46 protein-coding genes (2 of these 46 only partly in view) are annotated in these 57,671 nt (G+C 39.5%); 25 read left to right on the top strand and 21 right to left on the bottom strand.

Going from position 1 to position 57,671, the window contains the following annotated elements; all coding sequences use genetic code 11:
• The 6 genes in view from PL_RS08550 to PL_RS08525 are tightly spaced (at most 26 nt apart) and all read left to right on the top strand, a layout consistent with a single transcriptional unit that may run on beyond the window.
• Nucleotides 1–48: the 3' end of a hypothetical protein gene (locus tag PL_RS08550; RefSeq protein ID WP_348621448.1), read on the top strand. Its footprint begins 720 nt before the window's first position; the window shows 48 of its 768 coding nt (coding positions 721–768); its start codon lies off the left edge, out of view; it ends in the stop codon at nucleotides 46–48.
• On the top strand, nucleotides 48–1,847 hold the full coding sequence (locus PL_RS08545; protein WP_041886389.1) for a S8 family serine peptidase: 1,800 nt from the start codon (nucleotides 48–50) through the stop codon (nucleotides 1,845–1,847). Before PL_RS08550 ends, PL_RS08545 begins: the two co-directional genes overlap by 1 nt.
• A 6-nt stretch (nucleotides 1,848–1,853) precedes the next feature.
• Nucleotides 1,854–2,687, top strand: a complete 834-nt coding sequence (locus PL_RS08540) for a cupin-like domain-containing protein (protein ID WP_348621446.1) — start codon at nucleotides 1,854–1,856, stop codon at nucleotides 2,685–2,687.
• Nucleotides 2,688–2,694: 7 nt separating this feature from the next.
• The gene (locus PL_RS08535) at nucleotides 2,695–3,249 is read left to right on the top strand and encodes a 2OG-Fe(II) oxygenase (protein WP_160292159.1); all 555 of its coding nucleotides are present in this window, start codon (nucleotides 2,695–2,697) and stop codon (nucleotides 3,247–3,249) included.
• 26 nt (nucleotides 3,250–3,275) lie between these two features.
• Nucleotides 3,276–5,003, top strand: coding sequence for an ABC transporter ATP-binding protein (locus tag PL_RS08530; RefSeq protein ID WP_041886386.1), 1,728 nt, complete (start codon nucleotides 3,276–3,278; stop codon nucleotides 5,001–5,003).
• Nucleotides 4,996–6,234: a nucleotide disphospho-sugar-binding domain-containing protein gene (locus PL_RS08525; protein WP_041886384.1), complete on the top strand. Its 1,239-nt coding sequence runs from the start codon at nucleotides 4,996–4,998 to the stop codon at nucleotides 6,232–6,234. The genes PL_RS08530 and PL_RS08525 overlap by 8 nt, the downstream gene beginning before the upstream one ends.
• A 64-nt stretch (nucleotides 6,235–6,298) precedes the next feature.
• Here the strand turns inward: PL_RS08525 and PL_RS08520 are convergent, their stop codons facing one another.
• The 6 genes from PL_RS08520 to PL_RS08495 all read right to left on the bottom strand — a co-directional run bounded on the left by PL_RS08520 (nucleotide 6,299) and on the right by PL_RS08495 (nucleotide 12,423).
• Nucleotides 6,299–7,213: a helix-turn-helix domain-containing protein gene (locus PL_RS08520; protein WP_041886382.1), complete on the bottom strand. Its 915-nt coding sequence runs from the start codon at nucleotides 7,211–7,213 to the stop codon at nucleotides 6,299–6,301.
• Between the two features lie 17 nt (nucleotides 7,214–7,230).
• Nucleotides 7,231–8,028, bottom strand: coding sequence for an SDR family oxidoreductase (locus PL_RS08515; protein ID WP_348621444.1), 798 nt, complete (start codon nucleotides 8,026–8,028; stop codon nucleotides 7,231–7,233).
• A gap of 152 nt (nucleotides 8,029–8,180) precedes the next feature.
• Nucleotides 8,181–9,041, bottom strand: a complete 861-nt coding sequence (locus PL_RS08510; RefSeq protein ID WP_160292091.1) for a M12 family metallopeptidase — start codon at nucleotides 9,039–9,041, stop codon at nucleotides 8,181–8,183.
• A gap of 111 nt (nucleotides 9,042–9,152) precedes the next feature.
• A complete protein-coding gene (locus PL_RS08505; protein ID WP_041880912.1) occupies nucleotides 9,153–10,286 on the bottom strand; it encodes a FecR family protein in 1,134 nt (377 codons plus the stop codon).
• Nucleotides 10,279–10,959 (bottom strand): RNA polymerase sigma factor, encoded by a 681-nt coding sequence (locus PL_RS08500; protein WP_082035883.1) that lies wholly within the window; start codon nucleotides 10,957–10,959, stop codon nucleotides 10,279–10,281. The genes PL_RS08505 and PL_RS08500 overlap by 8 nt, the downstream gene beginning before the upstream one ends.
• Before the next feature lie 48 nt (nucleotides 10,960–11,007).
• Nucleotides 11,008–12,423 (bottom strand): PLP-dependent aminotransferase family protein, encoded by a 1,416-nt coding sequence (locus PL_RS08495; RefSeq protein WP_041880915.1) that lies wholly within the window; start codon nucleotides 12,421–12,423, stop codon nucleotides 11,008–11,010.
• A gap of 93 nt (nucleotides 12,424–12,516) precedes the next feature.
• On the opposite strand from PL_RS08495, the gene PL_RS08490 reads away from it, so the two are divergent.
• Both PL_RS08490 and PL_RS08485 read left to right on the top strand, forming a co-directional pair.
• Nucleotides 12,517–13,407, top strand: a complete 891-nt coding sequence (locus PL_RS08490) for a DMT family transporter (protein WP_052496209.1) — start codon at nucleotides 12,517–12,519, stop codon at nucleotides 13,405–13,407.
• Nucleotides 13,408–13,456: 49 nt separating this feature from the next.
• A complete protein-coding gene (locus tag PL_RS08485) occupies nucleotides 13,457–14,062 on the top strand; it encodes an FMN-binding negative transcriptional regulator (RefSeq protein WP_041880919.1) in 606 nt (201 codons plus the stop codon).
• Between the two features lie 69 nt (nucleotides 14,063–14,131).
• Here PL_RS08485 and PL_RS08480 read toward each other — a convergent pair whose 3' ends face one another.
• The 5 genes from PL_RS08480 to PL_RS08460 all read right to left on the bottom strand — a co-directional run bounded on the left by PL_RS08480 (nucleotide 14,132) and on the right by PL_RS08460 (nucleotide 24,651).
• Nucleotides 14,132–14,824, bottom strand: coding sequence for an alpha/beta hydrolase (locus PL_RS08480; protein ID WP_041880922.1), 693 nt, complete (start codon nucleotides 14,822–14,824; stop codon nucleotides 14,132–14,134).
• Between the two features lie 67 nt (nucleotides 14,825–14,891).
• A complete protein-coding gene (locus PL_RS08475) occupies nucleotides 14,892–15,464 on the bottom strand; it encodes a Crp/Fnr family transcriptional regulator (protein ID WP_052496210.1) in 573 nt (190 codons plus the stop codon).
• Nucleotides 15,465–15,469: 5 nt separating this feature from the next.
• The gene (locus PL_RS08470) at nucleotides 15,470–16,429 is read right to left on the bottom strand and encodes a Dyp-type peroxidase (RefSeq protein WP_041880924.1); all 960 of its coding nucleotides are present in this window, start codon (nucleotides 16,427–16,429) and stop codon (nucleotides 15,470–15,472) included.
• Nucleotides 16,430–16,656: 227 nt separating this feature from the next.
• Complete coding sequence (locus tag PL_RS08465; RefSeq protein ID WP_041880927.1) at nucleotides 16,657–23,973, bottom strand: LamG-like jellyroll fold domain-containing protein; 7,317 nt, start codon at nucleotides 23,971–23,973, stop codon at nucleotides 16,657–16,659.
• A gap of 315 nt (nucleotides 23,974–24,288) precedes the next feature.
• Nucleotides 24,289–24,651 (bottom strand): nuclear transport factor 2 family protein, encoded by a 363-nt coding sequence (locus PL_RS08460; protein ID WP_041881082.1) that lies wholly within the window; start codon nucleotides 24,649–24,651, stop codon nucleotides 24,289–24,291.
• Nucleotides 24,652–24,888: 237 nt separating this feature from the next.
• Here PL_RS08460 and PL_RS08455 point away from each other — a divergent pair, with 237 nt between their 5' ends.
• From PL_RS08455 to PL_RS08425, 7 genes are all read left to right on the top strand, one after another.
• Nucleotides 24,889–25,059, top strand: a complete 171-nt coding sequence (locus tag PL_RS08455) for a class I lanthipeptide (protein ID WP_160292092.1) — start codon at nucleotides 24,889–24,891, stop codon at nucleotides 25,057–25,059.
• Nucleotides 25,060–25,218: 159 nt separating this feature from the next.
• Entirely contained in the window at nucleotides 25,219–26,403 is a 1,185-nt protein-coding gene (locus tag PL_RS08450) for a lanthionine synthetase C family protein (protein ID WP_041880928.1), read from the top strand.
• A gap of 6 nt (nucleotides 26,404–26,409) precedes the next feature.
• The gene (locus PL_RS08445) at nucleotides 26,410–29,517 is read left to right on the top strand and encodes a lantibiotic dehydratase (protein WP_041880930.1); all 3,108 of its coding nucleotides are present in this window, start codon (nucleotides 26,410–26,412) and stop codon (nucleotides 29,515–29,517) included.
• A 20-nt stretch (nucleotides 29,518–29,537) separates the two neighbouring features.
• Nucleotides 29,538–31,715, top strand: a complete 2,178-nt coding sequence (locus PL_RS08440) for a peptidase domain-containing ABC transporter (protein WP_041880933.1) — start codon at nucleotides 29,538–29,540, stop codon at nucleotides 31,713–31,715.
• A gap of 11 nt (nucleotides 31,716–31,726) precedes the next feature.
• Entirely contained in the window at nucleotides 31,727–32,245 is a 519-nt protein-coding gene (locus tag PL_RS08435; RefSeq protein ID WP_041880936.1) for an HlyD family secretion protein, read from the top strand.
• A 74-nt stretch (nucleotides 32,246–32,319) separates the two neighbouring features.
• The gene (locus tag PL_RS08430; protein WP_152620295.1) at nucleotides 32,320–33,321 is read left to right on the top strand and encodes an alpha/beta fold hydrolase; all 1,002 of its coding nucleotides are present in this window, start codon (nucleotides 32,320–32,322) and stop codon (nucleotides 33,319–33,321) included.
• Nucleotides 33,322–33,403: 82 nt separating this feature from the next.
• The gene (locus PL_RS08425; RefSeq protein WP_052496211.1) at nucleotides 33,404–35,755 is read left to right on the top strand and encodes an ATP-binding protein; all 2,352 of its coding nucleotides are present in this window, start codon (nucleotides 33,404–33,406) and stop codon (nucleotides 35,753–35,755) included.
• A gap of 71 nt (nucleotides 35,756–35,826) precedes the next feature.
• On the opposite strand, the gene PL_RS08420 is transcribed toward PL_RS08425, so the two are convergent.
• From PL_RS08420 to PL_RS08395, 6 genes are all read right to left on the bottom strand, one after another.
• The gene (locus PL_RS08420; protein ID WP_041880940.1) at nucleotides 35,827–36,084 is read right to left on the bottom strand and encodes a hypothetical protein; all 258 of its coding nucleotides are present in this window, start codon (nucleotides 36,082–36,084) and stop codon (nucleotides 35,827–35,829) included.
• Nucleotides 36,085–36,088: 4 nt separating this feature from the next.
• On the bottom strand, nucleotides 36,089–36,832 hold the full coding sequence (locus PL_RS08415; RefSeq protein ID WP_041880941.1) for a ParA family protein: 744 nt from the start codon (nucleotides 36,830–36,832) through the stop codon (nucleotides 36,089–36,091).
• A 233-nt stretch (nucleotides 36,833–37,065) separates the two neighbouring features.
• Nucleotides 37,066–37,968 (bottom strand): DMT family transporter, encoded by a 903-nt coding sequence (locus tag PL_RS08410; RefSeq protein ID WP_082035884.1) that lies wholly within the window; start codon nucleotides 37,966–37,968, stop codon nucleotides 37,066–37,068.
• A gap of 100 nt (nucleotides 37,969–38,068) precedes the next feature.
• A complete protein-coding gene (locus tag PL_RS08405) occupies nucleotides 38,069–41,212 on the bottom strand; it encodes a lantibiotic dehydratase (protein WP_041880943.1) in 3,144 nt (1,047 codons plus the stop codon).
• 84 nt (nucleotides 41,213–41,296) lie between these two features.
• Entirely contained in the window at nucleotides 41,297–42,310 is a 1,014-nt protein-coding gene (locus PL_RS08400; RefSeq protein ID WP_348621436.1) for a sensor histidine kinase, read from the bottom strand.
• A complete protein-coding gene (locus PL_RS08395; RefSeq protein ID WP_041880949.1) occupies nucleotides 42,311–42,520 on the bottom strand; it encodes a hypothetical protein in 210 nt (69 codons plus the stop codon).
• 583 nt (nucleotides 42,521–43,103) lie between these two features.
• Between PL_RS08395 and PL_RS08390 the strand changes: the two genes are divergently transcribed.
• The 4 genes from PL_RS08390 (at nucleotide 43,104) to PL_RS08375 (ending at nucleotide 47,021) form a co-directional block, all read left to right on the top strand.
• Nucleotides 43,104–44,540 (top strand): amino acid permease, encoded by a 1,437-nt coding sequence (locus PL_RS08390; RefSeq protein WP_041880951.1) that lies wholly within the window; start codon nucleotides 43,104–43,106, stop codon nucleotides 44,538–44,540.
• A gap of 152 nt (nucleotides 44,541–44,692) precedes the next feature.
• The gene (locus PL_RS08385; RefSeq protein ID WP_041880953.1) at nucleotides 44,693–45,295 is read left to right on the top strand and encodes a TetR/AcrR family transcriptional regulator; all 603 of its coding nucleotides are present in this window, start codon (nucleotides 44,693–44,695) and stop codon (nucleotides 45,293–45,295) included.
• 103 nt (nucleotides 45,296–45,398) lie between these two features.
• Entirely contained in the window at nucleotides 45,399–46,247 is an 849-nt protein-coding gene (locus PL_RS08380; protein ID WP_041880955.1) for an oxidoreductase, read from the top strand.
• Nucleotides 46,248–46,274: 27 nt separating this feature from the next.
• Nucleotides 46,275–47,021 carry an SDR family oxidoreductase gene (locus PL_RS08375; RefSeq protein ID WP_041880958.1) on the top strand — a complete coding sequence of 249 codons (747 nt, stop codon included), beginning with the start codon at nucleotides 46,275–46,277 and terminating at the stop codon, nucleotides 47,019–47,021.
• 73 nt (nucleotides 47,022–47,094) lie between these two features.
• On the opposite strand, the gene PL_RS08370 is transcribed toward PL_RS08375, so the two are convergent.
• Nucleotides 47,095–48,030: a DUF6268 family outer membrane beta-barrel protein gene (locus tag PL_RS08370; RefSeq protein ID WP_041880960.1), complete on the bottom strand. Its 936-nt coding sequence runs from the start codon at nucleotides 48,028–48,030 to the stop codon at nucleotides 47,095–47,097.
• A gap of 313 nt (nucleotides 48,031–48,343) precedes the next feature.
• Between PL_RS08370 and PL_RS08365 the strand changes: the two genes are divergently transcribed.
• The 4 genes from PL_RS08365 (at nucleotide 48,344) to PL_RS08350 (ending at nucleotide 53,894) form a co-directional block, all read left to right on the top strand.
• The gene (locus PL_RS08365) at nucleotides 48,344–51,577 is read left to right on the top strand and encodes a SusC/RagA family TonB-linked outer membrane protein (protein ID WP_082035886.1); all 3,234 of its coding nucleotides are present in this window, start codon (nucleotides 48,344–48,346) and stop codon (nucleotides 51,575–51,577) included.
• A gap of 21 nt (nucleotides 51,578–51,598) precedes the next feature.
• The gene (locus tag PL_RS08360; protein WP_041880962.1) at nucleotides 51,599–52,969 is read left to right on the top strand and encodes a RagB/SusD family nutrient uptake outer membrane protein; all 1,371 of its coding nucleotides are present in this window, start codon (nucleotides 51,599–51,601) and stop codon (nucleotides 52,967–52,969) included.
• Nucleotides 52,970–53,171: 202 nt separating this feature from the next.
• A complete protein-coding gene (locus PL_RS08355; protein ID WP_111631991.1) occupies nucleotides 53,172–53,438 on the top strand; it encodes a hypothetical protein in 267 nt (88 codons plus the stop codon).
• A gap of 57 nt (nucleotides 53,439–53,495) precedes the next feature.
• The gene (locus PL_RS08350; RefSeq protein WP_052496213.1) at nucleotides 53,496–53,894 is read left to right on the top strand and encodes a DoxX family protein; all 399 of its coding nucleotides are present in this window, start codon (nucleotides 53,496–53,498) and stop codon (nucleotides 53,892–53,894) included.
• Between the two features lie 8 nt (nucleotides 53,895–53,902).
• Here the strand turns inward: PL_RS08350 and PL_RS08345 are convergent, their stop codons facing one another.
• The gene (locus tag PL_RS08345) at nucleotides 53,903–55,138 is read right to left on the bottom strand and encodes a glycosyltransferase family 4 protein (protein WP_348621430.1); all 1,236 of its coding nucleotides are present in this window, start codon (nucleotides 55,136–55,138) and stop codon (nucleotides 53,903–53,905) included.
• Nucleotides 55,139–55,259: 121 nt separating this feature from the next.
• On the opposite strand from PL_RS08345, the gene PL_RS08340 reads away from it, so the two are divergent.
• Complete coding sequence (locus tag PL_RS08340; protein ID WP_041880969.1) at nucleotides 55,260–55,841, top strand: tRNA-(ms[2]io[6]A)-hydroxylase; 582 nt, start codon at nucleotides 55,260–55,262, stop codon at nucleotides 55,839–55,841.
• Nucleotides 55,842–55,896: 55 nt separating this feature from the next.
• Here the strand turns inward: PL_RS08340 and PL_RS08335 are convergent, their stop codons facing one another.
• Entirely contained in the window at nucleotides 55,897–56,298 is a 402-nt protein-coding gene (locus PL_RS08335) for a hypothetical protein (protein WP_041880971.1), read from the bottom strand.
• A gap of 130 nt (nucleotides 56,299–56,428) precedes the next feature.
• Between PL_RS08335 and PL_RS08330 the strand changes: the two genes are divergently transcribed.
• Nucleotides 56,429–56,878: a nuclear transport factor 2 family protein gene (locus PL_RS08330; RefSeq protein ID WP_041880973.1), complete on the top strand. Its 450-nt coding sequence runs from the start codon at nucleotides 56,429–56,431 to the stop codon at nucleotides 56,876–56,878.
• 15 nt (nucleotides 56,879–56,893) lie between these two features.
• Here PL_RS08330 and PL_RS08325 read toward each other — a convergent pair whose 3' ends face one another.
• A protein-coding gene (locus tag PL_RS08325) for a LacI family DNA-binding transcriptional regulator (RefSeq protein WP_041880974.1) crosses the window boundary here: on the bottom strand, nucleotides 56,894–57,671 show its 3' portion. It continues 239 nt past the right edge of the window; the window shows 778 of its 1,017 coding nt (coding positions 240–1,017); the start codon falls outside the window, past its right edge — the gene reads right to left on this strand; its stop codon occupies nucleotides 56,894–56,896.

Below are 57,671 nucleotides of genomic sequence, written 5' to 3'. Positions count from 1 at the left end.
TCAATATATGATGCTTCCAGTAATTTTGCTTTAACGATCAATAATTAATGAACATTGCTATAATTGATTCTGGTCTGGACATTCACAATCAGACTTTCAAAAACAAAGTAATCAATGGGGTGCATATTTCCTTGAATAGAGACTCATCATTTGAAATAGATAGTAATTATGCAGAGTACACGAATGGACACGGTACTGCAATTGCGGAACTGATCAGTGAAATAGACCCGGAGGCAAATTTATTCATAGTTAAAATATCCTCATTTGATAAGAAACTAACTGAAGGATTGATTGTTATGGCCTTTGAATATTGTAATGCACATTACCATATAGATATCTATAATGTTAGTCTGGGGATTCTGACAAAAAATCCGGGCAATAAACTATACTCTATTTGCAGGGAAATTGTCAATAAAGGGGCAATTATTATTTCATCTGCCCATTATCATCCAAATATACCATGTTATCCGGCTTTCTTCCCGTTTGTGTTTTCTGTTGCCACTGGAGTTTCGAAAGCGGACTTAAATGAATTTTTGTATTTAGGTGAAGGTAATATAAATGTTATTGGTCATGGAGTTAAACAGCAGGTCACCTGGTGTGAGAACTGCATAGAAGAGGTCGCTGGATCTAGTTATGCAACAGCGAGATTTTCAGGGACATTATCAAGATTACTTAGAGATAATCCTGGGTTTACAGCAGGAAGATTACCTGGGTTATTAAGTAGGTTTTCTTCGGAAAATGTCAAACAGCTCTATTTTATTGATCGTGAAAATATTGAAGTTCAGTTAAATGAGACCTATGTTAAAGAGGAGGATACAAAAGAAGTTCAAATATTATTTTACCCTTTTTCTGACAAAAAATTCAACAGATATTTCAGCTCTCTGACATATTCTTCTGAATATATCAGGATATTGTTTGATGAACAGGACGCCTTAAAACATAAGAAAATTGCAGGTGTCCATTTAACAGATCTGACAAATACGGAATTGGAAAAATTCAAAGTAATTATTGGAGATGTATATAATTCTAAGATAGACCTGGATTTGGAGTGCTTTATGAGCCTTACAGAACGGTTAATTTCAAGTAATGTCAATATATACTGTCTGAATGAGAGGGTTTACAATTATATCCATAGCATAATATCAAAAGACGATGTGAGTTATAAAGGGAAATTAGTTAATCTGCATAGCCATTTTTCCAGAAAAGATAAAAATATAGTTGATAAAGCTGAACCACCTAAGGAGAAACCCATAGTTGCTGTTTCCGGAATTGATGCTATGGAAAATCTTATTTTAACCTCCAGGTTAAGATCGGCCTTAAGTGAGGTTTATCAGCTTAAATCATCTATTATAGTTACCTGTAATTATGGATTATTGGAGGGGGGAAATGTTTGCATTCCGTATCAGAGAAGTGATGCGGGAAGAATTGATTTCAAACAGATGGCATCAATAGTTGACAATTGTATTTCAAATGACAAGTGTGAAGTCATATTCACCTATGATCAGGGACTTCCGAATTCAAACTATCTGAATAACTATATCTATAATAATAAAACTTTAGCATTAACACTAGAGTACTTTACCAGTGTAATTCCTGATTTATTTGTTTTTAGTATCAATGGAACGTATCGTTATGATGAAACAATTAACTATATCACCAGAGTAACTAATTTTTTCAGTCTGAAGGCTTCAGAATATATAATAGTTTATAGTAACATCGACAGGATATCACTCTTAAATGAGCTTGATAATAAAATAAATAATAAAGGAGAAACACGAAGACTTTTTTGTCTGAAAAAACAGGCAAAAAGTGCGTGTAAGTCAATAATAGAAAAATTCATTAAATAATAATATATGGAATTTGATCTTAAAAGGGTTCTTGACTTTGAAAAAGTCCGGGAAGAAAGAAGTGAATTATTAAGTAGTAATTATTTTAACGCACATTATACCTATTCTTCCGTACCAGTCATTTTTAGGGGCTCATTTAACAAATGGGCGCCTGGTTCTGAAAAGTGGAATCATGAATTCTTTAAAGAAAATTTCGGACATGAATTTGCATTTGCTAAAAGAACTATAGATGGGAAAGAAGAAAAAAAAGAGTTTTTAATAGCTGATTATCTTGATTATATGAATTATAATCAGGACGAAATCCCATTTTATTTAAATACCCAGTGTCACGTAGATAAGCCATTCAAAAAAGCATACCAGGTACCTGATTTCTTTAATTGCTGGTATGGGGCATGGCCATCTGATAATAGAAAATACGATCTTTCCTGGTTGTATTTTGGTGCAAAGGGGACATTTTCTAAACTACATATTGATGTGTGGAATTCCAGTGCCTGGAATGCTGTTATTACAGGAAAGAAATTGTGGCTTTTTTTTTCAAGGACTCAGGAAGATCTGATTTACAAAGGAATGGTAAATCCATACAGTCCTGATATTGAGTTATTTCCGCTTTATAAGCAGACACACCCATTAGTCTGTATTCAAGAGCCTGGAGATATTGTTTACACTCCTTCCGGATGGTGGCATACAGTAATTAATCTAGAAGCCGGGGTATCTCTGACAGAAAACTTTGTGAATCTTTCCAACTATAAATACGTACTGGAAGATTTAATCAAAGCCAGACCCAAATCATACAACTCAATTTTAAAACTTGTAAACCATAATTTAAATGACCTTAAATAGAAATGTTATGAAATACGAATCCTTTGAAATAAATGATAAAGCAATTTATATTATTGATGATGAAATTGAAAAAGATTTAGTAGACAATTTTTATGAGCAGATACAAACACTGGCATTCGTAAAGGGAGAAAAGGATTTTGATGGAGATAAATATCCGATCTTCTCGGTCGATTTTGATGTGGAGAAATTTGAAACAAGTAATTTGTTTGCTCAAAAAGCAGCTTTTCTGATAGAGAGATTTTATGCTGATCATCAATATCAAATGAGGAGGGCTTATATCAATCTTTCAAATTATGGAGATGTTGAATTTCCGCATTCTGATTGTAGAGAAGATGAAAATGATTTGACTGTTGTCTATTATGTAAACAAGTTCTGGGATTACAGATGGGGCGGAGAAACAATATTCTATGAGAATCATGAATCAAAACGTTGTGTATTACCCAAACCCGGAAGATTTCTGATTTTCCCGGGGGCAGTAGAGCATCTGGGCTCTATCTCTACCAGGATTTGTACAGAATCAAGGTTAACTATGGCAATTAAATATAAACAGATTTCCAGTTAATTTAATTGTTGTCAGTCAGTTTGAAAATGGAAAAAACATATCATATAATTTTTGAGTTGATCAAATCTCAATGGAAAAAACAGACTACGCTGTTTTTGCTTGTGCTATTGAACTCCTCAATATCATTACTCTCACCCTATATAACTAAAATTATTATAGATAAGGTTTTTCCATTTAAAGATTATAATCTGCTACTCGAGTTGCTGGTTATATTGACTATATGCTATATAATCAGGGTTGTTGCAAATTACTTTGCAGATATTACCCAGACTCGGGTAGGGATTCACATTACCAGTCAGTTAAGATCCCGATTATTTGATCATATTATCAGGCAGCCGCTGCTGTTTTTTCATGACAATTCTAATGGGAAGTTAGTTTATAAATTGAATACTCAAATTGAATATATTGAATCTTTTATTACTAATAACTTAATAAAGTCTCTAAACAATTTGTTGACTGTTATAGGCATAACAATTATGCTGACAACTTTAAACGCTAAGCTTTTTTTTGTTTCAATTATACTCGTGCCACTTTTGCTAATTGTTAACTACAAACTTAAAGCTAAAGTCAAAAACTTGTTTAAAGCTGCGAACGAACAAAATGAGGCATTAAATGACTTCTTTTATGAAAGACTAAAAAATATAAGGCTTATTAAATTGTTTAATACTTTCTCTGAAGAAGGTAAGCAATTAAGTACTGAATTAGTAAGCCTTTCCAGGTCGTGGTTCAGTGCAGATAAGCTGTCTTCTATAAGAAGAAATTCTGCAACTTTTATCATTGCACTATCGCCTTTATTAGTCTTTGGAATAGGTGGAAAAGATATTATAGCTGGTACAATGTCTATTGGCTCTCTCGTAGCTTTTCTTCAATATCTGAACAGACTGTTTTCACCAATAAGCGAACTGACTGAGTTAAATACCGAGTTAGTGAAATTTAAAGTAGCTATAGAAAGTGTCTATGGCGTTTTTGATCAGGCAATTGAAACGGAATTTATAGCGCATGAACATAAAATTGAACAGATTGACCACCTGATATTTGAAAATGTATCTTTTTTTTATCAAAAACGTACAGAGCCTATTATCGATGAATTAAATATTGAGCTTAAAAAAGGGGCGAGTTATGCACTAGTAGGTAAAAGCGGTTGTGGGAAAAGTACATTTATAAATTTACTATGTAAGTTATATCCCACTAACTCGGGGACTGTAAAAATTAATGGCATTTCATTGAATGACCTGAGCAGACACTTTATCAGCAAAAAAGTATCTCTGGTTACACAAGATTCTCTGATTTTTAATGCAACAATTCTCGAAAATTTAAAATACGGGGCCAGAGATTCCACTTTTGAGGAAATCTGTGAAGTCTGTGATATTGTAGGTCTCACTGTAATCATTAATGGGCTTAAGTCAAAATTCGACACAATGATTGGGCATAATGGTGATAACCTTTCTGGTGGACAGAAGCAGAGACTCTCCATAGCAAGGGCGCTGCTAAGAAATTCAGATATTCTGATTTTAGATGAGGCGACATCAGCATTAGATTCCCATAGTGAAAACTTAATAATTCAAAATATTCAGAAGAGACGTAGTAAAGATTGTATTTTATTGATAATCAGTCACCGCTTTAGTTGTATCAAAGATTTAGATCATGTCTTATTGATGAAAGATGGTCAGGTTACTGAACTTAGGTCAATGGTTGGTTTTGCGGAGAACCTGGAGATAAGAGAACTATTTAAAAACCAGATTGTGCATGAGTAAAAATGTAATCATTGTTCTATCACCCTATATAAGCCATGTAATTCCAACATTTGGTATTGCAGGCAAAATGAAAAGCAGAGGTTATAATATAATCTATGCTCTGCCGGAAAAGTTTGAACAGGCTATATTATATCATGAATATAGTTTTGAACAGTTGAACAAATTACAGGAAAATGATGAGCTGGAGCTAAATATGGTTGTAGAGAAATTATTCGAGAAATATGATCCTGTCTTGTTTTTTATTGAAGTGGGATTCTGGGACTGGTCTCTTTTTCTTTTAGCCAGAAACACTCCGTCAATAGGTATTGAAGTAAGTACCTGTGAGGATAAATACACATTAATTCCACCTTATAATAGTCCTACTGTCCCCCGAAAGAGTTTACTTTCTCTGGTTGAAATTGAGTTTGAATGGCTCAGCATATCTCTTGGTTTTTTAGTTGAAATAAGAGAGAATCTGGTGCGGAGGAGTTATTATAACCGAATTTTGAAATTACTGAAACTTCCCGATAAGCCATATATGTCAAGGAAAAAAAGGGTTTCAAATTATAGGTCGTATTCAACTATTGAATTCATATTTTTTCCCAAAGCATTTGATTTTCCGAGAGTAATTAATGAAAAAACATTTTTTGTTGGAGGCTTTGTCAATACAAACAGGAAAGAAAAAGAGTTTGACTGGTTAAAAATTGACACAGATAAAGATATTGCTCTATGTAGTTTAGGTTCATTAAGCAGCTGGTATAAGGGTGGATATGACTTCTACACAAGGGTTATAGAAGCATTTACACAATTACCTGAATATACACTCATCCTTGGATTAGGAAACTTATTTGAGGAGTTTAATCAAGATTTGCTGCCGAAAAATATATTTATCTATAAGACATTACCACAGCTTACCCTATTAAAAAAGACAAAAATATTTATCACGCATGGAGGAGCAGGATCTGTGAGGGAAGCTATGTTATATGGTGTTCCAGTTTTGGTTTATCCCTGGAGTACAACCAGTGATATGCCTGGTATTTCCAGTAGAGTAAAATATCATGGTATTGGAATCGTTGGAGATATTTCGAAAGATTCTTCATCAACAATGATCAGACATGTTCATGAATTAAACTCCGACTATATCAGGACAAATGTTTTGAAGATGCAAGAACATTTTCTTGAAGCACAGGCTTCAGAAAATGGAATAATTGACTTCATTATTAATTATAAAGATAAGAGCAAGGCTTTATAATTCAGCGAAATTGAGGTTTGATGATGTAAGAAAAATGATGTCAGTGCGCTATCAGGATGAGATATTAATTAAATGATTGTCTGAATTCCAGAGGAGATAAATTAGTTTTTCTCTTGAACAGTTTATTGAAAGACTGCGGATGTTCAAAGCCCAGCTGATAAGCTACTTCAGCAACTGACGAATTGCTGGTAGATAGCATTTGCTTAGCTCTTTCAATTAATTTCTGATGAATATACTGCTGTGCATTCTGTCCGATTAAAGAACGGAGCATATCACTTAAATAACGCGGTGATACATTGAGGTTCTCCGCAAGATCCTGTACTGTGGGCAGACCTTTCAGGAGCGCATTTTCGTCACTGAAATGGTCATCAAGTAAAGTTTCTGCTTTGGTCAGTAAATCATTACTTACAGCTTTGCGGGTAATGAACTGACGTTTATAAAAACGATTGCTATAGTTCAGTAACAATTCAATCTGTGTGACAATTACATCCTGACTAAAATCATCTATGGTTGACTGGAGTTCATCCTCAATGTTTTTGAAAATACTAAGGATAATTGATTTTTCTTTATCTGACAGATGCAGTGCTTCGTGGATGTCATAAGAAAAGAAACCATATTTTTTGATACTTTTCCCTAATGGATAGTTTCTGATAAAATCCGGATGAATAAGCAGAGTTCGGCCCTGATATTCGGCATCATCAGTAATGGCAAGTAATTGATTAGGTGAGGTATAAGCCATTCCGCCTTCATCAAAGTCATAATAGTTTTGTCCGTATCTTATTTTTCCGCTGATCCCTTTCTTATAGGAAATCTTATAAAAATTAAGCAGAAATGAAGCTGGTAACTGGTCTTTCTCCACAGCTATTTCAGTATTATCAACAAGGCTTACCAGCGGATGCAAAGGTTTTGGTAAACCCAGCACCCGGTGTAAGTCGGATATAGAATTGAACTGATATGGAATAGGTGTTTCCTTTTTCACTTTATAAAGATAAATTTTTAATCTGCTAAAAATGTCTGTCCCATTTGTTTTCTGAAAGCCTCGTCCCCCAGTTGTGAACGTTGAGCGTAAAGTGCCAGTGCATCTTCGCCTGCAACATATCTTAGTTTATCTTTACCATCTGTAGCTGCTTCATATACCACTGAAGCAATTTGCCCGGCCGGAGTAAAATGATCTTCATTAATAGCTGAAAACATTTGGGTTACCCATTTTTCATAGGCCGGATGTGCCGACATATCAGCAGAACGATTCAGAAAGTCTGTCTTAATACCTCCGGGAGAAACAGTTTTGATGCCCACACCAATTTTGTTCAGCTCAAATGCCATACTTTCACTCCAGCCTTCCAGGGCCCATTTAGTAGCATGATATACAGAACTGAATGGAAAGGTAATTAGTCCGCCTATAGAAGTGGTCGTTATAAAAAGTCCGCTTTGTTTTTCTCTGAAATAAGGTATAAATGCCTGTGTAACCCGTATTACACCCAGAATATTGGTGTCTAGCTGTCGTACCAGCTGTTCATCTGTAGTTGACTCCAGTGGTCCCATTAATCCATAACCGGCATTGTTAAACACAACATCAACATTGCCCGAAGCAATAGCTTTTCGTGTGGTTTCTGCAATTTGTTCCGGATTAGTCACATCTAATGGCAGTAAAGTAATATGATCTATTAAATTCAGTTCTTTTTCGTTTTCGGGGTTACGCATAGTAGCGATAACTTTCCAGCCTTTTGAGGCAAATAATTTTGCTGTTGCTTTTCCCAGGCCTGTTGAGGCCCCTGTAATGAATATTGTTTTCATTTTCCTTTGAATAAGTTTTACAGTACAAAGGTGGGCTGAGGTGAGATATCTGATGTTGCCATATTGGAAGTTGTTGTAGCCAAAATGAAGGGAAGGGTAAAGAAGCCGTTTCTGATATAGAAACAGCTTCTTTAATGTTTTATTCAGGAATTTTATGGATACAGGCTGGCAATGCCTGCTAAATCGCCGGTTGAAAGACTATCTCTTTGTTTAGTGAATGTTGAGCCATCCAGTTTTGTCATGGTAGGCAATCCGTTTTTAGAAAACTCGTAAGAATCGTACATCATGGCCGAACCAAAATCAAGGGTACCTACTGATGTATGTGTCGTACTGATGTCGAAGTTATGCTCAGCGCCATCAGTTATATTACTATCAATAACCACAATATATTGGTCCCGGTCTGATCTGGTTTGCTCATGATAAAGTCCTACAGCATGTCCGATCTCATGCATTGCTTTACCTTCAGAGCAATTGCCCAGGGTGATATTCTGTTTGCCACCTGTCATTCCAACATTGGAAGAACAACCATCACCCGATGTAAAATGAACATAATTTGTCTGGCTTACCCGTTTAACAAAAGTAATCTTTGTTTGTCTTTTCCAGCGCGCCATGGCTCCGCTGATCCAGGCGAGTTTTCTGCTGGACAGATTATCATCCAGATCATAATAAATGATGCCATCCGGCCAGGTTCTGGCCAGTGTATTGACCGTAATACTTTCGGTTCTAACGGCCTGGGGATCATTTTTTTGTCTGAGATAGGCAACCTGTTGATCTGTTAATACCATGTCACCTCCCATAATGTACACGCCTTCTTTTTTCACCAGTTTAATGGAATTTTTTCCTGTTCCGATAGTGACAATCTCACCTTTTGTATTGGGGAAAGCCTGCTCAATATCGCAATGACAGTTTTCTGGGGTTAATGTCTGAGCATCTTCCGCATTGTTTTGTTTTTTACATGCACTAAGGCTCAACAGCAATGCAGCTGTGATCAGTGTAAATGTTTTAGTCTTCATAATGGTTAATGTTAGGTTATACTGGATAATCATCCAATATAAACAAGACAGCTAACCCTTGTTAAGCAGGTAGATACAGATCAAATATTTTTTAGTGAACAAGATCAGGCGCTATGGAGTAACCCATATCTTTTTTCCATTTATATGGAAATGTACATTATTGAAATCCAGTATGGCGAGAAATTCTTTAAGATTGATGTTACGATAAATTTCACCTGAAAATGATCTTTTCGGTGGTGCTCCCTGATAGACAACCTCTACATTATACCATCTTTCAACTGCTCGCATGACCGTTTGGATATCGGCATCTTTGAACACGAAAAAGTCGTTTTTCCAGGCTTCGGATTTATTTATATCCACCATACCCACTGTCAGTTTTCCTGCCTGAAGTCTGCTTTGCTGACCCGGTTTCAAGGTTACTGACTCCGTCGTAGTGGATTGCTGATTTAATACATTTACAACTACCGATCCTTCAAGAAGGGTGGTTTGTACATCTGGTTCATTCGTATATGAATTTATATTGAAATGAGTACCCAAAACGCTGACTTGCTGGGTAGGAGTATACACAATAAATGGTTTCTTTTTATTTTTAGCGACTTCAAAATATGCCTCTCCTTTTAATTCAACGCGCCGCTGGTCCAGGAATTGTAATGGATATTTCAACATAGAGGCAGCATTCAGCCAGACTTTTGTACTATCAGGTAAAATAATCATATAAGAGCCACCAACTGGAGTCTCAACAGAATTATAACCCGGTGTTCTGTGCTCATTATTATCGGTACTAATCCGGTAAATTAGCTGACCGTCTGTGGTTCTGGAGATTATAATTCCATTTTCTGTCACAATCTTGTCCTGAGAAGTGCCGGACAAAGTTATTCTGGAGCCATCAGCTAAAGTTAAGATAGCCTTATTGCTTCCCGGAGGTATGTCGTTAACAGTTAGCTGATTCGTTTTTGATGGAACAGTATTTTTTGCAGAAAAAAAATACAGGCCGGTTATCAGGCAGAGTAGTATAATTGCAGCAGCGGCGAAATAAGATGACTGCCAAAATTTCCTGGATTCCTGATGAACCGGTAAACCGGCCCATATTTCTTCCAGCTGATTATCCCATTTTTGCTGCGTTATTACCGGCAGTTCTTTCCCTTCTGTTTTTTGATACCAGGACTCAAGCAAGGCTTTTTCTTCCGGCGTGCATGTTCCCGCCAGATATGCTTTTAACAATAGCTGTGCTCTTTGTTTATCCATATCTGAAAAGAAAAATCCTTCTTAAACTGATCAGACAATAAACCATAGAATGAAGAGGAAAATGACTGGAAGAGAGAAATAAAAAAAAGAAAACCTGAAATCTCATACGCAGGATTTTCAAGGCATTGGTAATCTGCTTTGATACGGTTTGCTCCGCAATATTTAAGGTTTCCGCAATTTCTTTATGAGAGAACCCCTTACTGCGGCTCAATAAGAAAACTGTCCGCATCTTTAAAGGGAGTGCATCAATCTCTTTATTGATCATTTCTGTAAATTCTTTTTCTCTTACTCTGTTATCAGTTGAAAAGTTACCACTATCTATATATTCTTCTAATGATTCAATATATTTTGATTTTACTATTCTGTGTGCGTGTAAATTGAATATTTTGTTTCTGATGGCAACATAGAGATAACCTGATAAATTGGTAGTTTGCAACTCTTCTCTTTTAACCCAGAGTTGGGTGAAAAGCTCCTGTAAAACATCCTTTACTTCTTCAAAATCGCCTAGCTTTTTGTAGGCGTGGTTCTGCAGTACATTTTTATATCTATTGTAAATTTCGGTATAAGCATGTTTGTCTCCAGCTCTTAGCCCGACAATAAGATCGTCATCCGGTAGTTCTGCATAACTAATTATGCCGGTCTTCAGCAAAATAGATTTTGATTTGTAGCCCATCGTTTTACATAAGTTATTAAATATAATAAATTTGATACTAGTGATAATCTATCTGATCATTTTTGCCAGGCTCCCCAATTGTTTTAGTTTGAATTTTATGTCATCAGACCAGGGCAAACCTATACAGAGTCTCATGCAGTTTTGAAACTGATTTTGTAAAGTAAACATACGTCCGGGAGCAATGCTGATATTTTTCTTGATGGCCAGATCATATAATTCTGTTGTATCAGTCTGTTTATTAAGCTCCAGCCAGAGCCCCAGACCTCCCTGTGGTCTGCTTGTTTTTGTTCCTTCAGGAAAATGCTCGGCTATGGTGTGTACATAATTCTGATAATTATTCTTTAAAGTGCGGCGCAGCTGCTGCAAATGATTTTCATATCTGCCGGTTTTTAGAAAATTGCCTACTGCTTCCTGGATGAGAGATACAGATGCTATGGAGTGAACAAGCTTTAATTTCAGTAATTTATCTTTGTATTTGCCGGGGGCAATCCAGCCGACACGGTATCCAGGTGCCAAAGTTTTGGAAACAGAACTACACCATAAAACATTCCCCTCCAGATCAAAGGATTTGCAGCATTTGGGACGTTGTGAACCAAAATAAAGATCACCATATACGTCATCTTCAATAAGTGGAATACCATGTTTTGCTAAAAGTGCAGTAATTTCCTTTTTATGTTCATCGGGCATACAGCTGCCCAATGGCGTATTGAAGTTCGGGACTAAAAAGCAAAGATTGATTTTAGGAATAGCTTTCTTTAAGGCTTCTATTTCTAGTCCTGTAACCGGATGTGTTGGTAATTCCAATACTTTAAATCCCAGACTTATAGCAAGTTGAAAAGTTCCCGGATAACATGGGCTTTCCATCGCGATGGTATCTCCTGGTTTTCCCAGAGCCATAAGGCAGAAGGATATAGAATTCATGCCCCCGCTGGCAGTGATCAGGTCGTCTTCATGCAGGTTTCCTCCCCAGGCCAGGGATCTTGCGGCAATCATTCGCCTCAATTTAACATTACCCTGAAGAGGTTCATATTCAGTTCCTCCTTCTCTGAGTTCCCGTGTAGCATACAGAATTTCTTTTTTTAATTTGGCTAAAGGCAAAAGATTGCCTGAAGGAACACTGATGGAAAAAAGGGTCACACCCTCACGGCCCATATTAGAATAGACCTTGGTAATTAATTCATTAGGCTCCGTATTATTGGCTATTAATGAAGGACGACTGATCTCCGGAAGTGGCAGGTTCAGGTAAAGTAACTTACTGACAAAAAAGCCCGATTGCGGTTTTGATTCAATTAATGACTGAGCTTCCAGTTCCAGAAATATCCGTTTTGCGGTATTCATACTAATACCATGTTCCTGGCATAATGTCCTGACTGAAGGTAACTTATCTCCGGCCTTTAGAATTCCATTTCTAATCTGAAAGGCAATTTTATTTGCTATTTCATCATATATAAAAGATTTGCTCATGCTTAATGTCTAACTGTGTCCATATAAATATATAAAACTGAGACTGTATTTGTTGAATGCTATGCTGCAATTTTGTATTTAAATTTTATCTGTATGAGAGAAGTATGTATGAGCAAACCCACAGAAAGCACCTCAGCCGGTTGGGTTAATGGCTTTATTGGTGTCGTTATCTTCAGTGGATCACTACCAGCTACAAGAGTAGCCGTTTTAGATCTTGATCCTGTATTTGTTACAGTTGCCCGGGCAACCATTGGTGGCTTATTTGCACTTTGCGCATTGCTGATCTTCAAAGAAAAGCGGCCTTCCCGTAAGCAGATTCTCCATTTGCTGGTTATTGCGTCGGGAGTAGTTGTCGGTTTTCCATTATTGACAGCATTGGCTTTACAGCATATTACTTCTGCGCATTCCATTGTTTTTCTGGGGATGTTGCCTCTTGCGACTGCTGTATTTGGTATCATGCGTGGTGGAGAACGGCCACGTCCGGTATTCTGGCTTTTTTCAATTGCCGGAAGTCTTTTGGTCGTGGGATATGCAATTGCGCAGGGACTTGCTGCTTCTCCTACCGGAGACATGCTGATGCTGCTGGCCATCATTTTATGTGGCCTTGGTTATGCAGAAGGTGCTAAGCTGTCAAAGACGCTGGGAGGCTGGCAGGTAATCTCCTGGGCATTGGTATTGTCGCTGCCTCTAATGGCTCCTCTGGTATTCTTTTTACAACCTGAATCATTTGGAGAGGTTAGTATGGCAGCCTGGTTTAGCCTGGCTTATATTGGGTTATTCAGTATGTTCATTGGTTTTATCTTCTGGTATCGTGGGTTGGCCCAGGGGGGAATTGCGACAGTAGGGCAGTTACAATTGCTGCAACCGCTTTTTGGACTGGCACTAGCGGCAACTTTGCTCCACGAGCCGGTTAGTATAGGGATGTTAGGTGTCACAGCAGGAGTAATTCTTTGTGTTGCAGGGACCAGGAAGTTTGCCGGATAATAAAAATAAGTTGCCAGATTTTGTATATTAAAAAATAAAGAGCGATATCATGTTTATACCCAATATGTTTAAATTCGGAAGCGAGCCAGAGAAAATCGCTTTTATGAAGCAATATAGCTTCGCTACTATAATTACAGCTAATGACAATGTTCCGGTAGCTACGCAGTTACCTTTTTTTATAGATGACAGTAAGGGTAAACTCGTGCTGAGTTCTCATTTTGCCATTGCCAATGAGCAGACTAAATACATAGAAGCAAACACTTCTCTGGTTATATTTACAGAACCACATGCTTATATTTCGCCTGTGCATTACAGCAAATATGAAAGTGTACCGACCTGGGATTATATTGCAGTACATGCTTATGGAAAAGCAAAGATTGTGACAGACGAAAATGCTAAAATTCAGGAGCTGGAAAAGATGATAAAGTTCTATGACCCTGATTATCTGCAACAATGGGATAGTCTTACAGATAAGTTTAAAAAGGGAATGATACGGGGGATAGTGGCCTTTGAACTGGAAGTGTCGGATTTGCAGGGGCAGAAAAAATTAAGTCAGAACAAATCTGAAGCAGAGCGCGAAAGCATAGTGAATCACCTGGAAAAGAGTTCCAGTAGTGTTGAAAGTGATCTGGCACGATATATCCGGGATCTGTAGCGCTATCTCAGGAAAAAGCAGGTGTGATACTTATTTAAAAAGGATCACACCTGCTTCATCAATTAATTTTTATAAGGTTCCGGCAGCTTCTAAAATCAATCCGGTAACTTCATTTGGATGAGAAGCCAATGAAGCATGACCAGCATCTAAATGAATGATTTTTTTTGCTTTAATGTTTTCTGCCATCTCTTGTTCAGTGGCTGGCGGAATCATGTGATCATGAGCAGAGACCTGATACCAGCTTGGTTTTGTTTTCCAGGCAGGAGTACCCATTTTATCTCCAAAAGCACTGCTGTGGATTGGCTTTTGAGCCAGTGACATAATCAGCGCTTCAGTTTCATTTAAATCCTGACAGAATGATTGGTGAAACTCATCATATTTGATCCATAAAAAGCCCTTTGCATCCGGGTATATAGCAGCTCCGCCGGATGGTTGTTCTCTGCGCCCAAATATGCTGCCCAGACTGTCACCTTCATCTGGTGCAAAAGCAGCAATATATACCAGACCCACTACATTTTTGTGATTTCCTGCACCGGTAATTACTGCTCCGCCATAAGAGTGCCCCACCAGTAGTACTTTTCCTTCCTGGGCATCGATCAGATCTAAAGTCTTGTTTATATCATCCTGAAGAGAGGTTAATGGGTTTTGTACTGAACGTACTTTATAACCTTCTTTTGTCAGTGAAGGTATTACGTGTTGCCAATGGGAACCATCGCCCCAGGCACCGTGAACCAAAATAATGGTCAGATCCTTTGCTTCCATAGTTTTATGTTGTTTTTGTCAAACAAACTTATGGTCTTAAAATCCAATAAACGTTCACCTAAGTTAATTAATGACTAATTCTGTTACGTATCCTGCTAAGCGATTGCGGAGTAATTCCAAGATAGCTTGCGATAAATTTCTGAGGTATTTTTTCAAATACCAGCGGGTTCTCCTTTAACAGATTCAGATATCTTTTTTCGGGTGAATAATAGAGTAAATCCTCAATTCTTTTCTTTGCACCGAGGTATATTTTTTCTGTCATTCTTCGGCCAAATTGTTGCCAGTAAGCTTCCTTATGATACAGTTTTTGTAGTTCATTTTTATTTAGCAGCAAAACTTCAGCTTCTTCCACTGCCTGTATATTCATATTGGATTTTTTATCACATAATATACTTTCATAGTCCGTGAAGAAATTATGCTTAAAATGGAAGTCGAAATTTTTTTCAACTCCGTCTTCATTGACATAATAACTTCTCATTGTTCCGCTTTCAACAAAGCCCAGGTACTGACATTTCTCTCCCTCCTGCAAAAAGAAATCCGATCTCTTAAACTTAACACTTTTAAGCAAAGAGAACAGTTCGCCAAAGTGCTCTTCATCTACAAGGAACAGCTCACCGTATTTCTTAAAATCTTCAGACATTTCAATTAGGTATTACTATCTGCTGTATATGCTTTGAGCATATTCATTGACGGAGCAAAGAACAGGCTACCAGTATGAGCAGTACTGAAATCCAGTATTCTGTCATGATTTCCCGAAGGTTCACCAATAAACATTCGTTCAAGCATTTTGCGGGTGGTACTGAAGGTGTTGGCGTAGGAGATAAAATAGGTGCCCACCTCATTTTTTGCAGGATTTCCAAAAGGCATATTATCGCGGACTATCTTAAGCTCATTACCATCTTCGTCTTCTATGGCAGCCAGAGCACTATGGGAGTTATCTGGTTTTACCTCATCAGACATCTCAATATCACTCATCTTATACCGTCCAATTACTTTTTCCTGTTCTTCGACAGGTAGTTGTGTCCAGCCCTTCATGTTGTGCAGATATTTCTGCACAAAAAGATAACTACCACCTTTATAATCGGGGTCTTCATCACCAACTGTAGCAAAGAAGCGGCGCTGATCACCCACAGGATTTTCTGTGCCATCTACAAAGCCAAGTATAGAGCGTCCATCCCAATATCTAAAGCCATGTACTTCTTCCAGACAATCTGCAACAGGCGATAATACATCAGTTATTGCAGTAAGCATATCAAAACAGGCCGACATATCAGTACTGCGTAAATGAAAATGGAGGTCTCCGGGGGTAGCTACAGCAGTATGTTTTGATCCGCTGACCGGTTCAAAATTGCTGAGTTCTTTTGGCAGTGGTGCAGGTAATGAAAGCTGAATCCATGCATCATGACCGATGCCCATTACGCAGCTTACCCGTCCGCCCGGAACCCGTATAATGTATGAATGATTTAAATTAGCTACCAAACCACACAGTTCTTCGAAAGCAGGTTTGATTTCTGAATGATGTTTAAACTTCCACACAGTAAATATGGTATTGTTATTCGGGTAGTCAGTTACATTTTGTGACTCTTGTACAATTGGTCTTTTCATAGCATGCTGATTGGTATAAATAGTTTCGGGTGGTATAAACCCGGAGATAAAAATAGATACCTTATCTGTTTATTTTAGAAGAAGGGAAGTTGGTGATAAATATAGAAATATTGGCTAAAAAAATATAATCCATCAGAATTATGGAGATAAGCTGATACAGGAAGCGCTGTATCTTTCAAAATTAGTCATCGGATGTAAGGAATTACATCCGATGACTATAAAAATCATTATCTGATTAGTGTGATAAAACCTGTGTAGGGCTGTTTCGCTCCAATATCAATGATGTAAAAGTAAGTCCCGGTGGTCAGTGGACCACCATTAAATAATCCCTCCCAATAATTAGATTCATTGGAATAGTTTCTTGTGGCAAATACAGTCTGACCGGTTTTGGTAAAAATGGTCACCTTATTATTAGGGAAGTTCGAAATGCCCTCAATAACCCACTTATCATTTTTACCATCGCCATTTGGAGTAATTAGATTCGGTACTTTAATTGCGTCCTTCTTTTTGGCCAGATTAATAATTACCGTAGCTGAAGTACTTGCCAATCCCTGGTTATCCGTGGCTATTGCACTAAGATAATAGGTTCCTTCATCACGGGGCTGCCATTTAAAAGTATAAGGCGGCTTCGTGATGGCGGCAATTTTCGTGGCTCTTTCAAATAGTTCCACTTTGGCAACTGATCCATCGGTATCCCCGGCATTAATGCTGATGTGTACCTGTTTGTTCGGATTATACAGACTTCCGCTCTCGGGGCTGGTGATTGCTACCACAGGTGGTGCATTTACCGGGACAATTTTAAGTGTTAAGATTGCTGAAATACTTTCTGCACCATTATTGTCTGTTGCTTTTGCCGTAAGCTGATGGGTTCCCACAGTTGTTCCGGTCCAGCTGATCTGATAGGGAAGGGTAGTGCTTTGCCCGATTTTTAGTGTTCCGTCATAAAATTCGACGTGCGCAATGGTTCCGTCACTATCATTTGCATCTGCTTTAACGATAATTGTTTGCGAAGTATCAAATATGGTATTCTCTTCTGGTGAGGTTAAAGATACCAGCGGTTTTGCATTGGTTTTTACAGTAACTGAAACACTGTCTGATGTTATCAGTCCAGCTCCGTCAGTTGCTCTGGCAATCAGTTGATAGGTTCCTGCCGCGAGAGGTTCGATAGTCTGACTGAATGAGGGCCCTGCTAATGTGCTGATTTTAGTCTGTCCATTATACAAAGTTATGCTTGGGTTGGGGCCATCCGGATCTGAAGCCGTTCCGGTTACTTTTATTGAATCACTTGTTTTATAAACAGCATTGTTCTGCGGACTGTGAATAGCAATAAGCGGGAAAGAATTCACCTTACTGTCTATGATGATCTGGTTGTTTCTCAGATCAGTATTTCCAGCTGTGAATACCGTGGAATTTGCCTGGCTTGTTCCCGCAATTCCGGTACTCCAATCCTCACTTTGATTGAACCCGCGTTTGTAAAGACTCAGATTTACCTTGCTATCAGGGATAGCTGAAAGTTCTGCACTTTCAATAGCGCTGGCCTCCGTATCACCATAGTTCCTGATGATCCAGTATTTTGAGTTCAGGATGTTTGTATTGGTTTTCGGGTTAAACGGAAGACTGTTCAGTTTACTGATTACGATGTTTCCTTTAGGATAAGTTCCCGAAGCAGTATAATTTAAGGCCAGACCGGTGAGCTTAGAATCATATTTTCCAGCAGCTGTTAAGGTCATTGTCTCACTTATACCATTGGCAACCGGTGCAGAAGATGCAGTACGCTGGACAGCTCCGGTAGCTTCCACCACATAATGATTAGGTGATACATCGATCAATTGTCCGGCTCCGGCGTTGCCTTGTCCCTGCAGATAAACCTTTAACCCTGGTTCATTGCCATTTAAGGTTAAATGCATGTTTTCCTGGATTTCCTGAGCTGTTCGCGAAGTAGACCATAACCGGAATTCATCTATTGTTCCATTAATTGTATTTCCATCCATACTGCCGATATTAAAGCTATCCCATAGTGGAGGAGCAGATGAAGCTGGTTTTGTCGCTGACAATTGACCATCAATATACAATTTAACGGAGCCTTTGTCGTAGCTAAAGGCAAGATGATGCCAGACATTCAGTGTGTTAAACATCCCGGGGATATCTATCCTTGAAGCTGGATTATTTGCTACACCGATGCTTAAACCTTTGTCATCATCTGCATGAACTAGAAAACTTCCCCAGCCATTTCCAACTGACTGATTCCATGATTTGGAAGAAGCTGCTTTTAACCAGTATTCAACAGTAAAAATAGTAGGAGTCCAGTTCAACCCTGTAATTTTCATTGCACCTGCAGTGCCGTCAAACTGATATGCTTTGCCTGCCAGTGTTTCTACAGACTCAAAACCTGAAGTTCTGTTTACAGCAAGCTGTCCTAAGATGATACCAGCAGAACCTGGCGTTAAGCTGAAGCTAAGTACATCGGCCATAGCACCCTGACGATTTGCCAGTGAGTTCCAGGCTGGCCCGAAAGCATTAAAAGCACGGTTATTCAGGCGGTAGAGGTCTTGCGTTGCAGAAGGAGCCTTTACATTTTTCAGACTCAGGCCGGTAAGACCGGTGAGCGCTGTATTGGTTCCATAATTGTTGATTATCCAATAGGTACTGTCTAATACTGATGGATTGGTATTTTCATTAGGAATAGATTTTAAACGGCTGACAACTACTTCGCCATTAGGATTTGTCCCGCTATCAGAAAACTGTAAACTTAAGCCTGCCTGAGCATATTCGCTGATTCCGGCTGTAATAATTTGTTTGCTTTCACTGATACCTGCAGCCACAGGCGCAGTAGAGATCAATCTTTTGGCATCACCATTTAATGAAACCTTATATCCGTTATCCGATAGCTCCGAAACGCCTTTTGCAGCATCCTGAAACTGTAAATATACTTTCAAACCAGGTTCATTTCCTACTGAAGTCAGGTGCATACCTTCGCGTACCTGCTGCTGCGTTTTTTCTATAGACCACATTTTGAATTCTTCGATCTCTCCATCAATAGAATTGCCATCTGCAGATCCAATTTTAAAACTACTCCATACCGGTGGTAATGAAGAAGCTGTTTTACTGTCTGCCAGTTTTCCGTCTCTGTAAATTTTGGCTACACCATTATTGAAAGTATAAGCATAATGATGCCAGGTATTCACATCTTTAAATGCATCAGTGATTATTAATCTGGAGGCAGCGTTATTGGCTACACCAATATTAAGCCCTCCACCCGAGTCTGAATGTACCAGGAACGATCCCCATCCATTCCCAATCGACTGATTGTAATTTTTATAGGATTTAGCCTTATGCCACCATTCAATAGTAAAGATTTTTGGCTGCCAGTTAAGCTCCTGGATTTCCAGGTAATCTCCGTTTCCGTCAAAACTCATCGCTTTTCCGGCAATTACGTCTGCCTTAATTCCTTTTTGGCTAACCTTGATTTCTGAAAACAGCTGTAATCCGGAACTGATTTTAATTGTACCTGCATAAAGCTGTTCAGCAGCCGGACTGAAGCGGGTGTAGATTTTCAGTTCTTTAACAACTCCATTTACAGGGCTGATGGCCAGAGAAGAACCCGGGCCGATATAAGTCAGGTTATCCAGAGAGATTTCATAGCCCTGAGGTGCCGTAATCTTAATGCTGTCAGCGGGTAAGTTTGCTCCAGAAAGCAGGAAACTTTCCGGTTTTGTTTTGGACCCGACCCTGGCATTATTGAAAACAAGAGAATCAGCACTGCTCAGCAAAAATGGCTTACTGTCTTTGAGGAATATATACTGCGCGTAAGTGTTAAGGTTATTGACTGTAATGGTATTGTTTACCTCGTCAACTGCATTTGCAGAAGTGCTGTACTGCCATTTTCCACTGCCGTAAGCCGGTCTGCTGAAGACCAGGATTTTTTCCGGATTAAGCTGATCGGCTGCGGTTAAATCTGCAGTAGAAGTAAAGGTTAAGTTCATATTAAGATTGGTATTCGAGCCAAAACGGTTCCCTACCCAATATTCCTGACCTATTTTAACTGCCGAAGAAGAGAAATCATTGAATTCCGGGGAAGTAAAATCTATTTTAGAGAAGCCGGCAGTTACTGGCGTTACCGCATTATAGAATGCTGTAATGTTAACACCATGATCAAAAATTACACTTCCTGCCTGTTCTGTTTTTGCTATTGAACTACCACCGCCAAATGGATAAGCTGTTTTGATTCGGGCCGGAGTTCCCGTTACGGATACTGCCTTTCTGCTGACGATATCATAAATTTCAGGTTCAGTATTGTCAAAATTTGAATAATAAACCAGGCCGGCCTCATTTCCCTTTAGAGGATGGTGGAAGCCCTGTTTGATTTCGGATGAACTGAGTGCTTTACTCCAGACTTTTACTTCATCTATTTCTCCCTTGAAGAACTTATTACTGGGACCGCTATTCCATAATCCCAGTCTTACTAATCCATTGGTGGTATTAAGAGCCATTGGCGTTGGAACCAGTTTTTGTTCGCCATCATAATAAAAACTCAGATTAGTTCCGTCAAATACCAGTGCATAATGATGCCATTCGCCCTTACTGCCGGTTAAAGCGAAATCTTTGCTTGAATTCCAGAAATTTGCTCTCCACACATTATCTGTAGTTGTAGTCCTTAAACTGAATTCACCTGAATTTGTTCCTGTAATGCCCGTAGCAAATACTCCACCGTCGTTAAAAGCATCGGCCTTTGCCCAAAGCTCAATCGTTCTGGCTTTGGTTCCGTTAATGGCCGAATTACTCCCTAAAGTGATAAATTCAGACCCTGTTCCGGTAAATGCAACTGAATTTCCGGGTGCTGGCTGGAAAGTATGATCTTCTCCGAAAACGTCCGCACCGTTGACCCTGGCTTTCAGCCGGTAATGCCAGGTTTCACCGGATTTCATGGTAATTGGAACTTCCTGCTCAACAGAGATTAAGTTTGAACCTGAATAATTTCCCGGTACACTATTTTGGAAACCATAAGAAGAGGCAGGACCATATTCGAAAATCAGATTTTCTAAAGATCCGCCCAGTGCATTGACTTTCCCTGTCAATAAAACTGCATTTTTGCGGACATCAAATGCTGTTCCGGTGATCAGATTTTTGTAATTCAGCAAGCCTGTCTCTTTAGGGATACTATTGCTTCTCAAACCCTGTAAACCATTTGCCCCAATAGCTCTTACAGCATACCATTCCTGTTTATTCGGATCTGAATTAGTCAGAACAATTGTTGTATCCGCCGTCTGACTTACTGCGTCCATATATTTTTCTCCGAGTTTGAATACTTCATACTGGACAGCAGCGGCTGATTTTCTCCAGGATAACTGTAAAGAATTGTTGCCAGCCCAAACTACTTCTAAACCTTCTGGTGCAGCAAGCACATTGATGTCACTGGCAACACTTTCCTGTGCTGCTCTTTTTACCCTGATTTTTATTTTGGAGGATAAATTGGGTACTGTCCATTTGAACTGTCGTTTATCAGCAGCAATTTTACTGGCTATTGTGGTCCAGGTAGTTCCGTTATCAGCAGAGTAATCAAGATCAAAAGTTCCGGGAGCTCCATAAGCATCCCAGCGGATATATTCTGATTTTCCGGGTGCCATCGCTTCTCCTCCTAAAGGGTAAGCCATCAGCAATTCATCTTTCAGAAACTCATAAGTAATAAAGTATTCCTGCGGCCCCTGCGGGACCAGGTAACCATTGATATTTAGGGTATAAGCTCCGGCAACTGGATTGTCTATGGTAACCTGCTCTACGTTATTGATATGGTCAACTTTTCTGGTTGGTAAGGCATTGAGATTAATGGCATTGGCAGTAGTATCTAATCCCCACGGCAGAAAAGTAGCGGACGAAGGATCTGTTACATCCAGATCAAGGTCGTTGACTAATGACTGTGCTGCGCCTGGGGTTGCTTCATAATCAGGCCAGTACAGCATGATTCTTACCTGGCTGATACCTGCAGGAACATTAATAGTTGTGCTTTTGGCCTCTCCGTTGTTAATTTGTCCGGAACTAAACGTTCTGTTTTGGATCGTTTTAAATGCACGGCGTACATTCGGACGGCCAAAACCTGTTTTAAAATCAATTCCGGCATTATAAATATCATCGGCCGTGTTTAATAAAATGGCCTTGATTAACGCAGATGGGGCAGTTGTTGCCTGGGTCTCTGCTTTGTAGGCCTGATGCAGTATGGCAAAAATTCCAGAGATCTTTGGTGCTGCAAATGATGTTCCTCCCGAGCCTTCAATGGTCAGGTCCGGTTTAATCCTGCCATCATATGCCGGTCCTTTATTAGTCCAGTCGAGGAAATTATCCTCGTAATCTGTACCACTGATGGTGAGCAGATTTTTGGCGTGTTTAGCACTTCCTGTTAAATTACCCCAGCCAGCCAGACCATTATATTTACCGCCTATCGGTGCAATATCGCCACTATTCCCGGAAGAATAGACTAACATGGCTTCTGGTTTGGTGCGGATATAATTATCATGTTCATTAGATAAAGACCCGTAATTGGCATCAGCTCCCCAGCCATAAGACATATTGGTAACCCTGATCTTTTTATCAGGATCGTCGTAAAGCGTATAGGTATTCTGACCGGTGATGACATAGAAATTTGCTCCCCAGGCATTGGAACGGTCTTTAGGGTCATAATTACCAGCACTTCCCATTCTTTTAGATACGCTCCAGGAATGCCCTCCTGGTGTTCCGGTATCCACTGATCCGGGGATCATTCTGCCCTGCATGTCAATATCCTGATCAAAGTCATTCTCCCGTATATGGACATTGACACCCGATCCATTATAATTCCATCCGTTAAAACCACTGTTAATGTAGTTTGAACGGCCAATGTTATTACTGAATATATCTCCCGGGCCATCTGCTTCGGGCTTTGGAGCATCCGAAACAGGAGCAATATATTTGACTTCTTTAATGGCGGCCAGTTTTTTTAAGTTTTGCTGCGCAGCCCTGATTATCCAGGTATTTCCGTTTGTTCTGGAAATAATGCGGGCATAGTTAACAATAATCTTTTCTGCGGCAGAAATATCTGCCCCATCATAAAATACGATCTCCAGTTCAAGCTCATTTCCTTTTCGGGCATGTTCCGGAATCCGGTCTTTAAAAAGGTTTTCAGAGAGTTTAAAACTATCATCAATAGGCAGGATAGTTCTGATTCGCAGCTCTGTGAGCTGTTCTGAGTTCAGCTCCTTTTTAAAATAGGCATAATAAGCGTAATTGGGTACATAATCCAGTAGCTTAATTCCCAGCTCTTTTAATCTGGTTTTTTGGGCAGCCTCCGGAAGTTCTTCAAACTGAATCAGGAAATACCCGCCCTTTTGAAATTTTACGGCCAATGTCTTTCCGGTGATTTTGTTATCCTTCTGTTCAGAATAAAGACTTTTTTGTGGCTTAAACACTTTATTGGAATTCAGAATTCTAAAATCCTTTTCTGCTGGTTTTTTTATTTGCGCGTGCAAGAACAGGGGTACAGCAATGCCCCAGAGAATTAATAAAATTTTCTTCATAGTGGTAGTGGTTCTATAAGGGTTGAGTTGGTTGTGCTTTGAAGCAGACAGAACAAATTAAAATAACCTTCGGTAGAAAAGATTAATTGCTCTGTGCTGAACGGCTATAGCAGGTCTGGAGAAATGTATAGAGAGCTCATAGGAGTGGGTTTAGATGAATGGTTAATTTAGTTTAGTATGATGAAATACAATTTATGACGTTTTTACAGTTATTTATTTATAAATGTTGCGCAAACGTTTGATATTGATATAATTAGGTGAATTTATATCCGTTTGGTATTTATAGAAGGATGGAAAAACGAGAATTTTTTAAAATTAACCGTGATAAACCCTTGAGGCATTGATTTTTCCATGACTGATTTCAAGAACCTCAGCTATGAACATATCTGGTTCACCAGCTACTTTTCTGATATACTCCATGAAAACGCGCTGATCATCAGCGGTAAATGATGTCGGCTGATACTGAAGCGTAGGCAGACGGTCAAAGGAGTCTTTCCACCATTCACGTAATGCAGGTTTACCCTGTACCAGTCCATTGGTTTCTGGTTGTCTGATTTTTAATTTCGGACTGAAATGTATAGCCTGATCATCATATAAAGCCAAAAGATCTTCAAGATTATGCGCATTAAAGGCGTCAAACCATTGCTGTGCGATGTTCAGGAAAGAAAGGGGTGCCATATAGATCAGATTTTTGTGCCTGCAAATTAAAGAAAAATCCTGCATAGCTAAAATATACCCTAAATAATTAACTTCAAAAATATGAGCTGGCATTACCTAAATGCCATATTTGATTCTTTGGCTGGTTAAAGAATACAGATACTTTTGTAACAAAAAACTGACATGTTATGATATTAGAAAATAAATAATAACTTTAGGTAAACAGAATTATTTTATTTAACCTAAAATCATTTCAAAATGAAAAAAATTAAATTAAATTCAGAAAGACTACGCTTGAAAAAAGAAAAAGTTGCTTCACTGACCACGGAGCAAATGAGCAAAGCTTACGGTGGGATTCCGGTAACTACGGCTACCAGAAGAACCTGCTGTGATTTAACGGACCTCATTTGTCCTGAAGTACAGTCTTAAAATTTTGCGTTTTAACGCGATTAATTAGAAATAGCCGGCTTTTAAACCGGCTATTTCTAATCTGATCTGCAGGTATTTTGCTGTTTTGCCTGCCTTTAAAAATTAGTTTGACTTTTTAATATAGTATAAGCGTATTATCCGGCTTTAATTAGTTTAAGAATGAGAGAGAAAATTCAAACTACAATAGATAAAATATATTCCTCACTAAAAATTCGTGATTATTCTCAGCTGGCTCTTTTTGACGGAGAAGCAGGATGCTGTACTTTCGATCAGTTTTATATCGAATACCTCGGGAATAATCCGGGTAATACCGCACGTTTTGAAAACAGTCTCCAAAGACTGTCTGAGAATTCAATTGGTAATCACGGTCCGTTTTTTTCTTCCGGTAAAGCAGGTATTAACTGGTTTTTCTCCTATCTGACTGCCAGAAATATCCTTGATCAGGAGAGTTATGAGTTGTTATGTGATGACGATGATCAATTATTTGACCTGGCTATATCTTATCTGAAAGCAGGAAATTATGATTTTCTGCATGGTGCTATTGGAATGGCTTATCATTCCCTGTACAACCCAACAGATAAATTCCGCACATTCCAGGAAACGTTTCTGCAACTGCTTTATAAAATGGCCTATTCTTCAGAAAATAAGTTGTCTATAATGCATTATGATCTGGTAAACAAGGTATCCGTACCCAACAAGGTTAATTTTGGAATGGCGCATGGATTACCCAGTGTTTTGAAATTCTGTATAGCCTGTTACAAGAAAAATATAGGTGCAGCTGAGGCTAAAATCCTTGCCCTGGATATAGCAGACTTTTTAAGATCAAATATCAGGGAAGATGGAAGCAGATCTTTGTTTCCTAATATACTGATGACCGATGAGCAGAACAATGGATATAGCCGTGTTGGCTGGTGTTACGGGGATTTAAGTATCGGCTTTATTCTTTACCAGGCAGGTATGACCTTTAATGATGAGTCCCTGAAAGATTTTGCTGTTAAAATACTGATTCACACTTCCAAAAGGCGAACTGAAGAAGATACGCTGGTTAGAGATGCAGGAATCTGTCATGGGAGTGCCGGTATTGCTCATATTTACAATAAAATGTGGCATTACACACAAAATGATATTTTCAGGGAAACCTGCGATTTCTGGATACAGAAAACACTGGATTTCTCTGTGCACCAGGATGCATTTGCAGGCTACAAGGCCTATACGCCAACTGAAAGCGGAAAACACATGAACTCGTTTGGCTTACTGAATGGAGTAAGTGGTATCGGACTGGTGCTGATCAGTTATCTGACCGGTGATTTTAGCTGGGATTACTGTTTGATGCTTAATGATTAAATATATATGATTAAAAGCTTTTCCGCTGTTTTATTACGCACTCCATTACAGGGGTTAAATTTAGCCTATGACTTTTCAGCAGAAAGACAAACGTTATTTCAGGAAGGATTATATCTGTCATCCCCTGATTTCTGGAGAGAACTGCTGAAAAAAGATGATCTTCCGGAAAAAGAAAGAGAAAAATTAGAGCTTTCCTTTGCAAAATACTGGCTGCGGAGCTGTAGCCGGTGTACTCCCTATGCAACTCTGGCCGGTGTTAAATTAGTTGAAATCAAACCGGAGAAAACCAGTCTGCTGCTCGACGATCCTGCTCGGCATATCCGCAGGGTAAGACTGGATATGAACTACATGACGGAGATTATCAACTATCTGACTAAAGTTCCCGAAATCGTAAAACAACTTATTTTTTTTACCAATAACAGTTTATATGAGCTGGCTGACAGCTTCAGATATGCTACTTATTTTTTAAAAGATAACCAGCGTAATTATGATCTGACATCTATAGAAAAAAGCAGTTATCTCGTAAAAATCCTGGATAAAGCAAATCAGGGTGCTACGCTCGCAGAGCTGGCTCAGATTGTGATAGCAGCTGAAAACATCAGTCATGAAGAGGCTGAAGAATTTATTGCAGAAATATATGATGCACAGCTGATCATATCAGATCTGGAGCCTTGTGTTACAGGAAAGGAACCACTGGACCAGTTAATTGAAAAACTGGAACAATTGGAATATACGGCGGATATCCTTTTGAAATTCAGAGAGATTCAGCTGCTGATTAAAAATCCCCGCGCAGGAGTTGATTATTATCAGGAAATAGAAAACAGGCTTAAGGCACTCAATTTTCCAATACAAATCCCTGCCAATATATTGCAGACAGATCTTTTCTTTGCTACAGAGGCACATGTGATCAATCAGGAGATTATTGATAATATCATTAAACAGACTGAAGACCTGTATGCATTAAGTATTATACTGGAGAACAAAGACCTGAACAATTTCAGAGATAAATTTTTAGCAAAGTATGAACTGGAAGAGATTCCCTTAGCTATAGCTCTGGATGCAGAACTGGGTATAGGTTATGGTGGAAGCGATCAGTCGGCAGCAGGTCAGAATAGCCTGGTTGATGATTTGATTATCAAAGATAGCAGTACCAGGCAGCTTGCAAAATTTGGTTACATCCAGCAATTTGTGCTGAACAAACACCTGGATTATATTAAAAATCAAAAGGAATTTATTGAGATCACTGAAGAAGAACTTAAATCATTCAAGTCTTTGACAACCGGTTTTAAATTTTCCAATAGTTTACATTTAATGGGGAGTTTACTGAAGTCTGAGGGGAAACTGGATGCAGAAAACTTCACCTTTGAACTATCCAGTCTTGGAGGTACTTCGTCGGGTAGTCTGTTGTCCAGATTTACCCATGGTGACGTTCAGCTCAGAGATTTCACCCTTGATATATTAAAAGTAGAAGAAAGTGAATTCCCTGAACATATTTATGCCGAAATAGTGCATTTGCCACAAGCCAGAATTGGCAACGTTCTGCTTCGTCCTTTACTGCGTGGTTATGAAATTCCTTACATAGGCAGATCAGGACTGGATGCAGAAAATCAAATCCCTGTAGAGGACATCAGGGTAAGTATTCAAAACGGTAAAGTGGTGTTGAGAAGCAAAAAATATAACCGTTTGATTATCCCTAAACTGACCTCTGCCCATAATTTTTCTTTCAGCAGTCTGCCCGTTTATAAGTTCCTGTGTGATCTGCAGACACAAGGGCTGGCCCAGCCTGATGCCTGGGAATGGGGAGTGTTATCATCTCTGAACTATTTACCCAGGGTTATCTATAAAAATCTGGTTGTCAGAAAAGCAAGATGGATACTTCAAAAGAATGAACTGGCAGTTATTCCCAAAGAAAAAACAGCTTATCCGGAATATTGCCGTAAACTGAGAGAAGAATATAATATTCCTCAGAAAGTCACCTATACCGAAAGTGATAATAAGCTTTTAATTGATCTGGAACATCCTTTAGGTACTGAGTTATTGATTCACTATTTAAAACGTCATGACAGGATTCAGCTGGAAGAATTTTTGTTTACCGATGAAAATTGTATTGTAAAGGATTCAGCAGGTAATCCGCATACCAACGAACTGATTATTCCATTAAAAAGTGAGTCAGTTGTCAGAAAAAATGCGATGGAGAAGGCAGCGGGGGAGGTTAAAGTAAAAAGGAAATTTTCTCCATTCAGCGAATGGCTGTATTTTAAAATCTATTGCGGACCAACTATTTGTGAAAAGATCCTGAAAAAGGAGATTGCCGCGTTTGTAGAAGAAGGGATCGGACAAAAGTTATTTGAAAAGTTTCATTTTATCAGGTATATTGATGAATCGTTCCATCTCCGCATCAGGTTTTATAATCAGGATACAGAAAAACAGTCCACTGTTCAAAAGCAGTTTATGGAAGTGTTGCAACCAATCCTGGAAAATGGTTTGATCAGTAAAGTGACAATGGATACCTATTCCAGAGAGCTGGAAAGATATGGATCACAGCTCATAGAAGAAGTTGAATCTGTATTTTTCAATGACAGTTTAGCGGTGATGAGATTTATCAGATTGCTGGATAGCCCTGAGCTGGAAGAATACAGATTTTTATTTGCGCTAAGAGGCATTGATCTGCTGTTAGCAGATTTTGGTTATACTATAGCCGCTAAAAGAGATTTACTAAAGGTACTTCAGGCTGGTTATTTCATGGAGTTTGGTGGAGATGCAGGATTACAGAAGCAGTTAAATGAAAAATATCGTCAGCAACAGAAGCGTATATTTTTGCACATGAATCCAGAATCAGATGAATTAAATGGCATTGAGGATGCTGTTGCGGTCTATCAGGAACGCTCAGTCATGAACAAACCTTTAAAGGATAGCATTTTGCAGAAAACCGGAAATGCAATTGCTGCCAATGAGTTAATGCATAACCTTATCCATATGTATCTGAATCGTTTATTTGTAAATAATCCGCGGAAACATGAACTGGTCATTTATCATTTTCTGGAGAAATATTACAGCTCACAGCTGGCTATTTCAACTCATCAGGTTAAAGCAGTTATAGACAACAATAGTTAAAATCAAATAGAAAGCGATTAATGAGTTTTCCCTTTTATAAGCAATTCGATCTGATGGACTGTGGTCCTACCTGTCTGCGGATGATAGCCAGACATTATGGGCGTAGCTTTAAAATACAGACCTTAAGACAGTATTGTGAAATCAACAGAGAAGGAGTGTCCTTATTAGGGATACATAATGCTGCTGAAAAAATAGGTTTTGAAACTGATGCGATCAGAACGGATCTGGAAGGACTGAAGGACGCTGAATTACCTGCCATTTTGCACTGGAGACAGAATCACTTTGTTGTCCTTTATAAAATAAAAAACAACAAATTTTACCTGGCTGATCCCGGTAACGGACTGATCAGGCTTAATACTGAAGATTTTGTAAACAACTGGACAGACCGGGAGGAATCCGGAGAAGGGCTGGCTTTATTGTTATATCCAACCGAACAGTTTGAAGCGCAGGCTAATGAGCAGGGGAGTGAAGTCAGGTGGTCATTTTTGTTTGGATATTTCATGGCTTACCGCAAATTGATTATCCAGTTATTATTCGGTCTGGCTGCGGGTAGTTTATTGCAGCTGATTGCTCCGTTTTTAACACAATCAATTGTCGATATCGGGATTAATACCCGGAACCTGAATTTTATCTATATGATTCTGATCGCTCAGGGAGCCCTGATTATCGGGCGGGTAAGTGTAGAATTTATCCGGTCATGGATATTACTGCATATCAGTATAAGAGTCAATATTTCAATTTTAACAGACTTTATTATCAAACTGATGAAGCTGCCTATGGGCTTCTTTGATACCAAAATGACCGGTGATATAATGCAGCGGATGAATGATCAGAAGAAAATAGAGACTTTTTTGACCGGAACTGCGCTGACTACCTTATTCTCCATTTTTAACCTGTTGATTTTTTCTATAGTTATAGCTTACTATAATCTTACTATCTTTTTTGTCTTTCTGACTAGCAGTGTCTTATACATAGGCTGGATTACCCTGTTTTTAAAACGCCGCAAAGTCCTTAATTATAAAAGCTTTGAGATCTCTGCAAAAAATCAGAGCACTGTGGTCCAGCTGATTGCCGGTATGCAAGAAATAAAACTGAATAATTGTGAACAGCAGAAGCGCTGGGAATGGGAAGATATCCAGGCCGGTTTATTCAATATCAATGTTAAAAACCTGGCTTTAAACCAGTATCAGCAGGGTGGATCATTATTCATCAATGAAGGTAAAAACCTGCTGATTGCATTTTTAAGTGCCCGGGCAGTTATTTATGGAGATATGACGCTGGGGGCTATGGTTGCCGTGCAGTATATTATTGGCCAGTTAAACAGCCCTATTGAACAAATGCTGGGATTTATACAAGGGTTTCAGGATGCCAAAATAAGTCTGGAACGTTTAAATGAAATTTACCAGATGGACGATGAAGAACAGCCCGGTCAGGAATGGAACGAAAATGTTCCTGCAGGTCAGGGATTGAGTATCGAACATTTGTCATTCCGCTATCCGGGTACCGGAAATCTGGCTGTGCTGAAAGATATCAGTCTGCATATTCCCCAGGGAAAAACAACCGCTATTGTAGGAATGAGTGGAAGTGGCAAGACCACCATTCTGAAATTACTGCTGAGATTTTATAAACCCGATCAGGGCGCAATAAAAATTGGGACAGCGTCACTGGATAGCATCAGTTATAAAGCCTGGCGTGGAGAGTGCGGGGTAGTTATGCAGGATGGTTTTATCTTTTCAGATACCATAGAACATAATATTGCCGTAGGTGAATCTCCGGCTGATCCGGAAAAATTAAAACACGCAATCAGGATAGCTAATATTCAGGACTTTATTGACAGTTTGCCCCGTGGTTTAAATACGATGATTGGTGCTGAAGGAAATGGAATAAGCCAGGGACAACTTCAGCGTATGTTAATTGCCCGTGCAGTTTACAAAGATCCTCAGTATATTTTCTTTGACGAAGCGACTAATTCGCTTGACGCGAATAATGAGTGGATGATTATGAATAATCTCAAAGAGTTCTTTACCGGCCGGACTGTGATCATTGTAGCGCATAGATTAAGTACGGTGAAAGATGCAGATAATATAGTCGTGCTGGATAAAGGGAAGATCATAGAACAGGGAACACATCAGGAGTTAACCAATTTAAAAGGCGCATACTATCTGTTAGTCAAAAATCAGTTGGAATTAGGAACATAATCAGTTTATCAATGTCATCATTAAAGAAGGAAAACCGGCAGGAGGTTGTGCATAGTCCTGCAATCCGGCAGATTATTACCAGTGTCCCTTCCTGGTTACTCCGCTGGGGTATATTTATATTTTTTGTGTTGTTATTTCTGGTTCTGGGGCTTTCTGCGTTTATCCGATATCCGGATATGGTCCTGACAACATTAAAAATAGAGCGCGCTGCAGACAGCGTATTTTACGGGGCGATGCAGATTCCGCAAAATAAACTGGCCCGGGTAAAAGAAGGGCAGGAGGTTTTAATTAAGCTGAAAAGATATCCTTATGAAACCTATGGCATGATCAGAGGAAAAATTAAAGCTATAGATCCGGTTTCCGGACAGGATAGCCTGTTTATTTCAAGAGTTGATTTTAAGAATGACTTATCCGGCTTAACCCAACCCATACAGTTAAAAAAAGGTATGACAGCCGATGCAGAAATTATCATTCAGGATGTAAGTGTGATGCAGCGGCTGAGCCGGAGTATCTTTAAACAGGAGCATTAGCAAAAAATTAACGGGTATAATTTGTTTGGAATCTTTCTAAATAGTCTTAGGTTTGTAGGTCTAACATGATTCCTATGCTATTGACAGCTGTACTTATCTTTTTTAAATGGGCCTTTATAGTCTTGCTGGTGATGCTTCTGGCAGGAATAATTTTCGAACAATATTCCCGCCGGAAACTGGAAAGAAATATCCGCAAGGGCAAAACATTTGCAGCCATTAACGGGCATCAGATCCACTATGTAAAAAAAGGCAAAGGTAACTGTACTGTGATTTTTGAGTCCGGACTGGCCAGTGATCATATGATCTGGAAAGAGGTTCAGGATGAAATTGCCAAAGATGCAGTGACTTTATCCTATGACAGAAGCGGGATGTTTTTGAGTGAGGCCGGAGATTTTGTAAAAACGAATGAATCCATTGCAAATGAACTCACTCAGCTTGCTGAGCTCACTCATTGTCCAAAGCCCTATATTATTGTCGGACATTCTATAGCCGGGATTTATATCCGCCCTTTTATTGCCAGTCATCTGCAGGATATGGCAGGTATTGTTCTTGTAGATGCTTCACACCCGATGCAGCTGAAAAGATCGTCAGCTAAACTCAAAAAAGCGAATGGTACCCTTCCATTGGGGTTAATAAAAATAATGATGGAAACCGGGATATTCAGACTACTGTTTACTTTTATTCCTTTCTCTGCAGAGATCCCGGTTAATCACCGGTTTCACCGGATTTTTAAGGATTTTTTTTACAAATCCTATCGAACTGTTTTTCTGGAAGCAGCCAACGATACCCTGAATTTTCAGGATGCCGGGAAATACACTTCTTTTGGTCATATTCCCCTAACAGTGATTACTGGTATTTCTCCGGTCAGATATGCTCATATTAAAGATGCAGCCTTGCAGCAGGAATATCAGGAGCTGGCAGAGGAATTACATTCGGATCTGCTTGGCTTATCAACCAATAACCGTCTGGTGAAGGCTACAAAGAGTGGTCATATTATACAGGTTCAGGAATCAGGTCTGATTGCTGAAGAGATCAGGAGGATTTTGTTACTGAATTCGCATTGCTCAAAACTGTAAAAATGATTTGTTGAATCTGCTAAGATTTTGGCTTATAAATTGTTAAGAAAACGAATTAGCTGAAATTTTGTTATCAATATACATGGAGTATCTAAAAGGAATTAATCAGGTGAATACCGGAGACGGCAATAAAGACCGGGAAATGCTTTTGGGAGAGATTGCTATTCTGCAAACTGTTCTGGAAAGCACCAGTGCCAGTATTTTTGCTTTCGATAAAAACTTTAATTATATCGCTTTTAATCAATCCCATCAGCAAACCGTTAAGATGGGCAGAGGGGTGGATCTTAAGATAGGTGATAATTATCTGGAGATTGCAAAGCTGAACGGAGGGATGGACGGAGAAAAGACAGCAGAAATATTCCGGAGAGTCATGACCGGAGAGACTGTCGAGCTGATTGAAGAATTTGGTGACCCTGAATTATACAGAGCCTCATTCAGTATGATCTGTAATCCAATGTATGATAAAGAAGGTCTGGTAAACGGGATGACCGTATTCTGTCAGGATATTTCAGAAAGGGTACAATTACAAAAAGAATTTGAAGAAAAAAGCAGGCTTTTAAATGGAGTACTGGAAAATCTTCCTGTTATTATTTATGAGACCGATGCTGCAGGAATATTTACCAGGTCCATTGGCTCAGGCTTAAAGGCCCTGGGTTTGCAGGATAATGGGCTGGTAGGACAAAACTCTATTGAAGTTTTTTCTTCAGCTGCGGACATGCTGTGCAATGGGTTATGCGGCAAACACGGACAGTTCATTTCCACTTTTGAGGTAGACGGCCGGAAACTGGTTTATCAGAATAATTTCTTTCCAAGTCCTGAACAGGAGAGTTGTCTGATTGGTTTTGCACTCGATATCACTCAGCAGGAAATGGCTGAGGAAGAACTCAGAAAGGCACAGGATGAATTAGAACGGACCGTAGATCTGCTGGATACCAGTCAGCGCATTAGTAAAGCAGGCGGATGGGAATATGAAGTGAGTACAGGAGCTGTTTACAGAACAAGATTTCTGAAATTGTTATCCGGTGTTCCGGATGAGATAACTACGCTGGAAAAGGCAGTTTCTTTTTATCGGGAAGTTGATGCAGAGGCTATAAAAGAGGGAATAAGAAATGCCATTAAATTTCAGAAATCCTATAACCTGGAGCTTAGAGCAGCGAGGGAAGATAAATGGCTCAGGAGTATAGGTATTCCTATCGTAAAAGATGGTAAAACGGTGAAAGTGATGGGCGCGGTACTCGATATTTCTGATCGTAAATTAGCTGAAATAGAATTGTTGAAAGCAAAAGAAATAGCAGAAGATGCTGCTATGGCCAAACAGCAGTTTCTTTCTAATATGAGTCATGAAATCAGAACACCCATGAATGCAGTAATCGGTATGACTCATTTATTGCTGCAGGAAGATCCTAAACCTGAACAGCTTGAAAACTTAAACATCCTGAAGTTCTCCAGTGAAAGTTTATTATCGCTGATCAATGATATACTCGATTATAGTAAAATTGAACTGGGAAAGATAGTATTTGAAGATATAGAATTTAACCTCATAGAGCTTGTCAACCGTATCAAACAAGCTCATAACTTACAGGCAGAAGGAAAAGGTCTTATTTTTAAGGTGAAAATAGACTCAGAACTTCCTTCAGTTCTGGTAGGAGATCCGGTTAGGTTAACACAAATTCTGAATAACCTGGTGAGCAATGCTTTGAAATTTACCAATGAAGGCTCTGTCGTGGTAGATCTGTCATTGAAGAAAATAGAAGGAGATACCGTTGAGGTTAACTTCATGGTTACAGATACTGGCATTGGAATCGATCCTGATTTGAAAGAGTATATCTTTGAGAGTTTTACGCAGGCAGCTCCCGATACCTCGAGGCGTTTTGGCGGAACAGGACTGGGGCTGGCCATCACCAAAAGACTGGTGGAGTTACAGGGCAGCGAAATTAGTTTACAAAGTACCCTGGGTAAAGGTTCCAGTTTCTATTTCGATCTGAAGTTCAGGAAAGAGAATAAAAAAGAAGGGTCTGTAAATGCGATGCCTGCCCATGTTTTTGCCAGTCTTGGAGGATACAAGGTATTGCTCGTGGAAGACAATGAGATCAATACTATAGTGGCCAGCAAATTTATGAGAAGATGGGATCTGGATATTGATTATGCTGCCGATGGAATTGAAGCACTTGAAAAAGTAACAGAAAATGAATACGACCTGGTTTTAATGGATTTACAGATGCCCAGAATGGATGGTTATGCAGCCAGCAGGGCAATCAGGGATCTGCCCGGGAAAAGATTTAAAGAATTACCCATTATTGCACTGACAGCATCTGTGCTGGCAGAGATCAACAGAAAAGTCCTGGACGCAGGGATGAACGATTATATTTCCAAGCCCTTTAACCCGACAGAGCTCTATACAAAAATAGCACAGTATCTTTCCTGGAGATCCTGATCAGAACTATTCCCGTAAAAATAGTCCTGATCAGCATCAAACCTCTGACTCTAATAATGGTATGACCGGGGCTATACCTCGTATTCTCTTTCTATGACAGTCAGAATCAGATCTCTGACGGTAATTCCCTGCTGTGCGCCCAATATTTTTAATGCTTTTAAAGAGCTTTTCTTAAGCCTTAAAGGGTAGGTCACGATTTCTTCTTCAGGTAAAATCTCCTGTTTCGCATCTTTTGCATGCGTATCTTTTAATGGAGAATTAAACAGCGCAGATACCCCTCCCAGATTTTTATTGTTATCCTCTATATCCCCTAAATTTTTCTTTGCCATAATCTTATATTTTTGCTAAAATTTCGTCTGTCAGATTTGCATAATCCACAGCCGCATTTGAAGCCGGGGCATATTCAAAAATGTCTATACCTTTCAATTGTGCTTCTACCAGTGCTACATTTATACGGATAGAGGTATCAAATAATTTATCATTGAAATATTTCTTGATACTCTCTGTGATCTGTTCTGTAATGATTCTTCTTGGATTAATCTTGGTGATAAATACCCCGCCGATAGTCAGGTTTTCATTATAGTGTTTTCTTACATCAGAAATAATGGATACCAGACGGTCTATTCCTCTGTAGGCAAAATATTCAGCCTCCAGCGGGATCATTACAGTATCAGCAGCTACCAATGCATTTACGGTCAGCATTCCCAGGGCAGGAGCACAGTCAATCAGTACATAGTCATACTTTCCTTCTACAGTTTTTAATAATCTTTTAAGAATAGTCTCTCTGCCAAGTCTTGATACCAGTTCAATTTCTGCACCCAGTAAATCCAGTGAAGAAGGAATGATGTCCAAATAGGGTGAAATTGTTTCAATAGGTAATGCAGTATCATCTTTGATACTATCATAGATAGATAACTTAACATCTCTGAGTCCTAAACCTTCAGTTAAGTTTGACTGCGGATCGATATCAATCAGCAATGTTTTTTTCTCTGCACGTGCTAATCCTGCACCAATGTTCAGCGTGGAGGTTGTTTTGCCTGTACCACCTTTATGGTTTATAATCGCTATAATCTTCATCTAAATGTGTCTTTATACAAAGGCGCAATGATACTAAGACGCATTGATATCTTAGTATCATTGCATCCATATTTTATTTAAGAGTAAGATTTTCAGTGGTTTTAATTTCTTGTAGTTTTGAACGATCAAAAGATTAAACCTGTAAAAGCAGAAAGAGATACGATTATTGCCTTCCTGGCTGCAATAAAACAGAGCCATGGAGAATAGCTACCCCTGAACTGCCTGAATAACTCTTATGGAGATTTGACCGGTTTAAACTTCTGATAAAAATAATCCGAAAGAATAATCATTAAAACAGCAATCAGGATCAGCAGGATACCCAGTACCAGGTTTCGGGTAATGGCTTCCCTGAATGCCAGAATACCCACTGCAACGGCCACAAGAGGCTCCAGTGCACCAAGTATTGCCGTCACTGTTGATCCTACATATTGTACAGCAAATATCATGGCCACACAGGAGATGGCAGTAGTCAGTAAAGCCAGTAAGACCAGATCTGTAACGGATCTGGCATCTGGTAAAGGCTGTAATCCGGTTGCGAGCTGTGCTCTCGCAGCGAAGAAAATAGCTGTAAAACCCATTACATAAAAGGTTAATTTATAACCGGACATCAATTGTATTCTTGATTTATTGATTGCAACAATATAAATGGCATAACAGAAGGCTGCCAGTAAAATTGCACCCATACCCAGCAGGTTCAGCGTCATGCCATTCTCTCCCTTATACAAAAGTGATACGCCCAGAAATGCAGTGACAATCGCTGCCATAGTGATCAGACTAATCTTTTCTTTAAAAAAGACGGCCATTAAAATGGCTACGAATACCGGGTAAATAAACAAGATGGTTGAAGCAGTACCCACGCCCAGATAATCATAACTGATCAGCAGGTATTGCGCTGATAAACCATATAGTATGCCCAGAAGAGCCAGAGGAATCAACTCCCTTTTCAGAATCTTAAAAGACTCTTTTTTGAAAAGCATAAACAGGCCGATCAGTAAAGAAGCACAGGCAAAGCGATAACATAACAGGGAGTCATGCGGAAATCCTTTACGCATTAAAGGTAAAGCAAAGAGCGGTATGAGGCCAAAAGTTGCGGACGAGATACATCCCCAAAAATAGCCTTTGACTTTAGTATTCATTTAAATGTCGGATTAGAATGGGTCGTCAGAAATGACAGCTCAAGATATTAATTTCTTTTCGACAATCAGCTGTTCATTCCGGTTCCGGCTTAAAAATATTTCAGGAAGCTGAATTTTTTGTCTGTGCGATTACCGATTGATAATAACGATCCAGCAGATGATATATCATCATCTCATTTGTTCTCGCATCAGCAATAAATAGCCGGTTCAGCATCATGTGCAGATAAGAGCTTAAAAGATTTTCCAGCTGAATATTGTCCAGTCCCGCTGCATTTAATATCCCGGGTACAAGAGCACTGATTTCCTGCGATCTGAATTCCAGGAGTGCGACCAGCTGATCATATTCCGGTATCGGATCCTGAGATTTATCCAGAATCCGGGTAATTATATTTCTATGATCGGCATATTTTTTATTAATCTGGGTCTTTACAAATTTGTCTACCCCAAACTCTATGGCAAAACTCTCCCTGATAATACCCATTAAGCTGCTTTTCTGTTGCAGCGAAAGCGCGAAATCGTCCAGCAGCCTGTCCGCAGCTTTCATACCCCAGATCCAGCGTTTATCTTCTCTGTCATCTGCACCGGTAAGCGATAAGAAATTGAGCTGGGCAGTACTGTCTGCATGAAAAATGGATTCTGCATATTCAATTCCATTTTCACCATAACGTTCCATTTCACGCCGATAAGAATCAATCTGAGATTTCCAGATCACACCGTTTAATTCCAGATCAGCCATATAGCTGCTGACTTTGTTCAGACAGGTGCCGATCAGGTTAACATTAGTCAGCTGAAATCTTACCCTCAAATGGAACTGAGGATCAGTATAACGGATAAAAAACCACTGATTAATCACGCCCGTTTCTTTCAGCTCATCAACCAGAGGAGTAAGGTACTCTTCCAGTATTTTATCACCGTATACCGCGCCGCAGTACCATTTATAGTATACCCAGCCGGAACCTGGGGTAAATGTTCTGATTATTTTCCCAGTAACATTCGCTTTGAGCTGCTGATGAAGAGGAAGCGCATAAACAGGAGCCGACTTGATCAGTGAGGCTATCAGCTGATTGATAAAAGGCTTACCTTCCGGGCTGGCTATGGAAGATGCCGGATCATATAAAAATTCCTTCAGCAGAACCAGTGGTCTGTTTCTGATCGTTTTTAACCAGCTTGGTATCATAAACCTGTTGTCCAGATCGATTAAAAGCTCATTATCGCCATCAGCCAGGACAAGATATCTCGGCAAGGCCCATTGCTTTCTGAATGCCGCAATAACGTCCGGCAGATTTTCGTCTGTTGCGGTCAGCAGTGCTTTCAATTCCTCTTTTCTGAACTGCCACTGTGCCGGCGTGAGTATAATATTTTTGTACTTCGCTCTTGGCAGAAAGGTATGTTGGCTGGCCAGGCTACCCCAGTTAAATCTGAAACCTGATCTCAGATCGCGGGTTTGCAGATCACAAAGAAACTGATATACCGGTAAAGCTTTGGAGCTAAAATTATGCGCAGTACTTAAGCGCGGAATAATCTCTTTATCCAGTTTTTTTGAATACAGTATAATCTTACCGTTTTTTACGGCTATCATCAGATCGCTGGAATTAATCCGCTCATCTGCGCCGAGGGAAGACTTCCCTAAATAAGGTATTTCGTGGTCTCTGAATACAGTATGAAGTAAAATATTCCCCAGTCTGCTTTCAGGCAGATGAATGATTTCTGCAAATATAACGTCCGGATTGGTCTGCTGTTCGGCAAGAGCTATTTCCTTAACCAGTTCATGAATATCTTTATCGATATGCGTAAATCTGCCCAGCAGGTTTGCTGCACTGGAACCACTGATGTTTTCTAAAAGAATCGTGTTTTCGGCCTCGTCCACTAATCTGAACAGGGCTGAAACTGAAGGCGGGGTATCATCCCATTGCGGGGAAAAGTCTTTAAAATCTTCTTCTGTGAACAAAACTTCATTAACCTGTTTCACCAATGCCTCGCTGACCTTATCAAAAAGAAGTCTGGAAGTCCTGTTGAAACTGATCTGATTTGTTCCCTTATGTCCTTGATCAGGCAGAATCAGATCATCAATTAAAGGCGAGACATTATGGCTGCGGTTTTCCAGATAGCCCAGTCCTGTTTCGGCATCCATTACTTCCAGCAGGGGCATGGCTTTATCTTCATAACGTGTGTAATACCTTTGCGCAAAGGAGGAAAGATTATCCTGTTTATTTTCCGGATACAGACAATTTAACAACCAGAAGGATTCAGCAAGACTTTCCTGTATGGCAAGATCCATTTTTCCTGCGGGCAGCTTGCGGCTCATATCTGTCTGGAAAAGCAACGCTTCCTCAAATTCCACATCCAGTAGCTTAATCAGCCCGATAATTTCCTGATAACAGGAATGCGGATTATACAAATGCTGGTCAAGGTCTTTTAAGCGCTGTTCTATTGCCGTTAAAATTTCAATGACCTTAATCAGGTATTCATCCCCGGTGTTTGTCCTGATCCTTTGAAGCGTATCCAGTATCTGATAGATAAATTCATGACCGGTAATTGCCGGCTCAAGTTCACTAACCAGTATCTGCGAGTCAATCAGTTCTCCGGTAAAACGTAAGGCTTCTTCAGCGCTGATATTTTCGTCAGTGATTAAATCAGCAATATCATGCAGCATTCTGCCTGTCTGACTAAAACTGATAATCTTTGTAAGATAAGCTGAATTAAATACCGCACTGATCTGGTGTGATCTTTTGTTATTTAAATAATGATATTCAACATATCTGATTTCATCAGCTATGGTATAAATGCTGGTATTCGGGAAGTATTTTAGCTCTGGTCTGATCGCAGGATGACCTGCTATTTTTTGAGCTAAGGCACAAAGATAATGCATATCCAGCCTGGTATGACGGCTAAATGTATGCTGAGCGATGGTTACGCTGGTTTTTTGGCGGGCCCAGTTAATCAGCGAACAACCTGAAAACAGACCAAAAGGAGTGGAGCGCGAGCTCATTCTGCTCAGGTATCTGAGTAAAGAATTTGTGATCCGGACTATATCCTTTTTGCCGCTGATTTCTCCATTCTTTAGCTTCTGGCATTCTCTGAATAGTACAGGAGAAGCCAGATAAACCGCTTCAAGAAAAGCGTCATTATTTAAAAATAAGCTGATATCTTCAGCTTTATAATCACTCTTAAAAGCATAATGCGGAGTGCGCAGTATTAAACCGGGGTGAAACAGGTAAGGGAAATTTTTTTGCTCACTTTTCATATAGTATTCCTCCCTCCATGTTTATAATCTGTAAGATGTAACCGGTTAATAGGTCTTTGAGTCCAGTTTGAACAAATCGTATGGTTAACTTCTGATATAAAGTTCAGCAGAGTACCAGTTGTGCTGATCCTGTACATCTAAGGTATACTTATCATGGTATAGAAAATCCATCCTTCTGCGAAGATTTTTAAGTCCCGTTCCATTTGAAGAAGCCTTTGGAGCCGTGTTTTTTTTGTTTTGTACACTGAAGAATATTCCCGAATGATCAGCCTTCATCGTAAATCTGATTGGATTATCTTTATCCAGGAGATCACCATATTTAAAGGCATTCTCTACCAGTGTAATTAATGAATGCGGTACAATCTGAAAATGATCTTCCTCTTCATATTCTTTGGTAAAGACAACATTCAGTCTGTTATTGAACCTGATATTGTTGATCTTAATCAGATTCTCAATATGTTCCACTTCTAATGATAACCGGACCTTTTCAGTATCCATTTTTAACGTATATCTTAAAATATCAGTCAGCGTAATGATACCATCTGCCACTTCAGGGTTTACTTTGAAAATCTTGGTATAGAAATAACTTAAGGTGTTATAAAGGAAATGCGGACTTAGCTGTTCTTTTAAAAACTGATTTTCTATTTCTACCTTTTGCTGTTCAAGTAACTTAATGTTTTTTGCTTTTTTTATACTGTCTATAGCGAACCAGTATCCAAGTGCATAGATGAAATATTCGAAGAATACAAAAATGCAGAAATGAATAAAAGGAACTTTAAAAAATGATTGCGTTGGACTGAGCAGCAGATGAATGTCTTTAACCCCTTTGGAAATGTATCTGAAAAAACAGAACAGGGTAAAACAGATAATCATGTACAGAATACCAAGCGCAATTTTTTTCTTCTTTGATAAAGCCGGTATAACTAAAAAAGCAAAGTAATAGAATAACCCGACTGCCATGGTATGGCCAATCAAAAGATCGCCCAGATGAAAAGTGGCAGGAAAGGTCAGATAAGTTATTCCTATGCCGTACGCTATATAGAGCGTCCAGCAAAGGATATTAATTAATACGACGTTGCTCTTAAATCTGTTGATCAATTAGAAAGAAAGTATGATGGATGCTATTATAGTAGTAGGATCCATATCAGTGGTTCCCAGTGTCTGGTTAGTTGTTCCTGTAGTTGGTTTGTCATCCCTGAAATTCATACCCGCTTCACCGCTGTTTGAGCTCGTATTTCTGGCATTAAGTTTCACAATAGTTTTTTTTCCTAAAAAAAGGGTTCCGTTTGGTCTAAGGTTATTTTTCATCAGTAAATAATTGTTTTTTCGTAGTGTTTATTTTTTAATGGAGATGAAGCTATCATTTGCCGGCAGGTTTCAGTTGGTTTTTTGCTGCGCACGATGGTTTCATCGTCATTAATTTATCTTAAGTATAAACGAGTTATAGTTAACTCCCTGGCAATATACATCAATTACTGTATTGTATCCAATGCTTATTTAAAAAATAACATAGAATTTATATCAGTAGATCATATAATTCCTGGCATAATTCAGCAAGGTTGGGTTCGGCGCTAAACAAGGGGCTTTCAAGGGCTCAAAAAGCCTGTTGAAAGGACATTGAAAGGGGGTTGGAAGGACGTTGGAAGGACCTTGAAAGGACTTTGGTCCTTCCAACCCCCTCTCAATGTCCCTTTAATGCCGTTTTAACAGGCTTTTTGAACCCTTTTCATCCTTCAGCTTCTGCGCGAATCAGTTCCTGAAATATTTAAAATTATTTCTTCAATTAATAGTTGAAGTGGATATAAGTTTACATTTTTGTTGGAATTTAGAATAGCAGCAGATTTTACAGCTGCTTTGCGCTCATTTTACCATTAGTTTAATACCATAGGAATTGAAACAAGTAAACGAAAAACCTGAAGAAAACAAGCTCAAAAGAGGTTTGCAAAACAGGCATATCCAATTGATTGCTCTTGGAGGTGCTATAGGAACAGGCCTGTTTTTAGGTATAGGCCCCGCAGCTGTGCTGGCTGGTCCTTCAGTAATTTTAGGTTATACCCTGGCCGGTATAATTGCCTTTTTTATTATGCGCCAACTCGGCGAAATGGTGGTGGAAGAACCTGTATCGGGTAGTTTTAGTCACTTTGCCTATAAATACTGGGGCTCATTTGCAGGTTTTGCCTCTGGCTGGAATTACTGGGTACTCTATATCCTGGTCAGTATGTCAGAACTAACGGCAATCGGGATATACATACATTTCTGGTGGCCTTCAATTCCGTTATGGACATCTAGTCTGTTCTTTTTTCTGACTATTAATGCACTGAACCTGACTTCGGTTAAAGTTTACGGGGAGGTAGAGTTCTGGTTCTCCATTATTAAAGTAATTGCTATTATAGCGATGATCTTTTTTGGTGTTTATTTACTGGTAAGCGGAACGGGCGGAGAGCAGGCCAGCGTACAAAATCTCTGGAATGACGGTGGCTTTTTTGCCAAAGGACTGCTAAGTTCGGATGGTAATGGTGGTTTCCAGGGTTTGTTTTCGGCGATAGCATTGATTATGTTTTCTTTTGGCGGACTGGAATTGATTGGGATAACTGCAGCCGAAGCTGAACAACCTGAAAAAACTATTCCTAAAGCAACTAATCAGGTCATTTATCGTATCCTGATTTTCTATGTTGGTGCGCTGATTATTCTTTTTTCACTGTCACCATGGAAGAACATCACTACAGACAGCAGCCCTTTTGTAATGGTCTTTGAAAGTTTAAAAGGATTTCAGTTTGTTCTTTTTGGTAAAACTATATATTTTACCAGTGTGATAGCCAATGTGCTCAACATGATTGTTTTAACAGCTGCATTATCTGTATATAACAGCTGTGTTTACAGCAATAGCCGCATGCTTTTTGGGTTGGCCCAGCAGGGAAATGCACCTGGATTTTTATCTAAGCTCAACAAAAATCATGTACCGCTGAATGCTATTCTGATTTCCGGTCTTTTTGTAGCTGTATGTATAGTAATCAACAAATTAATGCCCGAAAAAGCATTGGGTATCCTGATGTCGCTTGTAGTTTCTTCATTGATGATCAACTGGTTAATGATTAGTATTACGCATTTGAAGTTCAGAAAAATAAAAGGTGCCGAACAGGTGAAAACAAAGTTTCCTTCCTTTATCTATCCGCTGTCCAATTATATCTGTCTGGTTTTCCTGGTAGGGATTTTAGTTATTATGTGGATAACGGGTATGAAACTGCCGGTTGAACTGATTCCGGGCTGGCTTGTGCTTTTATATGTATGTTATCTGCTCGTTAAGCGCAAACAACAGCAACAGGCTTAACGTAGTTTTCGTTTTTGCTGTAAAAGGATCTGAGCTTATACTCAGATCCTTTTTTTGTGCATAATACCCTGATCAGTAAACTGATTGACACAGATAAGTAATATAAAATATATTTCTTCCTTTTATTATACCAATCGGTATATATTTGAGCTATGAACAAGCCCTATTCAAAAGCAGCACGTACCCGGAACTTTATTATTGAAAGTACTGCCGTGATTTTTAATAAAAAAGGCTATGCCGGTACCTCGCTTACAGACCTGACCAGTGCAACCGGATTGACAAAAGGGAGTATCTATGGGAATTTTGCCAATAAGGAAGAAGTAGCACTCGCAGTTTTTGAATATAACTTCTCAAGGGTTAACCGTCTGACATCCGAAAAGATTAACCAGGCAAAGACATTTGAAGAAAAACTGAGGTGTTATGTGGATGCTTACAGAAGTATGATGAAAGATACAATGTGCCGTGGGGGCTGTCCGGTGCTGAATACAGCAACAGAGGCAGATGATACCAATAGCCTGCTGAGAGATAAAGCAGCTGGTGTTGTAGCTGCGTGGGAAGAGAGTCTGACCCGCTTAATTCAGCAAGGGATACAGGCCGGTGAGTTTAAAAAGGATGTGAATGTCCGGAAAACTGCTTTGTCAATTGTAGCCCTGATAGAAGGAGGGATCATGATTGCTAAGATAAGGGGAGATATGAGCTGTATGGATAATGTATTAAGCACTGCAGAAATGCTTATAGACCAGATGATAATTTAAATTTTTTTTATCCTTTAATATACCGATCAGTATAATATAACTTCTCTGATCACTGATATTTCAACAAATTATACTAATAAAAATATACTAATCCATTAAAATTATGAGTAAGCAAAAAATATGGTTTATCACCGGAGCTTCAAGAGGTTTCGGATTCGATATCACAAAAGCGGCACTGGCAGCCGGAGATAAAGTCATTGCTACAGTCCGCAAAAATCCTGAAAACCTGGAAAGGGCTTTTCAGCACAGCACTAATCTGCTGGTAACTGTTCTTGATGTCATCAGCGAAGAACAGGTTAAAAATGCAGTCGAAAGGGCAGTTCAGCATTTTGGGAGAATTGATGTACTGGTCAATAATGCCGGATACGGACTGCTGGCAGCAACTGAAGAAGCGACAGATGCAGAAGTCAGAAAACAATACGATACGAATGTATTTGGACTGTTAAATGTTACCAGAGCAGTCTTACCACAGCTGAGAAGCCAAAAGTCAGGACATATTATCAATATTTCTTCTCTTTTTGGTTATAGCGCATCAGCTGCAGGATTTGGCTTATACGGTTCAACAAAATATGCCGTGGAAGGAATCTCTGAAGGGTTGGCATTGGAGCTTAAACCTTTCGGTATTCATGTGACTGCAGTTGCTCCGGGTTTGTTCAGCACTGATTTTGTCTCTGCGGATTCTTATGTTTCTTCGGCTAAGATACTGGATGCCTATGCTGAAACAGTCGGTGTAGTCAGGGGAGTGGTTGGTCAGCTTCACGGTAATCAGCCTGGCGATCCGGCAAAACTGGCAGACGTTATCGTACAGCTGGCCGCCAGTGAAAATCCGCCGCTTCATTTACCTGTTGGAAAAGATGCTGTACAACTATTCAAAGACAGTAAAGCACGGGTTTCTGCAGAAGTTGAAGCCTGGGAAACTATTTCCGGCAGTACTGATCATATTAAAAATTAAAAAATCATAGCTATAAATTATCAAAAAATGAATCTATCAAATCATACAGTCCTTATATCAGGCGGAACTGCCGGTATTGGATTTGAAATCGCTAAATTATTAACTGAAAAAGGTAATCATGTAATTATCACCGGTCGTGATCAGAAACGTCTGGATGAAGCAGTGTCTAAACTGGATAATGTTACCGGAATATTATTTGATACTACAAAAGAAGAAGAAGTTGATCGTCTGGTCAGCAGAATCGGGGCAGATTTCCCCAGCTTAAATGTAGTCATCAATAATGCAGGTCTTGCTTATGCTTATGATGTCACTGCTGGATTAAAGTCTTGGGAAAAAGCAGAACAGGAGATGTATACGAACTATGTCTCATTAATCCGCCTGACAGAAAAAATGCTTCCGCATTTGCTTAAACAGGAGACAGCTGCGCTGGTAAATGTGAGTTCTGTTGCTGCACTCGCCCCTCATGTTGCAGTACTGACTTACAGCGCAAGTAAAGCAGCTGTACATGCTTATAGTGAAGGTTTGCGTCTGGCTTTAAAAGATACCAGTGTGAAGGTATTTGAACTGATGCCGCCTTTGGTGAACACTGAATTTTCTAAAGAAATAGGCGGGCAGGAGAACGGTATTCCTGCTTCACAGGTGGCAACTGAATTTGCAGCTGCTTTTGAAAGAAATGTATATGAAATTCATGTTGGGGCAACTGCGCAGATATTTGGACTGGCCAGAACTTCGCCTGCAACGGCATTTAATGCCATAAATGGAGTAGAAGTTTAATCAGGCCTGCTCTTAAACAGATTAAAAGCCATTTCCTGCAAAAAGAAATGGCTTTTATCTTTTGATAACCTGCTTATTTCGAAATTGGTTTCAGTCTGTATCTGATTCCGGCAGTAACAAACATATTGCCGCCTAATTTATTTATCTGTGGTTCTGAGAACAGATTTTTTATACCACTTTCCTTCAGATCGAAATTTCTCAGAATCATATAACCTCCGCCCAGCACAAAATCAAAGTGTTTGCTTTTCCATTTAGCTTCCAGTCCTGCAGGAAGTTCCATATAGTTCAGATAGCGTCTTTTAGGATCAGCATTGTTTTCTGTATCAAAACTTGTATTTCTGAATCTGACTGCCAGTTTAAGCTCCATTTTTTTGGTCAGATCATAAGCCGTGCTTACTTCTGTAGGTACATCAATATTGAATTTGAACTTGCCTTCGGTCTGGAAGTGCAGCATCAGACCTGGTAAAAGAATAGGGGCATTCAGTGCATTCATGACAAAACCGCCAAAGCCATAGGAAAATCCCGGATGAGGAGTTTTAATGAAAAGCACACCGCCGTTAATATACAGATCATGATAGTCTATCTTTTTAAGATCTGAATTGATTCCTGCAGATAACAGACCAACCATGGACCAGTTATTTTTCAGGGTATGAAAATGACTTACGCCCAACGTACTGCTGAATAACCGTTCAGGAGTCATATCCTTGTCACTGGCTTTTTTACTCAGCTGCGTATAACTCCCGTCAATCATCCCGGTCCAGCGGCTTACTTTTTTTGTAACCGGGTCAAATTTATCTGAGATCAGAAAGCTGTAGCCAAGGTCAATCCTTTTTTGAGTCTTTTCTGCATTTTGTACATTTCCATCCTTCTGCTGATATTTCGTTTCCGGGACATAAATCGTATTGATGTCAATCGTATTAACAGGACTAAACTGAGCGTAAACACTTGTGCCCGTTAGCAGGAGAAGAAGAACAAGTGAATTTTTTAATGGCTGAATTTTCTTAAACATAAAATCTGATGTTAGAGTTAATTTATTTTTTGTGCTGAACCTTATTTTTGTTGTTCGGGATTATGACAACATCTTTAGATTCTACCCTGACACGGAAATGAAATTTATTTTTCAAAGGCAGAAAATGGCCTTTATTTGGGCTAAAACATTGTTGCTTCCTGGTACAAGCTGTAGACATTGTCCACAATTAGAAACAGTCTTAATAATGTAAAACACTTAAAAAGAATGTTTTAATCCGTTTTTAATCTGTGGAGCAAAAATTGCGATTGTGCTTCTTTAATAACTTGCTCATTACTTAAGGATTTTGTATCAGATGAAAAGAAACCCGTTACCGTATTTTGTATTTTTACTCGCACTGGTGTTCAGCACCAGTTTCGCTCATGGCGCTGTTCATAGAAAAAACCTGTCTGCATACCGTGCAGTTTTATTTCAAACCGACACGATTCCGAAAGATTCGGTAAAAAAAGATTCCCTTAAAAAGGACACTGTCAAAAAGGATTCGGCTAAAAAAGATTCGGTTAAACCTGATGTTGTTATACCAGCAGTAGTGAAGGCCGTAAAAGATACTGCAGACAGTCAAACTGTGCAGGATTCTGTCAGTGGTAAAGTTTCTGATTCCGGCGGGCCGCTGATCGGTGTGGTGGTCACTGTAAAAGGTGGAAAAGAAAAAGCGCTGACAGATGCTAAAGGAAATTACAGAATCGCAGCAGCAGATAATGCTGTGCTGGTCTTTGCCTATATGGGGTATAAGGCTAAAGAAGAACCCGTAAATAAGCGTAAAACAATCAGTGTGCTTATGCAGACGGAGTCAAAAGTACTGAATGAGGTACAGGTTGTGGCTACGGGATATGGAACAGTGAACAGGACCAAATTGACCAGTTCTGTTTCCAGTATCCAGGCAGATCAGCTTAAAAACGATGTTTTACCAACGATAACCCAGGCTATCCAGGGTAAAGCGGGTGGAGTTCAGGTTACACAGAAATCCGGATCCCCGGGTGGTGGTCTGAATATCCGTATCAGGGGTACAACTTCAATTAATGCCGGTTCTGATCCCTTATATGTGGTTGATGGTATACCGGTAAACAGTACTACTAACTTTACAGGTGGCAGTGACTTTAACTTTGGGGGAGGGACACAGGGAATCAATATCCTGGCTTCGATTAACCCATCAGATGTACAGTCAGTAGAGATTTTGAAAGATGCCGCTTCTTCTTCCATTTATGGGGCAAGGGCTGCAAATGGCGTGGTGCTGATTACCACCAAAAAAGGTCAGCCGGGCTTAAGTACCTTTAGTTTTAATGCTTATGAAGGATTCTCTCAGGTACCTGATGAGCGGAAATATAAAATGATGAATACCTCGGAATACCAGGATTACATGAAGGATTATTATAAATATCTGCTGGATGCCAATGGTCAGCCTACACCAGTTCCGGCTGGCGTTCTGGCTAATCCGGGAACAAATACCAACTGGCAGAATGAGATCTTCAGAACTGCGCCTACCAGAAGTTATGAATTATCAGCACGTGGTGGATCTGAAAAAACACAATATTATACTTCCATTGGTTATATGCGTCAGGCAGGGGTGATTTTAAACTCTGATTTCAGCCGTCTAAGTGCAAGACTGAATCTGGATCATCAGCACAGCGATAAATTAAAATTCTCTGCCCGTGTAAATCTGACCAGAGCATTGAATGACCGTATACAGGAAGAAAATTCTAAAGAGGGCTCTACCAAAAATGGTATTTTTGCACCTCCTAATATTCCGGTTTATAATCCTGACGGCGGTTATGCTTATGACCAGGTAAATACTAATCGGGAGAACCCTGTTGCCATGCTGCGGCTGCCGGTGAATAATTCACAGACATTCAGAGTACTGGCCAGTGTTGCTGCCGAATATAAAATTATTCCGGATCTGACATTAAAAACCAGCTTCGGTGCAGATCTGAGTTTCATTGATGAGACTTTCTTTATGCCGCCTAATGGTATACGTTCGTTTGCCGCACAGGGTGGAATTGGTGCGCAAAGAAACACAAGAGATCAGTTGTGGGTGAATGAAACGACCCTGAATTATCAGAAAACTTTTGGTAATCATCATATCGATGCGCTTGCGGGTGCTTCTGTGCAACAGTCACGTATCCAGTTTGTGGATGCAAGACGGTCTAATTTTCCTTCCAATGATATCCAGTATATATCTGCAGGAGGAACAATTACCGGTGCAAATTCTTTTCCTGAAGAATGGAGTATAGCTTCAGGATTTACGAGAGTAAATTATGATTATAAAGGAAAATATCTTTTAACTGCGAACTTCAGGGTAGACGGATCTTCAAGATTTGGTGTAAATAACCGTTATGGAACCTTTCCTTCATTCGGAGCGGCCTGGCGTGCCTCTGATGAAGATTTCCTGAAAAGCAATAGGATCATCAGTAATCTGAAATTCAGAACCAGCTGGGGGATAACAGGAAATCAGAATATTCCTAATTATGCCAGTTATTCGTTGTACAGCGGCAGTAATAATTATCTGGGAAATCCAGGTTATGTGCCTAATGTACTGGGGGATAAAAACCTGAAATGGGAAACAACCAAACAGCTGAATTTTGGACTGGATCTTGGATTGCTGAACAACCGGATCTCTTTACTGGCCGATTACTATATTAAAAACACTTCTGATCTGCTTGTAGGTATTTCCATTCCATCGAGCTCTGGTTTCCAGAATCGTTTTACCAACGTAGGTAAAATTCAGAATAAAGGATTCGAATTTGAACTGACTACACAGAATCTGGTAGGCGCATTGAAATGGAATACGACTTTTAACATGTCATTTAACAGGAACAAGGTTGTGTCATTACCGGGAGGTGAGCTTTCCGGAGGGCCGGGAGGCTTAAATATTGCCAGAGAAGGCTTGCCGCTGGGTTCATTTTATGGCTGGAAGATGTCTGGCGTGAATCCTCAGACCGGGCTTATTGATTACATCAAGCAGGATGGCAGTCTTGGTGCACCGACTGACCCGAAAGACCGCGGAATTATCGGTAACCCGAATCCGGACTTTTATGGTGGGATTACCAATACTTTCCAGTACAAAAACTTTGACCTGAGTATTATGGGCCAGTTCTCTTATGGAAATGATATTTTCAATTATAACCTGGCTTCCGGACTTGACGGAAGTAATAAAACAAGTAACGGTTTTGTGGATTGGAACAGACGCTGGAGAAATCCGGGTGATATTACTGACATACCGCGTCCTACACCGGGAAATTTTGATAATACTGCTATTTCTGATCGTTTTGTAGAGAATGGTTCTTTCTTCAGACTGAGAAATATCACACTGGGTTATACTTTGAATGATAAGTTAACACAAAAACTGAAGATCAGAAGCCTGCGTGTTTATACCACAGTACAGAATGCGTTTTTATTTACCAAATACAAAGGATATGATCCTGAAGTAAGTTCCAGCCATGGCGGACCAAATCAGGGGCTGACTTATGGCTATGACTATGGTAGCTATCCTCAGCCAAGAATCATTACTGCAGGTATCAATTTAACTTTCTAAGCACAATATTATAAACAGCACATGAAGACGATTTCATCCTATATATTAACAGCAGCAATTTTACTCAGTTTTTCATCCTGTAAAAAATTTCTTGACAGAGAGCCAATTGCGCAGATTACACCAGAAAATATCTTTACCTCACAGCAGGGAGCTCAATCTGCTGTAATGGGGGTATACAGAACACAGCTTGGCCCTTTCTCTTATGGACAATCACTGGTGATTGTTCCTGAATTTTCGGCCAGACACGTGAACCATGTATCCAGTTTTCCGGAATATGTAGATTTTAAGACTAATAGCATCCGTATTGATAATCCCTGGGTACAAAATATCTGGACAGCAGGTTATGCAGCAATTAATGCAGCTAATAATGTAGTGACCAAAGTAGCGGCAATGCCAGAGGGATCAATCGATCCGGACAAAAGACAGCAGTTTGTTAAAGAAGGAAGATTTATAAGAGCACTGAACTATTTTAACCTGGTCAGGGCATTTGGTGATGTGCCTTTGGTTTTAGCTCCGACAGGAGAAAATGATAATCTTAAAATACCCCGCAATACGGTAGCCGAAATTTATGCGCAGATTATTGCGGATCTTAAAGAGGCTTCTACGCTGCCAAACAGCTATGCAAATATTACCGAGACTAAAGGGAGGGCAACTGGTAATGCAGCTAAGGCACTTTTGGCTAAAGTTTACCTGTATAATGGAAGCGTAACGAATACTTACACAGAAGCTGCCAGGCTGGCTCAGGAGGTGATTTCCACAAGCGGCACCTCTATGCCGGTTGACTTTGGTTCTATATGGACTACAAAAAATACTTCCGAATCCATTTTTGAATTACAGTTTGATGCCCAGGCAACCAATGCATTGGCTGGTGTAAGTAACCCGAATGCATCTGTATTGTTTTTTGCAGAGGGAAAATCTATTGCCGATTTATACGATGCAGCAGATAAAAGGGGGAAGTTTACGATTTATCAGAATACAGCAGCAGATGCAAGATACTATATCGGGAAATACAGAATGTTTAACCCGGCCATTCAGAACTTTCCGGTGATCCGTCTGGCAGAAATTTATCTGATTCATGCCGAAGCTCAGGCACGTGTCGACGGGAGCGTGAGTGCAGCAGCTTACGGGTCTTATAAGAAAGTGCTGGACAGAGCTGGTATCACTGCTCCGGATATTTCTTCATTTACTTCTCTTGCCGCGTTTATAACGGCCGTACAGCATGAAAAAAGAAAAGAAATGATGTTTGAAGGAGAAGCCTGGTTTGACTATTGCAGAACAGGGCTGGCTTTGACCGAAATGATGTCTAAAGCTGATCCGAACTACTATTTGTATCCGATTCCGGATGCTGAACGCAGAAATAATCCTTCTTTAACCCAAAATAAAGGGTACTAAGCTGGTTTACAGAAATATAAAATGAATAAAGAGGCTGCAGGCCTCTTTATTCATTTTATAGCTAAATTACTATTTAGCTGAAAACTAGTGTCATGGGATTTTCATGCGCAGGAACTAAACTCATAGAATTGTAACTCTTTTAGGATGTTATTGCGCTTTAAATAGATTAAATGCATATTTAAGAAAGATAAGTCAAGATATTATGTTAGGAGAATTAATCGAAAAGGAGTCAATCGACGTTAGCGAAATTATAGCCGCAGATCAGAATCATATAGAAGAGTTAAAAGACAAACTCAGTGGTGCGCAGCGTTTAGGTAATGAATTCAAATCTAAAGCAGACATTACATTTAATACTAAATTTGGCCCGAAGACTGTAAACACGACAGTCTGGTCAGTTACAGAGAAATATATCCAGCTTAAAAACGGAATACACATTCCTTTGACCAGTCTGATTGATATAGATTTTTAAAAATTCTTCTTTTTACCGGAAAAATGAGAACTTAAGGCGATATAACCTTAAGCTCTCATGAAAAAATTCCCACTGATCAGTCTGGCAGACAGTCTTGTCCTTTTGAGATATGCTGTAGCCTTTATATTCCTTGCCCATGCGACCGTAAGGGTAACGGGTGGAACGGTCAATCGTTTTGGTGAATTTTTAACGGGTAAAGGGTTTATTTTTGGTACGCCTTTAGTCTGGCTCATCACTGCCTTTGAACTGGCTGGCGGACTACTGCTGGCACTGGGTTATTTCACCAAATGGCTGAGTGCGGGTTTTATCGCCATACTGACTATTGGTATAGTGATTATTCATGCCGAAAAAGGCTGGTTTGTAGGTGAACATGGAGAAGGCGGCTCTGAGTATAGTGTTATTCTGATTATAGCACTTCTGGTTATTGCAGCATCCGGCGGCAGACAAAAAGAATAAAAGCTGTCTTAGCCTTTATTCGCATTCTTCTGTTCAATCCATAAAGACATATATTTAGTGCTGTTTAAGGTATGGTGCTGTAGAATCTGTCCAATAAAATTATGCTGACGATGTGCGGCGAGGTTCTGGGCTAAAGTGCTGAGCGTTTCCATAAATGGTGCTGTAAACTGTAATTTTCCATACAGTACATTAATGATTCTGATACCATTTTGCTGTGCCTGCAACCATTTTTCTTTATCCTGATACAGATCGGCAGCCCGATCGGTAAAAAGTTCAGGATCGTCTTCAATTACTCCGCTCCAGTCCAGATTTCCTTTCATGGCTTCTGCCCCGACAGCGGTAGTTACCGAAGGCGTACCTACCTGCATGGCGTCAATAAATTTCCCTTTCATCCCTGCACCAAATTGTATAGGGGCAAGTAGTATTTTGTGGCTTCCCACAACTTCCCTGGCATCATGAGCACGGCCATGAACATAAAATCTCTCTTTTTCATTATGTAACTGCATCACCTTCTGACCTGGATAAGCACCATAGATATGTAGTTTTGCTTCCGGCAGCTTTTTTCTTAAGGCTGGCCAGACCTTTGTTTTTAATAGCTGGAGTGTGTGCCAGTTAGGTTCATGCAGGTAATTACCGATAAATACAAAACCTTCCCGTTCTTCATAAGTTTTCCAGTTTTGAATAGCTGCTGTAGTAAGTTCTTCTTCTAAAAAGGGTAAATAATAGATTAAAGAAGGGTCTATACGAAACTGCTCCTGTAAAATATTCATCTCTGCTTCCGAAATGAGGAGAGACAGATCACAGCGCAATATAGCGGCAATTTCACGCTTGGCAATATCATTAAACAGTTCTACAGGTTTACCTGTTTTTGTGGCCTGCTGACGGGCATAGCGCAGAAAATGAAGATCTACGGTATCTATAATTTTTAAGGCATCAGGGCATTCCTGCTGTACTCTCCATCCATATTGTTCTTCCATCATAAAACGATCGAATAATACAATGCCGGGATTGACTTCGCTCAGAAAAAGATTAAAACTGTTATCATTTAATTTAATCTCGTATTCTTTTACACCCATTGCTTCCAGCTCAAAGCTGAAATCACTTTTGGAGGCTGCAGAAACAAAGAGTACTTCACAGGCTTCAGCAAGAAATAAACTGATCAGCTGAATCATCCTTGTACCGGCGGCTGATGAAGTGGGTTCGGGCCATACGGTTCCGATAATCAGGACTCTTTTTTTATTCATTTCTTTATTCCTCTTAAAAAATCAGTGCAAAATAGAGGTTTTTAATGCATAATCATTAAACAGAGACTTAAACAAATGATTATTCGTAATTTTGGCGGAGTAGAATTTTATTAATAACCTCATGCTTGGATTAAAATTATTAACAGACCCGCGCTGGGCAAATATTGCTGAATCAAATTTAGAAGAGATATTGACTGATCATGCCTGGTGTGAACAGAAAGCAGCAACAAATGCTATTACTTTGATTGCCAATAACTCTGAGCATATGGATTTAGTCGAAGAACTGACTGCCATTGCTATTGAAGAGATGCAGCATTTTCAGATGGTTATTGAGCTCATTAAAAAAAGAGGCTATACGCTGGGACGTGAACGCAAGGATGATTATGTGGGGCGCCTGGTTAAATTCAGCCGCAGAGACGGGAGCAGAAATAATGCATTTATTGATCGTCTTTTATTTGCCGCTATGATAGAGGCCAGAAGCTGTGAGCGTTTCCGGGTATTATCATTAAATATTAAAGATCAGGAACTGGCAAAATTTTATCATGATCTGATGATCTCAGAAGCGGGTCATTATACTACCTTTTTAAATTTTGCACGTAAATACACGGTAGATGTTGATGTAGATAAGAGATGGAAAGAGTGGCTGGAATTTGAAGGTGAGCTGATTCAGAGTTTTGGTAATAAAGAAGCTATTCACGGCTAAAAAATTTACAGCATATTTATGGAGCCATATCCCTGTTAAGGATATGGCTCTTTTTTTATGATTTTGGTTTAGTGCCTTGTGCTGCATTCAGCGCTTTCAGTTTAGCCAGCTGGTCTGGTGTAAGAATAGTTTTATATTGCTCCATGCGATATTGAGCTATTTCTTTAGATCCGCCGCCTTTTTGCTGATCTGCCTGTTTAAGTGCATCTTTTTTATTGATACATTCGGTGTTTACAGCTAAAATCTTAGTATACTGGGCATCGTTTAAAGCCAGCTTTTGTTGCAGCTCTTTGCTATACGGGATAGCGCGCTGAGCAGCAGGAACCTGTACCTTCTGAACCACTTTAGGTGCTTTTACTGCTACCTGTTGTTTTGGTGCCGCAGCAGGGGCAGCTGTTTGTGCAACTACAGGAAGTACTGCAGCAGCAAAGGCAAATGCTAAAAGTAACTTTTTCATACGTTTTGTTTTTTTATATAATATTAATGATAATTAACGATTAATTTGAGCCGGTCAATATGTGATGCTTAAACAATTTTTCCGGCTTAATTTTTCCGGATTCTAAAACTTAAAAACCAAATCTATAAACATGAAAAAATTACTCCTTTCTTTCTTCCTGATCATTTCCTGTGTGCTGGTCAGAGCCCAGCAGGGAACACCTGAAGCTGCTACCAAAGACGAAACTGAAGTTGCTGCTGTAGTTGAAAAATTAAGAGCTGCGATGATCAGCGGTAACAGGTCTGACCTGGAAAGTGTAACCTCTGCAGATTTAACCTATGGTCATTCTGGTGGTAAAATTCAGAACAAGGCAGCTTTTATTGATGATATTACCTCAAAAAGATCGGATTTTAAAACTATTGAGCTCACTAAACAATCAGTTACTGTACAGAATAATGTAGCTATAGTACGTCATGTGCTGATTGCTGATACCAATGATGGAGGAAAACCTGCACATATCAGTCTGGGCATTGTACTGGTTTTAAAGAAAGAGAAAAAAGACTGGAAAATCATTGCCAGACGTGCATTCCACGTTGATTAATTTCAGCTTTAAACTTTAATTGCCACGTACAGACAAGCTCGTATCCAGTATTTTCTTTTCGAAGTCATAAACCGGATACTTGCTTTCTATTAAATTGAGCAGCATATCTGTAGCGATTTGTCCCATCTCAAAAGCCGGCTGACGAACCGAGGTCAGTGTAGGGGACATCAGATCCAGTACATCGGCATTACAAAATCCTGCAATAATCATTTCCCGGGGCACTTTAATTTTCAGTTCTTTAAAGACAACCAGTGTACCTATACTCAGGCGATCACTGCCTGCAAAAATACCATCGGGTTTTTCTTTCAGGTTCATCAGTTCCTTAATCGCAGTTGCTGTTTCATCCTGAAACATGCCTCCATGGGCGCAATACTTCACATAAGCTTCATTAAATGGAAGATTATATTTTGCTAAAGCTTGTTTATAGCCGTTTAAGCGCTCTACACTTATAGATAAATGAGCTGAACTGGTTAAATGGGCAATGCGTTTACAGCCCTGATTAATCAGATACTCAGTAGCTTCAAAGGAACCTTTTTCATTGTTGGCTATAATCTGATGTGTTTTGATCTGATCGGTTACCCGGTCAAAAAATACGATGGGCAAACCTCTCTGATGTAAATTCTGGAGATAGGCAGTATCGGTAGTTTCGGCCGATAAAGAGACTAAAAGACCATCTACTGATCTGGATGCCAGATGCTGTATATTGATTTTTTCCCTTTCGTAGAATTCATGTGTCTGTGTAATAATGACATGATAGCCACGGTCATAGGCTATGGATTCTATACCATTGACC

Origin of the sequence: Pedobacter lusitanus, assembly GCF_040026395.1 — a bacterium.
Lineage (GTDB): Bacteria > Bacteroidota > Bacteroidia > Sphingobacteriales > Sphingobacteriaceae > Pedobacter > Pedobacter lusitanus.
This window is presented reverse-complemented; position numbering and strand designations above follow the sequence as displayed.

Bases quoted from the DNA above. Each gene is read 5' to 3' on its own strand.
- PL_RS08545 (WP_041886389.1), top strand. From the start codon at position 48: ATGAACATTGCTATAATTGATTCTGGTCTGGACATTCACAATCAGACT.
- PL_RS08540 (WP_348621446.1), top strand. From the start codon at position 1,854: ATGGAATTTGATCTTAAAAGGGTTCTTGACTTTGAAAAAGTCCGGGAA.
- PL_RS08535 (WP_160292159.1), top strand. From the start codon at position 2,695: ATGAAATACGAATCCTTTGAAATAAATGATAAAGCAATTTATATTATT.
- PL_RS08530 (WP_041886386.1), top strand. From the start codon at position 3,276: ATGGAAAAAACATATCATATAATTTTTGAGTTGATCAAATCTCAATGG.
- PL_RS08525 (WP_041886384.1), top strand. From the start codon at position 4,996: ATGAGTAAAAATGTAATCATTGTTCTATCACCCTATATAAGCCATGTA.
- PL_RS08515 (WP_348621444.1), bottom strand. From the start codon at position 8,028: ATGAAAACAATATTCATTACAGGGGCCTCAACAGGCCTGGGAAAAGCA.
- PL_RS08510 (WP_160292091.1), bottom strand. From the start codon at position 9,041: ATGAAGACTAAAACATTTACACTGATCACAGCTGCATTGCTGTTGAGC.
- PL_RS08505 (WP_041880912.1), bottom strand. From the start codon at position 10,286: ATGGATAAACAAAGAGCACAGCTATTGTTAAAAGCATATCTGGCGGGA.
- PL_RS08500 (WP_082035883.1), bottom strand. From the start codon at position 10,959: ATGGGCTACAAATCAAAATCTATTTTGCTGAAGACCGGCATAATTAGT.
- PL_RS08495 (WP_041880915.1), bottom strand. From the start codon at position 12,423: ATGAGCAAATCTTTTATATATGATGAAATAGCAAATAAAATTGCCTTT.
- PL_RS08490 (WP_052496209.1), top strand. From the start codon at position 12,517: ATGAGAGAAGTATGTATGAGCAAACCCACAGAAAGCACCTCAGCCGGT.
- PL_RS08485 (WP_041880919.1), top strand. From the start codon at position 13,457: ATGTTTATACCCAATATGTTTAAATTCGGAAGCGAGCCAGAGAAAATC.
- PL_RS08480 (WP_041880922.1), bottom strand. From the start codon at position 14,824: ATGGAAGCAAAGGATCTGACCATTATTTTGGTTCACGGTGCCTGGGGC.
- PL_RS08475 (WP_052496210.1), bottom strand. From the start codon at position 15,464: ATGTCTGAAGATTTTAAGAAATACGGTGAGCTGTTCCTTGTAGATGAA.
- PL_RS08470 (WP_041880924.1), bottom strand. From the start codon at position 16,429: ATGAAAAGACCAATTGTACAAGAGTCACAAAATGTAACTGACTACCCG.
- PL_RS08465 (WP_041880927.1), bottom strand. From the start codon at position 23,973: ATGAAGAAAATTTTATTAATTCTCTGGGGCATTGCTGTACCCCTGTTC.
- PL_RS08460 (WP_041881082.1), bottom strand. From the start codon at position 24,651: ATGGCACCCCTTTCTTTCCTGAACATCGCACAGCAATGGTTTGACGCC.
- PL_RS08455 (WP_160292092.1), top strand. From the start codon at position 24,889: ATGAAAAAAATTAAATTAAATTCAGAAAGACTACGCTTGAAAAAAGAA.
- PL_RS08450 (WP_041880928.1), top strand. From the start codon at position 25,219: ATGAGAGAGAAAATTCAAACTACAATAGATAAAATATATTCCTCACTA.
- PL_RS08445 (WP_041880930.1), top strand. From the start codon at position 26,410: ATGATTAAAAGCTTTTCCGCTGTTTTATTACGCACTCCATTACAGGGG.
- PL_RS08440 (WP_041880933.1), top strand. From the start codon at position 29,538: ATGAGTTTTCCCTTTTATAAGCAATTCGATCTGATGGACTGTGGTCCT.
- PL_RS08435 (WP_041880936.1), top strand. From the start codon at position 31,727: ATGTCATCATTAAAGAAGGAAAACCGGCAGGAGGTTGTGCATAGTCCT.
- PL_RS08430 (WP_152620295.1), top strand. From the start codon at position 32,320: ATGCTATTGACAGCTGTACTTATCTTTTTTAAATGGGCCTTTATAGTC.
- PL_RS08425 (WP_052496211.1), top strand. From the start codon at position 33,404: ATGGAGTATCTAAAAGGAATTAATCAGGTGAATACCGGAGACGGCAAT.
- PL_RS08420 (WP_041880940.1), bottom strand. From the start codon at position 36,084: ATGGCAAAGAAAAATTTAGGGGATATAGAGGATAACAATAAAAATCTG.
- PL_RS08415 (WP_041880941.1), bottom strand. From the start codon at position 36,832: ATGAAGATTATAGCGATTATAAACCATAAAGGTGGTACAGGCAAAACA.
- PL_RS08410 (WP_082035884.1), bottom strand. From the start codon at position 37,968: ATGAATACTAAAGTCAAAGGCTATTTTTGGGGATGTATCTCGTCCGCA.
- PL_RS08405 (WP_041880943.1), bottom strand. From the start codon at position 41,212: ATGAAAAGTGAGCAAAAAAATTTCCCTTACCTGTTTCACCCCGGTTTA.
- PL_RS08395 (WP_041880949.1), bottom strand. From the start codon at position 42,520: ATGAAAAATAACCTTAGACCAAACGGAACCCTTTTTTTAGGAAAAAAA.
- PL_RS08385 (WP_041880953.1), top strand. From the start codon at position 44,693: ATGAACAAGCCCTATTCAAAAGCAGCACGTACCCGGAACTTTATTATT.
- PL_RS08380 (WP_041880955.1), top strand. From the start codon at position 45,399: ATGAGTAAGCAAAAAATATGGTTTATCACCGGAGCTTCAAGAGGTTTC.
- PL_RS08375 (WP_041880958.1), top strand. From the start codon at position 46,275: ATGAATCTATCAAATCATACAGTCCTTATATCAGGCGGAACTGCCGGT.
- PL_RS08370 (WP_041880960.1), bottom strand. From the start codon at position 48,030: ATGTTTAAGAAAATTCAGCCATTAAAAAATTCACTTGTTCTTCTTCTC.
- PL_RS08365 (WP_082035886.1), top strand. From the start codon at position 48,344: ATGAAAAGAAACCCGTTACCGTATTTTGTATTTTTACTCGCACTGGTG.
- PL_RS08360 (WP_041880962.1), top strand. From the start codon at position 51,599: ATGAAGACGATTTCATCCTATATATTAACAGCAGCAATTTTACTCAGT.
- PL_RS08355 (WP_111631991.1), top strand. From the start codon at position 53,172: ATGTTAGGAGAATTAATCGAAAAGGAGTCAATCGACGTTAGCGAAATT.
- PL_RS08350 (WP_052496213.1), top strand. From the start codon at position 53,496: ATGAAAAAATTCCCACTGATCAGTCTGGCAGACAGTCTTGTCCTTTTG.
- PL_RS08345 (WP_348621430.1), bottom strand. From the start codon at position 55,138: ATGAATAAAAAAAGAGTCCTGATTATCGGAACCGTATGGCCCGAACCC.
- PL_RS08340 (WP_041880969.1), top strand. From the start codon at position 55,260: ATGCTTGGATTAAAATTATTAACAGACCCGCGCTGGGCAAATATTGCT.
- PL_RS08335 (WP_041880971.1), bottom strand. From the start codon at position 56,298: ATGAAAAAGTTACTTTTAGCATTTGCCTTTGCTGCTGCAGTACTTCCT.
- PL_RS08330 (WP_041880973.1), top strand. From the start codon at position 56,429: ATGAAAAAATTACTCCTTTCTTTCTTCCTGATCATTTCCTGTGTGCTG.